The following is a 57671-nucleotide window of genomic DNA, read 5'->3' on the forward strand; positions in this document are numbered from 1 at the left end:
AAAGAACATTTTAACTTTTTTAAAACTTTTGAGGAGCCTTTCTATGGTGTTGTTGTCAATATCGACTGTACCAAGGCATACGCTTTTGCTAAAGATAATGGGGTGTCATTTTTTCTGTATTACCTACACAAATCATTAACTGCGGTTAATGAACTGGAGCCATTTAAATACCGTATTTATGGTGATGAGGTGTATGTTTATGATCGTATAAACGCTGGGCCAACTATTGGCCGGGCTAACGGCACTTTTGGTTTCGCGTATATGGATTTTCACCCTTCCCTGGATACATTTATAGTAGGCGCCAAAAAAGAGATTGAACGGGTGCAAAATACCACTACCCTTTTTGCGCCAAAGCTCGATGACGATATTGTACACTATTCGGCCATGCCCTGGATCAATTTTACCAGTTTATCGCATGCCCGCAGCTTTTCGTTTCCAGATAGCTGCCCCAAGATATCATTCGGAAAAATGACAGAAGATAATGGCAAAAAAAGCATGCCTGTTTCTCTTCACGTACACCATGCTTTGGTTGATGGCTTGCATGTGGGCCAATATTATGATCTTTTCCAGGAACTGATGAGCAGCAGCAATTAAATTATTGCCTTTTCCATTACGATAAGCTCTATCAATTGCTTAGGGTTGCCAAAGCGACCATGGGCATGGAAGGGTTGCATCTCGCCCGTAAATGCATAACCCCTGCGCTCGTACCAGCTAATGAGCTCTGCACGGGTGCTGATTACGGTCATGGTGATGGTGTTACAGTTAAACTGTTTGGCCAATTCCTCGGCTGCCTTCAACAGGCCCCGCCCCACTCCTTTGCCCTGCAAAACAGGCGATACGCTGAACATGCCCAGGTATAATTTCAATCCTTTAACTTCCAGGTAAACACAGCCAGTGATCTGACCCTTATCATCAGTATGTTTTAATATCGTAATAGCCTCATTCTCGAAATATGTCTTCAGCATATCCTCATCGATCCGGAGGCCGTCTAACATATCAGCTTCAGAGGTCCAGCCTTTTTTGGATTCTTCGCCACGATAGGCGTTGTTAACCAGTATATTTAATTCAGGAACATCAATCACTGATGCTTTAGTAATCGGCATATATTAAAAAGGTATTTCTAAAACTTAAAATCTTCGCGTACGGGATCAAATATATCAATCAGTTTACAATCGGTAATGGCCCGGCCTCCGTGTATTACATTTGGAGGGATAATAGCATAGGTGCCGGTATCCAGTATTTGCGATACGCCGTCGACCGTTAGTTCAAACTGGCCCTCGATAACAAAAGCACATTGGTGATTAATATGCTGATGCATCGGCGCTACGGCACCTGCTTTAACTTCTAAAAAATTGATGGTGTTGCCTGGGGTATGAATGATCTTAGAGAAATAGTCAGGTATCATTTCCCTGGTCTCGATGTCTGCAAACTGATTAAATACTTTGTTATCCATGATAGTGTTTTAAGCCTGTCTGGTGGCTCAGACGTAAAAATATAAAATTTACGCTTAACCGGATGTTCCCATTTTATTTACTTGCGATATCGATGTAGTTGGTTAGCGTAGGCACTTTGTTTTGATCAGGTAATGGTCAGAATAGCAGGTAAAAAATGCATGGTCTAAAACTAAGCCGTATATTTAAGGGTTAATTAAATTATACCACATTGTACGCTTGATATGGCTTTTATTGATTACTATAAAACACTGGGTCTTACTAAAACCGCTACGGATAAGGATATTAAAAATGCTTACCGCAAGCTGGCCCGTAAATATCACCCTGATCTTAATCCGAAAGACGCGGAAGCCCACAAAAAATTCCAGGAACTTAATGAAGCCAATGAAGTATTGAGCGACGCCGAAAAGCGTAAAAAGTATGATAAATACGGTGAGAACTGGCAGCATAGTGAAGCCTATGAACAACAGGCCAGGCAACAGCAAAGCCAGCAAGGTAGCTATGGCGGTGGTGGGTTTGGTGGGTTTACTGATGATGAAAGTTTTGGCGGAGGCGATTTTTCCGACTTTTTCAAATCCATGTTCGGCGGCGGCGGCAGCAGGCAAACCAAATATCGTGGGAAGGATTTTAACGCTGAACTACAACTAACCCTTCAGGATATTGCAGAGACGCATAAACGCACACTGACTGTTAATGGTAAAAATATACGCATTACCATACCTGCCGGTATCGAGAACGGACAAACCATTAAAATAGCCGGCCATGGCGGCGCGGGGGTAAATAACGGCCCTGCTGGTGATCTGTATATCAAATTTTCGATACCCGATGATGCCCGCTTTAAGCGTGACGGGCGAAATTTATACGCTACTGTAAAACTCGACCTTTATACAGCCGTGCTTGGCGGCGAAATTACAGCGGAGACACTAACCGGCAAAGTTAAGGTAAAAGTAAAACCAGAAACCCAAAATGGTACCAAAGTAAAACTAAAAGGCAAAGGTTTACCTGTTTACAAAAAAGAGAATGAGTTTGGCGACCTGTACCTTACTTATGATGTCCAGATACCGGTTAACCTTACCGAGCAGCAGAAACAATTATTTGAAGAGCTTTCAAGATCATGATATAAATTTAAAGAAGATGAAAACAGCAGATTTAATATCAGTAAATGATTTTTGTTTGTATCACAAAGTAGAGTATACCTTTATAGAATCGTTATATGAGGCTGATTTAGTTAAAGTTACCCTGATTAATGAAACTACTTATATACCTGGAGAGGAACTGAGAAAACTGGAAAAGTTGATCAACCTTTATCAACTGGATATTAATGTGGCGGGTATAGAAGCCATCAGTCATCTATTGCACCGTATGGAAAAAATACAGGATGAAATGCAAGGCCTCAAAAATAAACTGAGGTTGTATGAGGGTGAATGAAAAGTAAGCAGCGCTCTATTCTAAAGGTCTAAAAATATATTGTTGATTGTAATCTATTTCGAAGTGGTCAAGAAATAATTTGTATTCTTCCAGGAAAGATTTCTTTCGATGGTGTTCTTCTTGATTTTCTATATATTTTGCAACATCTTTTATGTGTGAGCGTGAATATGAAAAAGCTCCGTAACCTTCCTGCCAACGAAAAATTGATGGATTAAATTTTTCTCTATTTATCCATTCGGATGAATCGCCTTTAATCATTCGCATTAAATCTGAAAGAGATTGATTGGGTCTGAACCCAATGAAAAGATGTAAATGATCGGGCATACTGTTAATAGCTATCATTTTATGCCCGTTATTGCTGACGATTCCGGTGATGTATTGATGTAGTTTTTCTTTCCACGAAGGTTGGATAAGAGATTGTCGAAACTTTACAGCGATAACGCATTGAATATGTATTTGGGTATAGGTATTTGGCATAAGATTGTATGAGTTGCATACCCTACGGCATGCAAAAAGATTAAATTACTATTTCTACCGACATTTTGCTCCTATTGGAGCAGATTTATCTAAAAATTATCGTTATCAGGGAGATTTCATTTAATCTGGTATTCTATCAAGACAAGATATTAATAGAAATATAATTCAGGGTCGCCGTTGTTAAATCACCACTGACAATTGACGAAGTATAAAAGCGGGCAACGCTTAACGAAAATGCTCCGCTAGGAGCTTAATGTCGGTAGAACAACGATCGTTAATAAGAATTCGTGCCGTAGGTACGAAACCAAAGCAAGTATTTTACTCCATGTATTTCAGCATCATCCGTTCGCTTACAATATTAGCGTCTTCAATTACAGAATCCGGATATCCCATAGATTCTAATATGGCTATACCGTTGCGACTTTTAAGCAGGCCTTCTTTCAGCTTATAGTCAAACACCAGACTGCCCCCGGATTTGGAATCTTCAAAGGAATAAATAGCAAAATCCTCATCGAGTAATTCAGCCAACTCAAGATCATGGGTGGATACAAAAACAAAATTCTGATTGGCGGTGATATAGGATAATACCGATTTTGCGGCAGCAATACGCTCAATAGTATTGGTACCCCTGAATATCTCGTCAATAATAACCAGACTTTTTACCTGTTCTACCTCATTACTGCGGCTCATGATAGTTAATATCGACTGTGCCTGCGCCTGGAAATAGCTCTTTTGTTCTTCTATACTATCAGTAGTTTTAATACTGGTCTGTATCTTTAAAAAAGGCGCTTTATACTCCCTGGTACAGCTGGTGAACAGAGTTTGCGCTAACAGGGTATTAACAGCGATGGCCTTAATAAAAGTTGTTTTACCCGACATGTTTGAACCTGTTATCAAGGCACCTCTATCAGCACGGGTATACAGTGAATTGGTAACACATTTATCAATCAAAGGATGATAAAGATCGGTAATGTTCATTTGGGCATCGATGTCAATAAACTGGGGCTTATTGTAATAAGGTAAACCATCCCGTACCGATTGGATGGCTACCAGCATATCTATTTCGGCCACATATTGATATACCTGCTCAATATCTTCACGATAACGTTCAATGTGCTTTATAGAGCTGGCATAAATACGGGGCTCTAATAAAAACAATGTTTTAATAAGTTGAAAAACGGCGTAACTCAAATCGCCCGCCCCGTTGATCAGTTTGCTTTCTAAGTTGATAATGCTTAAAGATCGTTTTAGCCCTAACAGATTTTTTAAACTGCTTTTGATAGATTCATTATCCTCCAGGCCAGAATGTTTTACAAGCCATACAGCTACATTGTGCATGATAAGTAACTGTGGCAGCGAATTGGTATAGGCGCTTATTTTATTCTTGTTGGCATAATGCAAAACCACATTATAGCCTACAAAAAAGAATAACAATAAAATACTGATAGGATTAGGATAAACAACCAGCGATACGATCAAGGCAATGATCACCAGGGGTACAAACCTGATATAGAAATTCATGATCGGTACAAACAGCGATTCATGTGTTTTTAAAAACAGATCGGCTATATAATAAGCGTAAGTGTTGTTGAGTTTTGATAATTGTAGCTCTATCAATTCACGGTTGGGCTTATCCTTATTGATGATTTCAACCTTTGCATCAAGCTCTAATAGTTTTTCGAGATTTGTTTCGGGGAAATGCAGCTTTTTAAACAAGTACTGTTTACCGGGTTTTGAACTTGTTCTGTCGATATAATTAAAGATACTTTTCAGGTCGATATCTTCCGCGGTAACGTCAGGTAATCTATTCCAACTTTTATCGGCGTTTAAATAGGTTTTAATAAGGTCGAAATTACGTCGGGCATTCACGGGCTTACCCCATTTACTTTTTATTTTATCAAGCTTCTTTTCTTCGGCGCGTAATTTACCGTAGTACGAGCTTATCAGAGAGAACCCTAAAACGATGGCCAAAAACAGTAACGTAAATAAAAAGTAATACATGCCTTAAAAATAAAAAAAATATACTAAACCTCAAGTGATATTTATAGTCTATAAATATAAAACAACTACAGTGTTAACTTAATTTTTGATTTATGAAATTCGTCAAATTTTCAGTCATAGTTTTTGCGCTTCTATTTTCAGTTCAGTTTGTAAAAGCTCAAAGTATATCCATTGGAGCCTCATTTGGTGGTTATCCACGTTCAAGAGTGGTAGTTGCCGCTAACTATCCGGCATATGGTTATTATGAACGCCCTGTATATTATGGTTATGGACGCAGAGTTTATTATAATCGCCCATATTATTATCCTGGTCGTTATTATGGCCGCCCTGCTTATTACAGGGCACACCGCCATTACAGGTGCTGGTAATTATACAATAAATAAAAAGGGCCCGGTATTTACCGGGCCCTTTTTATTTAAAACTGGTTTGACTGATCCTGTTATCAGAAGGCATCTTGATCCATTTTAACAATATCCTATTTATCTGTTGCCACTTAAAAAGCGTTGCAATGCTTGTTGAGTAAATTCTGAAAGTACCAGCTCACCGCTAATGGCTGCGCGTTGCGTTAATAATTCGTCCCAATCTTCTGTACCTTCCCATAGGATCTGTTTTAAACCAGCAAGCGCATCAGGATGATAAGAGGCCAATTTTTCAGTAAGTTCATCTACGGCTAAGTCGAGCGAAGCGATATCTTCATATACTTCATTATAAAGACCATGATCAAGGGCCCATTGAGCAGTTTGAAAATCGGACGCCCTGATGGTTAGCTGTGAAAATGCCGGTAAGCCAACCTTACGGGTTACAGCCGGCGATATAACAAATGGCCCGATACCGATAGCCAGTTCACTTAGTTTGATAGATGCAAAGCCGGAGGCCAGGCAATAATCGGCAGCGGCAGCAAGGCCCACACCGCCACCAACCGCTTTTCCCTGGATGCGGGCAACAATTATTTTGGATGATTTACGGCAGGCATTAATGACTTTGGCAAAGCCCGAAAAAAACAGTGCGCCGGCTTCTTTGTCTTTTATTTGCACCAGTTCATCAAAACTGGCACCGGCACAAAAGGTACGATCACCGCCACTCTTTAAGATGATCACCCGGACGTCGGGGTCATTACCTGCTTGTATAATATATTCTGTAAGATCATTTAAAAGACCCGTTGGCAATGAATTTTGCGCGGGATGATAAAAACTAATGGTTGCAACACCATTTGAACTTTTTGTAAAAGACACATTGCCATTATCTGTATCGGGCATAATTTTGAGGTTTATTTTAAGAGAATGCAGTGATTTAATCACCGCGAATCAACCCAATATCAGAAGTATTTGGCTTACCTGCAATTTTGGTTTAAAATAGTTTTAAAAAGGCTTCATCACGCAATCAAAGGCAATTCAAAATAAAAGGTGGCCCCTTTGTCTAATTCGCTCTCTACCCCTATTTTGCCCTGGTGATTATTGATGATCTCTGCGCTGATGTATAGCCCCATCCCGAGGCCGCTTGTCATAAACTTTTTATCCTCCACTCTATAAAAACGTTCAAATATCCGCTCTATTTGTTCATCGGACAGGCCGATACCATAATCTGTTACCGATACGCGTACCACATCAGCTTTTATAGTGGTTTTCAGGATAATTTGTTTGTTAGCCAGTGAGTACTTTACAGAGTTATTTATAAAATTCATCAAAACCTGCTCCAGCCGTTCGGCATTACCCATAATGCGGATGCCTGGTTCCAGTTTACTATCAAATTCGTGTAAAGGGTAAATATGTCTTGAGTTTTCTGTAACCTGTACCATCAGATCAGATAAATTAACCTCGCCCATGGCATATTCAAGCCTGCCGGCCTGTATTTTGCTTACATCAAGCAAATCATTGATCAGGCGCTGCAATTTATTAATAGCCACGCTTGCTTTTTCGATATACTGCTTCACTACAGGCGGCACCTCTTCTTTTTTATACGAAGTAATGAGTTGCAGATATCCTTTTAAGCTGGTTAACGGTGTCCGGAGCTCATGGCTGGCAATACCAATAAATTCGTCCTTCCGATCCATTTCCCTCTTCTGATCTTCAATATCAGTAGCTGTACCTACCCAAAAAATAATCGAGCCCTTATCATCCCTTAAAGGAACGGCCCGGTTCAGATGCCAGCGATAAGTATTGTCCCAACGTTTATAACGGTTTTCAACCTCGAATATATTGCCTGTTTTCAAAGCCTCAATATATTTATCTAAGGTATTGGGCAGGTCATCAGGATGCACCACATGCTGCCATCCCCAACCCACGCTTTCACTATAGCGGCTACCGGTGTAATTGTACCATTGCTGGTTATAAAAATCAACCTCGCCACCAGGTAGGTTTGTCCAGGTCATCTGGGGTATGTTGTTTGCCAGCAGTTTAAAATGCTCCCGGCTTATCAGCAGGTCATTGGTACGCTCCCTAACGGTATCTTCCAATTCATTGTTGAGTTTTTCAGCAGCGTTTTGGGCTGCCAGTAACTGCTCGTTTTTTACTTTCAGTTCCCATTCTGTCTCTTTTTGACTGGTAAGGTCAGTTAAGATCAGGCTCAAAGCTATGCCCTCATCCAGGTCAAGGGTGGTGCAAGAAAGCAGGCAGGGTGTTAGCGTCCCTTGTTTATCGGCCAGTAATATTTCCCCCTTGCAATCTTCTTGCCAGCCTTTGTGCATCAGATCGTTGAATTTCTTAACCGATATTTCGGGGATAAAAGAAGTGAAGCTTAGCCCGATCACCTTTTCAAGCGGTAGGTTCATCATGGTTGCAAAGCGTGAATTACTGTATAAAATAGTACCTTCGCGGTTAAGGGTAACTGCCCCTTCGTTCATCTTTTCAATAAAAACACGGTAAGTTTGGTCGGCTGTTTTTAAGGTGTATAATTGATGACCTTCAGCGCCTTTTACAATAAGCGCGTCAATCTGACCGCTACGAATGGCGTCAATGGTATCATTAGCTTCCTCCAGCTGTATCCGAAGTTCTTCGTTTTGCTGCAGTAACTCTTCATATGTATATTTAGCCAGTTCCATTAATTTTCTGTTTGTAAACCAAGGCCTTTTAATACTTTACTTGTATTTGACATATCACCAATGAGCCGGCGCTCTATACCCGGCGCTTTTTTAATGAGCATGGGTAAAGCGATGATCTGTTCCCGCTCAACAATCAATGGCTGTTGGTAAACATCTACTATCTCCAGGTCATAATTACCTTTTAAGTGGGTTTCGCAAATATCTTTGAGATTGGTTATAGCTCGTGATGAATTTGGTGATGCCCCCGTTACAAACAGGCGCAACTGATAAACATGATGTTCCTGCTTATTTGAATAATTACCCTTAGATAAAGACGATTGATCCTTTTCGGTCATTTTTTACAGTTTAACGGGGACGTATATCTAAGCCCACCAATACTTTTTCTTCATTTGACAGATCACCGATTATTTTACGGATAGGCTCAGGTACTTTGCGCACCAATGTAGGTATGGCAAATATCTGATCACCTTCGGCCAATTGAGGTTTTACTAAAAGGTCAATCACTTCAATAGAATATTGGCCCTTTAAATGTTCTTCACAGTATTTTTTAAGATTAGCTAAGGCACTGACAGATTTTGCCGTATTGCCCGCAATATATAACCTTAATTCATAATTTATGACTTCTACTTCCATTACTTTTGCTTCTTTATAATCGGGCTTTCTTCTTTTATCCCTCTTCTCATTTTCGTTATCTCATCCCGGTTTTTGTCCATTATTTGTTGCTTTAACTCATCTTCATAATATATCCTGTTAAGCTCTTCTTCTACAGATTCAAACTCAGCCTGCAAGTTGGATATCTTGGCCTCCAGCATGGTACGTTTGCGTGTAATTTCCTTGTCTTTTCGCGATACGGCAAAATCGCGCAGCGCTACTCCGGTTCTTTCTTTAAGCTGTTGTGCTTCCCTTGCCGATCCTGTTAGTACGCCTTCAGGACCCAGGTAAACATCAACCAGGTCAAGACCCTTATCGGTGATAATAAATTCGCGTACCTGGTTGGAGTGTTTCATACCGCGCGATTTCATGATGTATAAGCCGCGGTTTCGTTCACCGTTGTGTTCAATATCCCGCACCAGCATCCAGGTATCAACAAGCGATGATACACCCTCGTCAGTTTGTTCGTTTACAACAGTATTGAGCGATAAAGCGGTAAACATCACCGTAATTTGCTCGTTTTGTAAAAAATCTATCAGGCGTACCAACATTGATTTTACTTCACTTACAGAGCCAACGGTGATCAGGTTGGTTATCGGATCCAATATTATCGTATCTGGTTTAAATTGCTTTATCAATTTGTAGATAGCCACCAGGTGCATCTCCAACCCATATAAGGTTGGCCGCGAAGCATGAAATTTTAATAATCCACTATTCACATAAGGTTGCAGATCGATACTGATCGATTTCATGTTGCGGATGATCTGGTTTGGCGATTCTTCAAAAGCAAAATAGAGGCATTTCTTTTTCTGTTTGCAGGTTTCTGCAGCGAAATAAGCCCCGATACTGGTTTTGCCGGTTCCGGCAGTTCCCGAAACCAAAATGCTGCTACCCTCAAAAAAGCCCCGGCCCCCAAGCATATAATCCAATGCAGGAATACCGGATGATACCCTTTTAGAAGAAACCGCTTTTTCGAGCCCTAAAGAAGTTACCGGCAGCACAGAAATGCCATCCTGATCAATTAAAAAGGGGTATTCGTTGGTTCCATGCTGTGATCCCCTGTATTTTACCACACGGAGCCTGCGGGTTGAAATCTGGTTAATAACCCGGTGATCAAGCAGGATAACGCAATCCGATACGTATTCTTCTAATCCTTGCCGTGTCAGTGCCCCTCCTTCTCCTTTTTCGCCGGTTATAATGGCGGTAACCCCTTTATTTTTCAGAAAGGCAAAAAGCCTGCGCAATTCGGCCCGCAAAATGGCCTGGTCGCTTAAACCTGAAAACAGATTTTCGATGGTGTCGAGTACTACTCTTTTCGCGCCAATACTATCAATAGCATGCCCTAACCTGATAAATAATCCTTCCAGGTCATACTCACCGGTCTCTTCTATTTCACTCCGGTCAATGCGTACATGGTCAAGTTTTACTTTTTTCTCATCCTGTAGTTCATATAAATTGAAACCAAGTGAAGCTACGTTCAAGGCCAACTCGTCGGTTTTTTCTTCAAAAGCCATAAAAACACCAGGTTCATTAAATACCAGTGCCCCGCGAACTATAAATTCAAGTGACATGAGAGTTTTACCAGACCCCGCTTCTCCGCAAATAAGCGTAGGCCGGCCTTGCGGCAATCCCCCATCAGTAATTTCATCAAGACCAGTGATGCCTGTTGGTGTTTTAGGCAACGATTTTATATTAGCCGGTTGTTGTTTTTTATGAGATTTAGTCATTGTAAACAATTGTTTTTGTCAATATCGGATCCTGTAAATCCAAGCATTGATGGTTATTTTCACGGTAAATGGTTAATAAATACTCATTAGGCTTAAATTGTTTTAACCCCGGTAATTTATCTGGCATCTTAACAGAAACTGATATTGTTGGTTTGGTGATGTATTAGAAAACCTTACTCCAAATTTGAATACTGATCAAATATGGTACTGTGCCTCAAGGGAATATTTGTTCTAATTAAAAAACATTAACTCATTTGTTATGTTTATTAGTTATAAGAAAATAATAAAATAGTCATGGGAGTTTTACAGCATATACAGCACCAGATATCGGCACTTAACGATCTGATCAAAATAAATAACGACCGTATTGCGGGTTATGAAAAGGCTAATGAGAATACCAATGAAACAGGTTTAAATTTGCTCTTTAAAGAGTATACGGATCAAAGTAAAAACAATGTTTCGGAGCTGAGGGAATACATTCGTGTATTGGGAGGCGATCCTACCGATGGAACTACCTTATCTGGGAAATTTAATAATACCTGGATAGATGTTAAAGCTGCTTTTATAAGCAAAGACAGGCATAGTATTTTAGCTGATTGTGAACATGCTGAGGATGTTGCCAAGAAAGCATATCGTACGGCATTGGATGATAAAGAGCTGATCTGGGAAGATCAGCAGGTTGTATTTATTCTTAAAAAGCACCTGGAAAGTTTAAGGGTTGCTCATGATACCATTAAAGCTTTACGCGATGCGGAGGTCAGTGCATAATACTAAATATGCACTGATACCCTTAAATGAATAAAGTACAATAGGTTATTGAGTAACCGGTTTTGCTGAAATAATACTATCCACCACAAATACACTTACCCCGCGCCATGGCAACGCGTGCAGATACTCTTTATAGTGTAATTCAAGAAATGAACCGGTGCTGCTGTTTAGTTTTTGCGCCACTTTCTCGTCGGTAACTGAAAACATGAACTCGTTTGATGAAATATTACCGCCACCTTGTGGTGTTTTTATACCACTTTGTATTAACCGCCCCTCATAGGTTTTAAACATATATCCTTTCTTTACGAAGTAGTTCATGGTACCCGCCTTTGCTCCTTCGCCAAAAACAAAGAAATAACGCTGATAGGTAAACCCGGCGATCAATACTAATATTACGATTAAAATAATTGCTTTGGTACGGCCTTTCATATAGATATATTTTTATCTAAACTACAAAAACTTCATAAGTAAACAATATCTAAGTGAAACTTGTGCGTGGTTGGGTATTAGTTACTGCCCACGGGAGTAAGCTTTACATTTTTATAAGATGAGAGCATGAAATTGATCATGTCGATAATATTTAAAGGTGGTTCGTTGGTGTTGATGCTCAGTTTCTTTTTACTGTCAACAAAATCAATAGCAAAGTAGTAGTTTGGCGCATCAACCACCTGGTTACCTTGCTGCCAATCGTTCATTTTCTTTAGCTCACTATGCTTTAACCAATAGTTTAGTGTATCCAACTGACTTTGACTTAATTTTCCGGTGTAATCGCCTTTATATGGAGCCGCGTGTTCACCGGCTTTTAAATGATAATCACCATTGGGCCATATTTCGATACCCAGCTGCGGGCAGTCACCAAAGCAGGTGGATGATAAAAAATAGAGCTTGGAGAATTTGATGTTTTTATCGTAGCTGTTTTTGAAGTTCAGGAACTCATAGGTAATAGTACCTGCTAGTTTTATCGCATTAGGTTCAACGGCTTTTAAATACATGCGATTATAGTCGGCATGTCTTATCAAAAACTTAAAATCGTCCCGGTGCTGTTTTTTAAAATTATCTGCACTGCTCCTGAAGATATCTGACAAGATCAGCGTATCGTTCACAATAGCATAGTGGTCTTTAACACCAGCGTTTCCTACAAAATTGTAGTATACTTTTTTATCGGCAAAGTAAAGGTGGCCCAGGTCTTTGGTTATCCAGCGTTCGGCATCCAATTGTACTTTTTGAGCGAATGAGAGGCCTGAGATCAGCAGAAATAACAGCAGGGAGAGTCCACGTTTTACCATTGGGGTTATGCTTTTAGGGGTAGATGAAATTTGGCTAACGTTTTAAAAACTCACAAACTCATATAATATTTTGTTAATGACCCAAAATCATCAAACTTCAATGCGTAATCGTCTGTTTTGCCAAAACCATAGGTCACAAATATAAAAGGTATCCCGGCCATACGTGTCTGTTCAGCGTCACCATTGGTATCACCAATATAAACCGGGTGCTTTAACTGGTGTTTATCAATCAGCAATTGCATGTTATGATGCTTGGGCATATTGTTTTGTCCGTAGGCCATCGAGTCGGTAATATCATCTTCAATTTTAGCCCAACTTATAAATAAAGGGATAATACCTATGGCACAATTACTGAGTATAAAGAGCTTGTATTTGGTTGCCAATTGTTTGATGCCCTCGGTTACCCCATCATACATTACGCCACCACTGGTAGGTAATATCTGCCGGCGGGTTTCATTTACATCCATATAAATACCCTGTGCCCTATCATCATCAAAGTCGGGCATGAGCACTTTGGTTAGTTTTTTACCCTCCATGCCCATCAGCTGCATCAGGTCATTACGACCGATGACACGTTGAATACTCATTTTTTCAAATACAAGGTTCCAGGAGTTAGCGTAGGTATCAACGGCATCCCAGAGGGTTCCGTCCATGTCAAATATCAGGCTGTCGGGTTTCTGCATACGAGCAATATTGTTTTTTGCTAAGATGTAAAATTTACACCAAGCATAAAACAGAAGTTCATGTTTTCTTCATTATTAAACTTCATCTTAGCAGTGTGATAAGGTTAATGTGGGCCAGCTTAGCAGGAGGTTGGTTCCATAGGGCCTCTACCGTAAAAGGTAGGGGCTTTTTTTATTTTACAACATTTTATTGAATGAACATATGGAACCGGAGCCCGTTTAGGACTTCGGTTTTTTGTTTAGAATAAAATAATTATAAGCTGATTATTAGATAGTTATACTATCTTCCACTTGATATACTTCATGGAATTTGATGCCCAGTTTATCGAAATGCTTTGCATAGGCCGCATAGCGTTTCTGAATAAAGAACGTTTTAGCGTATCCATCATGAACGGGCAATATCTGGCGTGGATTTAACCGATCGGCAAAGGCAGATATCATCACTTCGCTGGCAAATGGCGCCATGGTTATCATGATCAGTAATTCTATATCTTTGAATTTCAATAGTTTATCTTCCATTGAATCAACCGGGTGCAACACTTTATCGTTAATGATGAAGCCCGTCATTTGCGGTAAAGGGTTATCCATGATCAAAGCATGCTGTACCGGGAAGGCTTGTAGCTTAAATGGGCCAAAATGTTCGGTAGCATCTTCCAGAATGGAAAATTCAATTCCTGCCTTTTGCAATTGTTCGCCAACCTGGCGGTTTGTAAGCACCTGGGCACCGCTAACATCCATAATTTTTTGTAAAATATCTATTACAAAATGGTCTGGATGGATATGCGTGATCACAATAATATTGACATCGGCAAACATTTGGGGCGTTACCAGGCCCTCAATAAAAGAATAATCGCCCGGATCAAATAGAATTTTATAGCCATCGAGCTCAAATACAAGACATGAATGCAGATATTTTGAAATTTTCATAGATTTCAATTTAGTATCAAGTAGCTAGTATCAAGTATCAAGATTTTTGAATACCTCGTGAAGCAAATGTAGCTGTCGTGATACTAGCTACTTGATACTAATCATAACAATTCGTTTGCCAAATTGGCCAGTTCGCTCCGCTCCCCTTTTTGCAGGGTGATATGTGCGTATAGTGGATGCCCTTTGGCTTTATCTATCAGGTATGATAAACCATTACTTTCCGCATCCAGGTATGGTGTGTCTATCTGGTAAATATCTCCTGTGAAAACAAATTTGCTGTTTTCTCCGGCACGGGAGATGATGGTTTTTACCTCGTGCGGGGTAAGATTTTGGGCCTCGTCTACAATAAAAAATATTTTGCTCAGTGTACGTCCACGGATGAAAGCAAGTGGAGCGATCGATATTTTGTCGTTAGTGACCAGCTCATCAATTTTGGCCTGCATTTTTTCATCGTCCATGAATTGGTCTTTAATAAATTTCAGGTTATCCCATATCGGCGCCATGTACGGGTCGATCTTTGATTTGATATCGCCAGGCAAAAAACCAATATCCTTATTACTTAAAGGTACAATAGGGCGTGTAACAAAAATTTGACGATAATATTTACGTTGCTCCAGTGCGCTGGCCAAGGCAAGCAGGGTTTTACCTGTGCCGGCATTACCCTGTATGGTTACCAGTTTAATATCTGGATGTAATAAAGCGTGAATGGCAAACGCTTGTTCAATATTTTTGGGTAATATATTAAACACAGGCTGTTCAATAACTTTTTCAAGCTGCCGGGTTTGTGTATTGTAAAAGCCCGGAACATCACTGTTTTTACCTTTTAATATATAGAAGTGATTGTTGGTATATGAGGCAATATGTAAACTTTCTGCAGGTAGATTTTCATGTTTGTTGAGCTGGGTGATCAGCTTTTCAGTTACTTTGTTTACATCGGTTTGCCCGGTATACAATTCATCCAGGTTTTTGATCTTACCGGTTTCATAGTCTTCCGCATGCAGGTTAAGCGCTTTTGCTTTCAGCCGCAAACATATATCTTTTGATACCAGTACTACTTTTTTACCGGGGTTCTCTTCTTGTAAACCTAAGGCCGCGTTCAGGATACGATGATCTGTTTTGTCGGAGCCAAATACCTCCTCAGCGTCAATAGCGGTGGTTTTAACATCCATAGCTACCTTAAAGCTGCCCTTGCTTTTGCCGTTGAGCGGGATCCACTCATTCACCAGGCTATTGCGCGACAGGTCATCCATGAGCCGGATAAAACTGCGTGCTTCAAAATTGCGGGTGTCGTTACCATTTTTTTTATTATCCAGTTCTTCCAGCACCTGTATGGGGATGGCTACGTCATGTTCCTGGAAATTCTGAAATGCGTTGTGATCGTAAAGGATCACTGAGGTATCTAAAACAAATATTTTATTACTTACAATAGTCCCGTTCTTACCATCTTTATTCATATCCGACTAATTTAAGGAATCTGCTGTTAGTTTCAAGCACAAAGATCATCTTGGAGTTCGGAATTCGGACTTTCGATTTTTCGTGGTTGGCTATTTTAGCGGTACTCAAGAGGGCTTCGCCGTTTCGGATTTAGATCTTAGAGTTTAGATCTTAGGATTTAGAATTTACCTCCCTGTCGGTTTTGTTCTATTTTATTTTTTGATATCGTAGCAATTTTATCAAAAAATAAAACGCCATGAAATCATCAATTTTTAAGAACGGTATTAAAAGGCTGCAATGGCTCACTCCTTTTATGATCGTTGTTGCATTAGGTTATCATACTCCTGCAAGTGCGCAAAACCAGCCCTTAATCGGCAGGACCCTGTTTGAAAAGAAATGTGCCACCTGCCACGGTGAGGATGGCACGAGAGGCCGTTGGGGCGCCAAGAATTTACAAATAAGTAAATTAGATAATGATGAATTGCTTAACACCATCAGTAAGGGTCGCGGCATTATGCCCAACTGGGGCAAAAAGCTATCAGCCATCCAGATAAGCTCAGTAATTGAATACATTAAAACTTTAAGAAAATAAATCATGATCAAGATGAATATGACAACCCTGATTTTAATAATCACCGCTACAGCCACCGGCTTAATTGCCGGTCTGTTTTATGCCTACACCTGCTCCGTTAATTTAGGACTGGGTAAGTTGACCGACCGCGAATACATCGCCGCCATGAACTCTATTAACGTGCAAATATTAAACCCCCTGTTTTTTGCCAGCTTTATAGGGACACTATTATTGCTGCCAATAAGCGCTTACCTGAATTATAGCCCGGGAATGAATACGCGCTTTATACTATTAGTTAGCGCAACCCTGGTTTATGCCATAGGTGTATTTGGCGTAACCATGTTTGGGAATGTGCCTTTAAATGATGCTTTGGCCAGGCTCAATGCAGAAACCGCATCGGCAAAGGACCTTTCCGTATACCGGGCAATGTTTGAAGGGCCCTGGAATTTTTTGCACAACATCAGGACTTTGGCTAATGTGGTAAGTTTGGTATTGGTTATTGTGGCTTGCTGTTGCGAAAGTAAATAAGCAGAACAGGTTGCAAAACCTTATAAACGCGAAAACGGGAGTCTCTTCTTTCGAATTGAACTCCCGTTTCCTGACCACTGTTCTGCCATAGCTTCCCAGTAGCACCAAGTTTTGTGTATCATCACCGACATGATCTTGTCCGTCGTTCTTGCGAACTGTCGACTCCTTCAATGTCATTGGTTCAGTTGCGGTTCTCCGTGAAGTTCCTGCATTTCCCCAATACCTCTTTTAATCACAATCTTTTTTCAAAGACTTTCGTTTTCTCATTTTTTCATGTGACTCAGGCACTTCCCTTGTTCTTTAGCTTCCCCGAAGGTCCACCCGATTCAACTTCTGTAATCCTGAAAGGCTGTCAATGTACGTCGTTCTTGATGATTTCAATATCGGGACATCTTCGTGATTCTGCAAGGATTTTATTTATTTTTTATTAACACGTTATTAACATTTCAAATAGAGTTATAAACATCAGCTAAATACTGGCTGACAGGCTATTATTTATGGAGCGTTGAAAAATAGCGAAGGTTACAAACAATGCCTTTATTCACAATAATCAATAAAAATCAGGAATTGCGTTTTTTAGAAAATGCGTAAAATGGACGATCAGTGTTTTTTCTTGCTTTATAAGCGCCCAATATTTTGGATAAAATCAGCCCTATAACAGCCGATTTGCCGCTATTTTGTTTCATAAAAAAACCGCACCGCTTAAACACGGCGCGGTCGCGGTTATAGTTATTATAGAAATTATTGGTGGTCGATATCTGAGCCTGGTTGTTTTTGAATTACCGGCTTAAATTGTTGTTTTATAAAATCAGGGTTGGTAATACCCATAGTTGGGTTGCTGGAGAAGAAACCAAAAGGCATTAATGAAAACCCCATGTGATGCACCGGCATTACCGGCCATTCTTCTGGTCGTACTATATGGGTGATACCTGCTACATACCAAACTACAATATCATTATTATTGATTGCCCGGTTTTTGGCTGTCCACTCGGGCAGGCCGTCGTATACTTTATTACTGGCGGGGTATTTACCAGCCGGATAAACCTCATCTTCATGGTATTGTGTTACCCATATCTGATGATTCAGAAATCCCGCTTTTTTACGCAATAATGAACCTTCGGGTACCAATGTTTTGCCCTGCATTCCGGGCATCAGCATATAACCTACATGCTGACCCAGATCATTCATGCCGTTGTTATTCATGATATGCCAGTTGCGCGCGCTTTCATAATTGATATCCCGTTGTGCCTGTAACTCTGTTTTGAATTTGGTATGCTCTACATAGAATGCATTGGCATAAGGGTTTTGCGGACCGGGCGGAACCAGTTTGGTATTCATTTCCATAACCGCATTATTGTTTGCCCCGTCGATATCCATATCCAACCTAAATACAAAAAAATGCTGATGATTAATGGCCTCTACATGAGGATGTACCAAAGTGCCAAATGAATGACCATTATAGGAGTAATCATTTTTATCGGGCATATCCATTTCGCTGGTACGGTGAACGCCTTTCACTTCAACAATGCCGGTCAATTCTACATCAACATCAATAGTACCATCTTCTTTAAAGCGCCAGGTAAAACCATAATCATAATTCTCTATCATGGTATAATACTTTATGGCCAGGTTGGTTGCCCTGCGCGATACCGCCCCATGACGCCATAAGGTACCCCCATATTCTTCAAATATGGCCACTGCCCTATCCATTTGAAATGGTTCGCCATTTTCCCGGTGTAAAATGGCCGGCATATATTCGGCATTTTCCGGCGCGTCACCACCCGGATTTAATGACCGGGCCACACCCTGCCCTAAGCGATACTCGCCGGCATCAAAAAAGTTATAAGCCGCCTGAAACAGATCTGGCGAGCCGTAAGGCACCACCATTTCGGGCATCGAGCCGCGGTACATAATGGAACGTTCCTTGCCTTTATCTACAAAGCGAACGTCATAAATAACCAGACCTTCCCGGTTATCAACCCCATATCTTATTTTCCAGTTCTTCCAGCTGATCTCATGTCCCTTTATTTCAAAGGAGTGCCCTTCGGGTTGTGTAATGATGAGCGGCTTTAATCCGTTAAAAACTTCTTTCACTGAATCTTTATTAAAGTAATTCAGGTTAACCATGGCATCGAAGCTGCCGGGCTCGTCTACTATCTTTAATATTTTACCGGTGGTGAAATCGGTATAGGCCATTAAACCTTCAATATCAATATTGTTGTTTTTGCGGCGGGCAATCACCAATTGTTCGCGATGACCAACCGGGCCAATACCCATATCACCGGTAAAAACACTGCGGTGTGTTACTGAATCAATGGATATGCCACGCTTTTTTAAAGCAGCCACCCAAGCCTGATCCTTGCGTACAATACTATTGGCTACCGAATCGGCCTCCAGGCCCATGCCTATTACATTAGGTATATTTTTAATGGAGATGACTTTACCCGCATTCAGATCAACTACAGCTTCGGTTACGCCGTTTTTACTGTAATCGTAAAAGCTGGTGAATGCTTCGCGCCGGAAGGAGGCGCCAGGTTTATAAGCCAGTACCTCTGCTTTAGGAGGTTCTTTAAGGTTGATAATATTAAAGATATCTTTCCCGGTAGTTGTTTTGCTGTCCTTTAATATCTGGACAGTTTTTTTGATCTCGGCGGCAGTAAGCGGATCTAAAGGATAAGCGTTGGTGTTATTTTGCGCATAAACCGTGCTTGTGCTTAAAAAGAGAATCACAAGACTGTGGATAATGGTTGAGGGTTTTATCATATTTGTTGGGTTTTATTTAATAGAATATCCTATTATTAATTTGGCCCATCCAAATTGTAATACCTTTTAGTACTGTAACCCCATAATTTAGCGCTTGGTTATCCCAAATTTAACTTATGGATGTCCCGGTTTCAATTTCCTGTACCCTACATTAGCACTACGGGATATGCTTTTGCCATATTGATAATAAAAAAAGGCCGCCCCTTACGGAGCGACCTCTCTAAAAAACCAAACTACTACTTTATGAAAACAATCTTTAATTATTTGATAGCTATTTCTCTTGATTGAAATTTAGCTTCTTCTTTTTTGGTTACGGTAAGCTTCAATACTCCATCGGTATAATCAGCTTCAATTTTTGAATGATCGGCGCTTTCTGGTAAAGTGAATGATCTGTTGAAAGAATTGTAACTGTATTCGCGTTTGCTAAATTTTTTACCTTCTTCTACATTCTCAGTTTTCTTTTCCGCCGAGATGGTCAATACATTCTTATCCAAATTGATCTTAAAATCTTCTTTCTTTAAACCAGGCGCTGCCAGTTCAATCTGAAATTCGTTTTCAGTTTCTGCAATGTTTACCGCAGGCACTCGGGCAACTAATTTATTACCGATGTATGAATCGTTCAATAAAGAATCTAATACATCATTAAAGAAAGGGTTTACCGCGTTATTTTTTAATCCGTTGTTGAATTTTACAAGTGTCATTTTTAATGTCTCCTTTAAGTTTTTGTTTTTGTTAACTTCGTAAGCTATTAATCAAGTGTTGTACCAAGCTATAAAATCGATAAATAAATGACAGTTTGTCATTTATTATTGATTTCATACAGACAAAATGACCTAAATGAGCGAAAAACTTTCAGATTACAAGTATAAAACGGCCATCCCCATCCGTTTCTCAGATATAGATGCCTTCGGACATGTAAACAACGCGGTGTATTTAACCTATTTTGAAATAGCCAGAAGCAATTACTGGAAAGAGATCATCAACTGGGATTGGAGCCACGCGGGTATTATCCTGGGTAGGTCAGAGATCAATTACCTGAAACCCATTACCATTAACGATCAGATAGCCTGTTACGTACGCACCGTACGTATCGGTAACAGTAGTTTTGATGTAATGCATGTGCTGGTTAGGATAACCGAACATGGTGAAGAAATTGTAACTACTGGCAAAACTATTTGCATCAGCTATGATTACAGCGCTAATAAATCGGTAGCTATCCCCGCCAATGAGCGCCGCAGTATGATTGAGTATGATGAGCCGAGATTGATATTGAATACGAATTAGTATTAATAACTCAATTATTTGGAGTTTTGCCCGATATTCTTTGTTTCTTTATTTACTTAGGTAGATAAAGTTCTCGTACATTCTGCATTTTTAATAGGTGTAATCATTATTTTCACGTTTTAAATTTTAATACAGTATAAAATTTAAAATTAGCTAAACCCTATCATTTTATGGCCGTTGGATTTATACCTAAATATATTGAGGAATACCCTCTGAACGACTTATCCCCTGAGCAATTTCTTGTTATTGCCGATGAGACGATTAAAAAGTTTAGTTGGAAAATTAGCCATATAAGTAGCACCGGTATAATTGCTTATACAGGCGACGGCATTTTTTCAAGATGTCATGAGGTTAGAATAATAATAGAAGGTGAAACAGCTACTTTAAAAAGTTCGTCAATCGGAAGCGAAATGATAGATTGGGGCGGCAATAAAAGTACCATTAAAGATGTTGTTAATACGCTTGATGAATTAAGGCAAACCTTTACAGTTGAGGAGCTTGAGTCAAAGTACCAAACTCTCAAAGAAAATTTGGCATCAGAAGAAACTGATCTGTTAAAATTACCTCCTCCAGGCGTCTCAGAACAAGTAACCGGCTTTTTATTCTTTTTCAAGCCCACGAATGGCTATTTCATAACTCCCATATTAGTTGGTTTAAACATTCTCATTTTTATATTGATGGCTATAAAAGGCGTCAGCATAATAGAGCCAGATAGTGAAAGTCTATTAAACTGGGGTGCAAATTTCAGACCCCTGACATTGGAAGGGCAATGGTGGCGATTGATAACCTGTACTTTTTTACACATAGGCATTATGCACTTATTGCTAAATATGTATGCCCTGGTTTATATAGGCTTGCTTTTAGAACCGCATTTAGGTAAAATAAGATTTATATCAGCCTATTTACTCACAGGCTTAACAGCCAGTATTGCCAGTTTATGGTGGCACGATATAACCATCAGCGCGGGAGCGTCAGGAGCCATTTTTGGTATGTATGGTGTTTTTTTAGCTATGCTCACAACTGATCTGATTGAAAAAACAGCCAGAAGGGCCTTATTAACCAGTATCGGAATTTTTGTAGCATACAATTTAATTTACGGAGCTAAAGGAAACGTTGATAATGCTGCCCATATTGGTGGCCTGATCGGCGGCCTTATTATCGGCTATTGCTTTATACCCAGCCTGAAAAAACCTAATGATAAACCTTTAAATTATTCAATAATCGGTTTGCTGACAGTATTAACTATTATTGTTTGTTCTTTTGTTTACAGGAGCATCCCTAACGACCTGGGAAATTATGAAAAGAAAATGAAGCGATTTTCCGCTATGGAATCAATGGCATTAGAGGTTTATAGCTTACCGAAAAATACCCCTAAGAGTAAATTACTTTATGAAATTAAAGACCGGGGTATTTATTATTGGAATGAAGACCTTAAAATAATTGAGGAAGTTGAAAAATTGCAACTTCCCGAAGGGATGCATACCCAGGCAGATAAATTAAAGCAGTATTGTGAACTCCGTATAAAAAGTTATGAATTGCTTTATAAAACTGTAAATGAAGATTCAAATAAATACCAAAGCCAGATCGAAGATTACAATAAACAAATTCAGGACGTAATTGATGAACTCAAAAAAAGTAAATAAATAAACGTTTTCAGTGCTATAGCTTCATTTTCTGAGTGTCTTTTAAAATATCTTACCCGGATTCAATATCCCGTTAGGGTCAAATACTTTTTTAATACCTTTCCATAAGGCAAAATGCACGTCGGAGTATTTTATCGGCATAAATTCTTTTTGAACCAGGCCTATGCCGTGTTCGCCAGAGAGTGTACCGCCTAATGACACGGTTAGTTCAAAAATTTCGCGGATCCCGAATTTGAGTTTATTATTCCAGTCGCTATCACTCATCTTGGCTTTAATGATGTTTACGTGCAGATTGCCATCACCGGCGTGACCATAACAAACCGATTCAAAACCATATTTAGCGCCCACTTCTTTGATGCCTTTTATGAGTTGTGGCAATGCAGCACGGGGTACTACGGTATCTTCTTCCTTGTAAATAGAGTTTGATTTTACTGATACTGCCATGGTACGCCGCAAGCGCCAGATCTCTTCTTTTTGTGCCGATGAATCCGCAAATAACACATCGTTGCACTCGTAGTTCTCTAAAACGGCGTTGATCTTTTCGCAATCAGCAAATATCACATCCTGGTTGTTGCCGTCAACTTCTATCAGTAAAAAAGCCTGAACATCATCCTTCAGATCAAAAGCGATATCGTCATATTCTTTTACCCACTCCACTCCCCTACGTTCCATAAACTCCAGCGCCGATGGTACAATACCTGCCCTGAATATGGCCGATACCGCAGCACAGGCTGCTTCGTTAGTTGGAAACGAGGCCAACATCAAGGCATCAATTGTTGGTAAGGGAATCAGTTTAACCACAATTTTGGTGACGATACCCAAGGTGCCCTCGGAGCCTATCATCAGTTGGGTTAAATTATAGCCCGAGGCATATTTAAGCGTGTTTGCGCCCGTCCAGATGATCTCGCCCGAAGCCAGAACTACCTGTAAATTCAATACATATTCACGTATAGTACCGTATTTAACCACCCGCGGCCCACCCGAACCATGCGACACATTACCACCAATAAAACAACTCCCCTTACTGGCCGGATCAACCGGATAAAGCAAGCCTTTGGCAGCTGCCTGGTTCATAAATTCTTCGGTGATCACGCCTGGCTCCACAGTAGCCTGCAGGTTTTGCTCATCAATTTCCAACACTTTATTAAAGCGCTCCATGGCAATTAGCAAGCCTCCTTTAACAGGTAGAGCTCCACCACTTAGCCCTGTGCCGGCCCCGCGCGGTGTAACCGGTATGCGGTGCTTGCTGCATAGTTTCAGTAAGGCCGCAACTTCTTCCGGGGATTGGGGCTTGGCAACTACTTCTGGGTAGTAAACCAGGTCCTCGGTTTCATCGTGGCTATATTTTTCAAGGTCGTCATGCTGTACAATAACCGCGTCGGCACCAACTATAGCCGTAATAGCTTCAATTACAGGTGGTGTTATGATATTATAATTCATATTGCTGGTGGATAATTAATGGTAACGCTCGACTGGGCTACTCTCCCTGTCAACGGAGGATTTAATTTCTTGATCGTAACCTGGATGGTTTTCACAAAGGGGTACTTGCTTTGAATACGATTAGTAATGGCTTGCCCTACAGTTTCTATCAGTTTGCTCGGTATCTTCATCTCCTCGCAGGCCATAGCATAAACTTTTTCATAGTCAACCGTATTATGCAAACCGTCTTTCAGGTCGGTTACCGGTTCAAAACCTACCGCAATGTCTACCAGAAAGCGGCACCCTATTTTTTGTTCCTCCGGATAAAATCCGTGATAGGCAAAAAACTCTGCACCCTGCAAGGCTATGTTTATCATGCTCCAAAAGTAATTGATTTTTTGATTTAGATGCGCTGTTTGTGTCCCGTCAACGTTAAAATTTATCAGGAACGACCGCTTAATGAATTTTCTCAAAAAAATATAATTTGCAAAAAGCAGGTTTAAACAATCTAAACATAGTTTTTGGAATAAAGTGGCTTCTGGTATTCAAAAACAGCGATTTAGGCTTCATCAACTCCACCCTAAATCATCTATATTTGCCCACCAACTATAACATTATGGCTAAAACAGATCTATACGAATCGCCTGATTATTATCAATTAGATGAACTGCTAACCGAAGAACATAAGCTCATCCGTTCATCCGTGCGCGACTGGGTAAAAAAAGAATTAAGCCCGATAATTGAAGATTACGCCCAAAAGGCCGAGTTCCCCAGCCAACTCATAAAAGGCCTTGCCGAAATAGGCGCCTTTGGCCCAACCATTCCTGTTGAATACGGCGGCGCAGGGTTAGATTATATGGCTTATGGCATTATCATGCAGGAAATTGAGCGGGGGGATTCGGGTATCCGTTCTACATCATCTGTTCAGGGTTCCTTAGTGATGTATCCTATTTATGCCTATGGCTCTGAAGAACAACGTAAAAAATATCTGCCTAAACTGGCATCCGGTGAGATGATAGGCTGCTTCGGTCTTACCGAACCCGATCACGGCTCAAATCCGGGCGGTATGACCACCAATATAAAAGATGCAGGTGACCACTATATTTTAAATGGCGCCAAAATGTGGATCTCGAATGCTCCATTTGCCGATATAGCCGTTGTTTGGGCTAAAGACGAGAGCGGTAAGATCCGCGGATTGATCGTGGAACGCGGCATGGAAGGTTTCAGCACGCCTACTACGCATAATAAGTGGTCGTTAAGAGCATCAGCCACCGGCGAACTGGTTTTTGATCATGTGAAAATACCCAAAGAAAACCTGTTACCCAATGTGGCTGGCTTAAAAGGTCCGCTGGGTTGCCTAAACCAGGCGCGTTATGGAATTGCCTGGGGGGCGCTTGGGGCAGCCATGGATTGCTATGATACTGCCTTACGCTACTCCAAAGAACGTGTTCAGTTTGGCCGACCTATAGCAGGCTTTCAGCTGCAGCAAAAGAAACTGGCCGAAATGATCACCGAGATCACCAAGGCTCAACTTTTGGTTTGGCGTTTAGGTGTACTTAAAAATGAGAACCGCGCAACCGCCGCTCAAATATCTATGGCTAAACGTAATAGTGTAGAAACCGCTATTAACATAGCCCGTGAGGCACGCCAGATGTTGGGTGGCATGGGTATAACCGGCGAATACTCTATTATGAGGCACATGATGAACCTCGAGTCAGTAATCACCTATGAGGGCACACATGATATTCACCTGTTGATAACCGGGATGGATATCACCGGGGAAGACGCGTTTAAATAATATGCAGATGTGCGGATTATAGATGTGCAGATGAAAAATACTTTCATTTGCGCATCTATCTTTATCTTTCCGATAAAAACTCCCCATACCATTTCCCAGATTCTTTAACAATACGTTGTTGCGTAGCGTGATCAACATATATCAATCCAAATCTCGGATGGTACCCTTCTGCCCATTCAAAATTATCAGTCAACGTCCAGATAAAATAACCGTTTACTTTGCAGCCTTCTGTTTTTGCCTTTAAAACCTGGCTTATATAATTTTGAAGATATTTCAGGCGCTGCTGATCATCCACTTTACCCTCTTCAACCACATCCGGAAAAGCGGCCCCGTTTTCGGTAACGATAATACTTTTTATCTGCGGATAAGCGTCAAATTTCTTGATCATGTGATAGATAGATGGCGGATAAACCTCCCAGCGCATGGCCGTGAGCTCTTCTACTTTTCTGTCTTCGGCCTTTACCATTTTGGCGTTGATGTAAGGCGTAAAGAAGGAGTATTTGACAATTTCGCGAGTATAATTCTGGATCCCTATAAAGTCAAAATCAAAATGCATGTTATCTTCATCGCCCGGCAGTATATATTTTTGCATGGTTTTTAATATCGGCAATTCCTTTACAGGATAGCCCATACCTAAAATAGGCTCAATAAATAAGCGGTTGATCAGCGCATCAGCTCTTACAGCAGCGGCAACATCGCGTGGTTTATCGGTTGCGGGCTCAATTTGCGAACAGGAAAATGTGGTGCCTATCTGTGCATCAGGCAATAATTCCCGCAATATTTTAGCACCAGCGGTTATGCTGAGTACCACATGATGTATGGCGGGAATAAAATTCCGGATCCCGCTTCTGCCAGGGGCATGAATCCCAAAAAAGTAACCCGCGCCTGTAAAAACAACAGGTTCGTTCATCACCATCCAGTGTTTTACCCGGTCGCCAAAGCTTTGGGCGCACAGGGTCACAAATTCACTGAACCAGCTAATCACTTCCCGGTTTGTCCAGCCTCCTTTTTGTTCCAGAACCTGGGGCAAATCCCAGTGGTAAACGGTAACCCAGGGCTCCACCCCTTTTTCAATACAATAATTTATAACCCGGTTGTAATAATCAATACCGGCCTGGTTTACCTCACCTGTACCATTTGGTAAAAGGCGCGACCAGGATATGGAAAAGCGAAAATTGGGAATACGGAGTTGTTTAATAAGGTCGATGTCTTCCTCGTACCGGTTATAAAAATCACAGGCAGTACGGGCATGGTCGGCATTGAGTATTTTACCTTTTTTGGCTGTAAAAGCATCCCATACCGATTCGCTTTTGCCATCGGCATCATGTGAGCCTTCTATCTGAAATGCAGCGGTTGAAACGCCCCAAATAAAATCGGAGCCAAAAAGTTGTTGGCGGAGTGGTGTATCGAGATCAGTCAGTTCCATTAAATTGAGCTACGCAAAGCCCAAAATTGCGATTATATTTATGAAAGAAGAATTTAACGGACAACTTAATGTATGAAAGATGATCTCATACTTTTCAGGATCATCCATTCGCGAACACTGCTGATCAGTCTTGAAAAAATCGTGATGAATTTCATAACTATGTTTTTTAATATATAACTAAAGGTAAGATGCTGGTATAACCTTATTGTAACAGTTATATTATCATATTATTAAACCCTTGATATTGTACGGTTTAACTAACAAGTATGTTTTACTTAAAGTTAGTAATTTATTGTGAAACAAGCACTTATTAAAAAAAATAAGTTTTACCTGTTTTATGGACCGAAATAAGAAGATAAAAATGGGTCAGGTTCTGATTTTGAGTTTTGCAATTTAAGCCGGATACTTGTTTTATTAACATCTTTTACCTCATGAAAGCACACTTTATTAAACTGTTTAATTATAACCGTTTTGCCAATGATCTGATATTAAAAGCGGTGATAGATACCCATGTACCTCAAAAACCATTGCAGTTGTTTGCGCACCTGCTCACAGCCGAACAGGTTTGGTATGACCGCTGTCATGACTTGCCAAACAGGTTCACAAGTCCCTGGTTTGAGTATACCATTGAAGAATGTGTGCAGCTGGTTCCCGAAGGTCATGATCTATGGTTGAGCTATTTAAATGAACTAAGCGACGCTGATTTTGATAAAACAATTAAATATCAAAATTTCAGGGGCGACCATTTACAAGACACGCTGGCAGATATATTAACCCATGTAATTAACCATGGCACACATACCAGGGCGCAGATCGGTCAGCAGTTAAAGTTAAACGGTGCAGAAAGTTTACCAATTACTGACTATAGCTACTATTTAAGATTACTAAGAAGCGACGTTTAACCTGTTTATTTGCCATATTTGCCAGTACATACTTCTATTGAGAAAGAGACCTATGAAAAAATTTAGTTTAGCCATTTTAACGACCCTTGTTCTGTTTGGCTGTGGAGATAGTAAACAACAGGAAAAATTGCTTTTGGACAGTGTTATAGCCGTTCATGATAAGGTAATGGCCAGCGATGAGCAATTGATGAAGAATAAAATGATCCTGGATAGCCTGATCAAAAACGCAGGCGCCGCCGTAAACCAGGATTCGGCTAAAGTATATCTGAAAATAGTTGATGATGCCGATAACGCCATGAGCGACTGGATGCATAAGTTTGATGCCGAGAATAAAGGTAAATCGCACCAGGAGATTATCGATTACTTAACCGATCAGAAAAAGAAAATCGCGGTTATTGATTCGCAAATCAACAACGCAGTTACCGTTTCCAATAAATACCTCAACACAACCTCTAAAAAATGAAGAACATCATTTGTGCATTGATCATTATAGCACTTTACAGCGCCTGCAAGCCAGGTAGCAGTACAACTGCTGCACTCCCTATTTTGGGCAATCGTGAACCGGTTACCAAAACTGTTGATGGCAAACAAGTTACCGATACCGTTTATTCCACCATACCAGCATTTAAATTTGTAAACCAGTATGCCGATACCGTAAGCAATAAAAGTTTGGATGGTAAAATATATGTGGCCGATTTCTTTTTCACCACCTGCCCCTCCATCTGCCCGGTAATGCACCGCAATATGCTTAACGTGTATAAGGAATTTAAGGCTGATGATAATTTCAGGATCATATCTCATACCATCGACCCTAAATATGATACCGTTCCGGTATTGAAAAAATACGCCGACAAACTGGGCATCAGTGGTAATACCTGGTGGCTTTTACATGGTACCAAAGAAGAAACTTACCAGATAGCCAAAAACTACCTGGTATCTGTACAGGAAAAAAATCCACAGGGAGAGTATATACATGATGGTTACTTTATTTTGGTCGATAAACAAAAAAGGCTCCGTGGTACCTATGATGGTACTGATCCGGCGCAGGTAACCAAGCTAATTGCCGATATTAAAACTTTAAAAACTGAACCCGACCAGGTTAACGCTAAATGAAATTAGCTTTTATTACAGGTATAGGTTTACTGTTTATCATGACCGTTGCGGTTTCATGTCAGAGTGAGGATCAGGTAGAATTTAACCGTTATTATTCTGGCGGTAGCGTTTTATACCTGGCCCATTGCCAAAACTGTCATGGCGAAAAAGGTGAAGGCTTGCAAGCCCTGATTCCCCCACTTACAGATTCCGTTTTTCTGAAACAGAACCGGTCGTCACTGGCTTGTTATCTTAAAAACGGGCTAAAAGGGAAATTAAGCATAGCCGGTCGCGAGTTTGAGGGTGAAATGCCTGCCGCAGCTGATCTGTCGCCCATTGAGGTAGCTAAAGTATTGACCTATGTTACCAATTCCTTTGGGAACAAATCAGGTTTGATCAATCTGCAACAGGTACAGGCTGATTTGAAAAATTGCAAGTAAACAAAGATGTCCTTCTTTTTAGCTAAAGATATTAATATACCCACCTCTTTCGAAATGATTGAAAGACACCTGGCCGCGCAACCGGTCGGGTTTTCGATTGTTAAAATCAGCGACTATGAGTATAAGTTCCTGGCCGATTATTCATTTGGAACCCTGATTATGAAAGGTGCGCCATCTATGGTTGAAGGGATAAAAGTATTTGGAACCTTTAAACCGGGCGAAGGGACAACAGCATTAATGTTGGAAGCCAGACCAAGAATGGAGTTATTCATTATCATATTGCTCTGGTTAATTGTAGCATCCAAAGCATTACCAGGAAGCGACACTATGCCCTGGTGGGTAAATGTAGTTTTTCCTGTGTTTCTAATCTGGACCTGGTTCCTTTATCGGTTCCAGGAAAATAGGTTACGATCAAAAGTTGAGGCATATTTAAGAGCAATAAAATAATTGTCATTTCGAACGAGGTACGAGGAGAAGCTATCTCTTGAGCGTAGCGAAAAATCTTTTTCGCGCGATAAGTCGGGCGTAAAAGATTTCTCCTCACTCCCACCCTCAATCCCAGCGAGTGTTCGTTCGAAATGACATTCTTTTTATGATTACTGCGTTTTACTGATAAACTGCACATTAGTTCTACTGTCTGATCTCAGCACGCTTTGCTGTCTAAACCGGCGTATATACAGCTGGGCTATGCTATCCAGTGCCGCGTCACGCTGTTTGCTGGGCTTGCCAAAAAAGGTAGCTACTTTGGTCGGTTCCGTTATGGTTACTTTTGTTTTGGTGTCCTTCCAGCGCCCGTCGGCATTCCATTCGGTATAGCCTTCGGGGAAGAAATGACTGATCACGCTGTCACTAAAAGCTTTCCATTGTTGCTCGCTAACCTGTCCGCCATCCGGGATATCTCTTCCAAAAAAAAGATCGCTTCGCTGGTAAGTAGCACAGGAAGCCAAAGCAAGGCAAAATAATACGGGTAAAATTCGATAGATATTCTTTTTCATAGGTGTAAAAGGTTTTGGTATACATCAAAAATAATAAAATTTAACTATTGTTTATCCTGCTTAATTAAAGATTACAAAGAGCATAAGTATTCCATCATATAATATTCACGCGTCATTGCGAGGCACGAAGCAATCTCTATGCTATACAGAGAAATTCTGCTTTACGGATTTGCCTCAGTAGAGATTGCTTCGTACCTCGCAATGACGTATAGGGAGATTCTGATCTCCTTCCACAAAAAAATACCTACCTTTGTAGCTGCAAAACGTTCTATCGCTGCTGTCTTGTACAGCGGAGGAAAGTCCGGGCAACACAGAGCATCCTGCTTCCTAACGGGAAGGCGCCGGCAGCCGGCGACAGCAAGTGCAACAGAAAATAAACCGCCGCGTCCCGATAGCTATCGGGATTGGGTAAGGGTGAAACCGTGAGGTAAGAGCTCACGACGTTTCCGGGTGACCGGAAATGATGGTAAACCTCAGGAGTTGAAAAACCAAATAGGTCCCGGAAGTGGAGCTGCTCGCTTCCGCAATGCCTTCGGGCACTACTCCGGGATGGGTAGGTTGTTTAAACCTGTCAGCAATGGCAGGGCCAGATTAATGATAGAATCCCGATTTATCGGGAACAGAACCCGGCTTACAGATTTGCTGCTGAATTATATAACCCTTTCCTGCAAACAGGAAGGGGTTATTTTTGTTACAAGCTCGAGTGTTTGTTTTTCTATACAAAATCTTAATATATTAGCAAGCTAATGAAGTACTGAATCTTGAGTTCTAAGTATGAAATCTGTTCTGAAATAGTTTTCAATTGATAACTTAATGCTTAAGACTTCTGACTTTTAAAAAACTACCTGAATTACTTTAATAAAAAAACATGGCTAAAATTTTAATAATAGATGATGAGCGGGCGATCCGTAATACTTTGCGTGAAATATTGGAATATGAGGACTATGAGGTTGAAGATGTTGACAATGGGGTTGACGGGCTGCAACTGATAGAAAAAAATGATTACGACCTGGTACTGTGCGATATAAAAATGAACCGCATGGATGGCATGGAGGTACTTACCGAGGGTTTAGCCATAAAACCCGATCTGCCTTTTATCATGATATCTGGTCACGGTACAGTTGAAACTGCCATTGAAGCCAGTAAAAAAGGAGCTTTTGATTTTATATCAAAACCACCTGATCTTAACCGCCTGCTGATCACCGTACGTAACGCACTTGACCGCGGAAGCCTGGTTGTTGAAGCTAAAGTTTTAAAGCGGAGGGTTTCAAAAGTTCGCGAAATACTGGGTAACTCTCAAGCTATTGTTAAAATAAAGGAAACCATCGACCGGGTGGCCCCTACCGATGCCCGCGTTTTGATCACCGGGGCAAATGGTAGTGGTAAGGAATTAGTAGCCCGGTGGTTACATGAAAAATCCAATCGTTCATCCTCTCCTATTATTGAAGTTAACTGCGCGGCTATCCCGTCTGAATTAATTGAAAGCGAGCTTTTCGGACACGAAAAAGGCTCCTTTACATCGGCTATTAAACAACGTATAGGCAAGTTTGAATCTGCTACCGGGGGCACACTTTTCCTGGATGAGATCGGCGATATGAGCCAGTCGGCACAAGCCAAGGTTTTACGTGCCTTACAGGAAAACAAGATAACCCGCGTAGGCGGCGAAAAAGAAATAGATGTTGATGTACGTGTGGTTGCCGCTACCAACAAGGATCTGCTGAAAGAAATAGAAGCCGGTAATTTCAGGATGGACCTTTACCACCGCCTGAGTGTGATATTGATACACGTACCGCCACTGGTTGAGCGTAAGGACGATATCACCCTGCTTACACAAAGCTTCCTGGATGAGATCTGTAATGAGTATGGCATGCCGGTTAAAAAAATATCCGATGCTGCCCTGGAAGCCCTGAAAGCTTTACCATGGACGGGTAACATTCGCGAACTCAGGAACATGGTGGAACGCCTGATCATCCTGAGCGACAAAACCATTACCGATAGTGATGTGAAGGCATTTGCCAATCCTTCGGCACCGTCAGTAGCTGGTGGCGATGGCAACGGCATGGCACAGACTGATTTTGATCAGTTTAATAATTTCCAGGAGTACAAGGATTTTGCCGAGCGGGAGTACATCAAATTCAAACTGGAGAAAAACAACTGGAACGTATCAAAAACAGCCGATGATATCGATATACAACGTAGTCACCTGTATAGTAAGATAGAAAAGTTCGGTTTGAAAAGAGGCGAATAATAAACTTATACAAGAATTTTAAAAAGTGATTGAACTTAAGGCTCAATCACTTTTTTTATTGGGTTAAATTATTTACAATTGTAATAAACCCTAACACATTATGAAAGCCACATTTTTATTATCGTTTTGTATTCTCGCGGTAACATCCTGTACACAAAAGCCTGCTGATACTGAAAAATCTGCTCCACAGCCGCTTATTGGTACCTGGCATTTAATATCGAGCAAAAGCATCACCAAAGGCGATACCACGGTTACTACCCCTCCAAAAGATCAGGAGATGGTTAAAATATTTAACGGAAGTGATTTCGCCTTTTTTACCCACGACTTAAAAAAGGGAAAGGTAGACAAACCCGTTTTTAGCGCAGGCAGCGGTACGTATACCTTACAAGGCAACAACTATGCAGAGCACCTGGCCTACTGCAATGCCCGCGATTGGGAAGGCGGCGATTTTAAATTTACCGTGGAATTTAAACATGATACCCTGGTACAAAAAGGTATCGAAAAAATTGACAGTTTAAAAATTGATCACGAGATCATTGAAACCTATGTTAAGCTTCGTTAAGGCTTAGGATCTGTTTAAAAATTTTCGTATTTTTGTATATACAACAGCCCGGTTTTCTGATCAAAAAGGAAAATCGGGCTGTTTTAGTTAAGGGTAAATAAGGCCAAAAACAGACCGATTTTAGCTCAAATATTTGCATATCAATACATTAGTACTTTTTAAACCTTTCAAAACCCATCAAAAATTTGTTAAAAAGTGTTAAAATGGCGTTAAACCTCTGTTAAAATGAATAAAAACCTACTCTTTTTACCCTGTTTTTGACTAAAAAAGTGTTAAAATTTAAGGTTTAAAAAGTTTTTCCTGCAAAGTATCATCGGTACAGCATTAACTTATGCTGGTCGGTTTGGGAGGTGGCGAATTTGACAGGAAACTGATTATCTTTGCGGCGGCCCTATATGAAAGTACCATTCTCAAAAACAGCGAAAATGCTTATATCCTGTAAATTCACCGTTGTTTTATCCCTAAGTCTATTATTTTTTAATAACTGCCGGACAGAAAAGCTTAAACCTACCAATGACGGCTCGCAAACTCCTGATGGTACGGTTATTTCAAAAGATACCACAACCGATGGTTCGCTTATTCCGCATAGCGTAGCTTTAAAGAATATGTTCGGCATCAATGCCTACGAATGGAATTTTTTGCAGGATCCTGCCAACCCTAATTTGAAAAGCCATATTTATGAGGCTAATATGGCTATTATCAAGTCTTTTAGTGCGGTAAGGCATTACATTAACTGGAACAAACTGGAGAACACCAAAGGCGATTACACCTATAATCCAACCAATAACGGCAGTTGGGATTATGACCTGATATATACCCGTTGTAAACAAGAGGGAATTTTGGTTTTAGCCGATCTAAAAAACTGCCCAACCTGGCTGGAAAGCACCTATCCTGCTAATTTACAGGACAATGAAAATGTACCGGCCCCTTATGGCCTAAATAAAAGTGATCCCGCAACCTATGCCGATCAGGCACGTACTGCTTTTCAGTTTGCCGCCAGGTATGGCTATAACAGCAATGTAAACAGGGCATTGGTTAAGGTTGATAATCGCCCGCGATGGGCTAATGATCCGCCGAATGTAGTTAAGATCGGTATGGGGCTCATTAAATACATAGAATGTGATAACGAGCGCGACAAATGGTGGAAAAGTGCTGCCACTCAGCAAACTCCTGAAGAGTATGCTGCAAACATGTCGGCATTTTATGATGGCGACAAAGGGCGGTTAGGCAATAATGCCGGTGTAAAAACAGCTGATCCTAATATGCAGGTAGTGATTGGCGGTTTAGCCACTTGTGATGTAAACTGGGTAAAACGAATGGTAGAGTGGTGCCGGAAAAACAGGGGCTATAAAGCTGATGGTACCATCAATCTGTGCTTTGATGTGATCAATTTTCATTTTTATAATAATAATGGCAATATACTTACTCACGCCAGGGCTACAACGGGGGTAGCTCCGGAACTCTCGATGGCTGGCCAAATCGCCGATTCATTTGTAAAATATGCCAACACACTCCCTCAAAAACCCGAGGTTTGGGTAACAGAAACAGGTTACGATATTAACCAGGGCAGTTATCAGAAAGCTATCGCTATTGGCAATAAATCAGTTCTTTTAACCCAGGCCGACTGGGTACTGAGGACATCTCTTATGTATATCAGGCATGGTATCAAAAGAACGTTCTATTACCAATTGCTGGACGATACTCCTGATGTTGATGTTCAATACGCCACTTCCGGGCTAGCCACAGATGGTAAACCAAGACCAACGACAGATTATATACTGCAAACCAACACACTGATGGGGAATTATACCTATCAAAGTACCATAAACGCCGATCCGATAGTTGACAAATATGTTTCGGGTAGTAAAGTGATGTATGTTTTAATGATCCCCGATCAAAAAGGCCGCACCGCGAATTACACGCTAAACTTAGGTTTATTGACTCCTAAAGCCAATATTTATAGCTTAAAAGCAGGTGCAAATGCTGCGTTAAAAACCCAGGTTTCCACAACAGCGGGCAAGGTAACCGTGAATGTTTCGGAAACCCCAGTGTTTGTAGAAGCAGCTGCGAATTAACCACAATAAGGTGGTTTTGAAGTGTGTTTTTATTTAACTGGTGAAATCTTTAAAATAATTTCACCAGCTAAATCTTATAATTTATATTTAAGTACTTTTATTTTAACCTTATCAATCACTTGCATAATGGAAAACGTACTTCCTGCACCCCCAATTGAAAGATGCGCTCACTGCTTCGCCGAAGTAAAAAACGACGATGTTTATTGTACTAACTGCGGATATCCTTTAAAAGGTTCTGAGTTAGATCAGCGAAGTTTTATTGCCAATAATGAAATTGTTCATATTGACATCTCCGAATTTCACAAAAAAGTTAGATCAGCTGGGAATACATTATACTACCTGGCTGGCTTATTTGTAATTAGCGGGATCGTCAATTTCTTTATACTCAAAAACGATCCTAATGTACTTGCGGTAGTGATCCCCATTTTTATTTTAGCTATTTTATTCCTGGCTCTTGGTGGCTACAGCCGAAAACAGCCCTTGGCGTGCCTGGTATCCGGTCTCTGTTTATATATCATTGTACAAGTAATATTAGCCTTTGATAACCCGGTAAATTTGGCAAGCGGCATCATCATAAAAATAGTCATCATAGGTTACCTTATTAAAGGCATAAAATCGGCCATTGGTTTAGAGAAAATAAAAAAAGAAAATAACATAGCTTAATCCCTTGTCTGAAGCAGAAGATCTTGAAATTCCGGAACAAAAGCCCTGCGTTAGCTGTGGGGCTCCTATTGACCTGAACAATAAATTTTGTAAAAATTGCGGTACCCGGCAATCTGAGGAGGATATACACTGGCTCGAAAAAAAATGGACCTTGCTTAAACAAGCATCCCTTTTTTATTTGATATACATTGGCTTATGTACTTTATCCAAATTTACTGATGCTTTTAAGACTATTCCATGGTTTCTTTTTTTGGAAGTTGTACTGGCAGGTACCGCGGTTATCTTTTTTGCTCTTAACTGGGCCGAAAACAAACAGCTGCTGATATGGAGAAACTTTTCGTGGCAAAAGCTGGCAGCCTATGCGGCCATCGCCATAACAGGGGCATTCTTGGTTCATTATTCGGTAAACTGGTTAAATATTACCGTGTTTTCGCGGGATGACCACTATTATTCTATTTTCGCGGGAAGCAGAGGCGCATCATTTTTGATCATACTTTGTACCGCGGTAACCCCGGCTTTATTTGAAGAGCTTGGATTTAGAGGATATCTTTTACAAACCTTAATAAAAGTAACCGATAAAGAACAAGCTGTATACATCTCCGCTTTTTTGTTTGCCATCATTCATCTCAGTTTGGTTTCGCTTTTTTGGCTTATTCCATTCGCGTTATTTATAGGTTATGTGCGGATAAAAGAAAACACGCTTTGGTACGGTGTATTTTTTCATTTCGGCTTTAATTTAACGGCCTGTCTTTTTGAGCTGTTGTAAAGCGATTTACCATATAAAATAAGTAAATAGGATAAGCTCTTCTTTATCTCAGTACCTAATTAAAACAGAATATCAAAATCTCATCCTAAAAAGCTATTTTTGCGGTTCAATGGAGCACATTCGTAATTTTTGTATCATAGCACATATTGACCACGGTAAAAGCACACTTGCCGATAGGTTATTAGAATACACCAACACTATTACTCAGCGCGAATCGCAGGCACAATTGCTTGACGATATGGATCTGGAACGCGAACGGGGTATCACCATAAAAAGCCATGCCATCCAAATGGATTATGAGCTTGACGGGCAGAAATACGTTCTTAACCTGATAGATACACCGGGACACGTTGATTTTTCCTACGAAGTTTCCCGCTCTATAGCAGCATGCGAAGGTGCACTGCTTATAGTTGACGCGGCGCAAGGTATACAGGCACAAACCATATCCAATCTTTACCTGGCATTAGAAAACGATCTGGAGATCATCCCGGTTCTGAATAAAATGGATCTACCAGGCGCTATGCCCGAAGAGGTGAAAGATCAGATCGTAGAACTGATAGGTTGTAAACGTGAAGAAATATTAGCTGCATCGGGTAAAACCGGCATGGGTGTTCATGACATATTACGTGCCATTGTTGAGCGTGTACCGGCCCCGGTAGGTGACCCTGAAGCGCCTTTACAGGCATTGATATTTGATTCGGTTTATAACTCGTTTCGCGGTATTGTTGCTTACTTTAAGGTGGTTAATGGTGAGATCCGTAAAGGCGATAAAGTAAAGTTCTTTGCTACAGAAAAACAATATATTGCTGAGGAAGTTGGCACGCTAAAACTCAAACAACTACCCAAAGATGTCATTAAAACCGGTGATGTTGGTTATATCATATCGGGGATAAAAGAATCGCGGGAGGTAAAGGTCGGCGATACTATTACCACTATTACCCGTCCGTGCGAAAGCGGTATTCAAGGCTTTGAAGAAGTTAAACCAATGGTATTTGCGGGTATTTACCCGGTTGATACCGACGAGTATGAAGAGCTGCGCGAATCAATGGCCAAGCTGCAATTGAATGATGCTTCCCTGGTTTTTGAACCGGAATCATCAGCGGCATTAGGCTTTGGTTTCCGTTGCGGTTTCCTGGGGATGCTGCACATGGAGATCATCCAGGAACGTTTAGAGCGCGAGTTTGATATGACGGTTATTACAACCGTTCCCAACGTATCCTACATTGCGTACTCGACCAGAGGCGAAGAAATTGTTGTAAATAATCCGTCTGACCTTCCGGATCCAAGTAAAATTGATCACGTTGAAGAGCCGTATATAAAAGCGACCATCATTACTAAATCTGAATTTGTTGGGCCGGTAATGTCACTTTGTATCCAAAAAAGAGGATTTATAAAAAACCAATCCTACTTAACATCTGACCGGGTTGAGCTTGTGTTCGAAATGCCAATGGGCGAGATCGTTTTTGACTTTTACGATAAACTGAAAACCATATCTAAAGGCTATGCTTCATTTGATTACCACCAGATAGGTTATCGCCAGTCGGACCTGGTTCGTTTAGATATCCGTTTAAATGCAGAGCCGGTTGATGCATTATCATCATTGATATTCAGGGGTAACTCTTATGATTTTGGTAAAAAGATCTGCGAAAAACTAAAAGAGCTTATTCCGCGCCAACAATTTGAGATCATTATACAGGCCTCTATCGGCGCTAAGATCATTGCCCGCGAAACGGTGAAGGCTTTACGTAAAGATGTTACCGCTAAATGTTATGGTGGTGATATTTCCCGTAAACGTAAGTTATTGGAAAAACAGAAAAAAGGTAAAAAACGCATGCGTCAGGTAGGTAACGTAGAGATACCTCAATCGGCATTCATGGCGGTTTTGAAACTTGATTAATTATAGAATCAAGAGACAAGAATCAAGAGACAAGACAAAGAACTTACCTTGATTTACACCACTCTTGATTCCTGGCTCTTACTTCTTGACTCTTATCTATGCAACTGTTAGACGGAAAATACGTATCAGAAAAACTTAAGGTTGAAATAGCCGAAGAAGCGGCTAAAATATTACAAAGAACCGGCAGGCAACCGCATTTGGTGGCTGTATTGGTTGGTCATGATGGTGGCAGCGAAACCTATGTAGCCAGCAAAATGAAGAATTGCGAAAAGGTTGGTTTCAAATCGACCCTGGTACGTTATGAGGATAATGTGACCGAAGAGGAATTACTGAAAAAAGTAGAGGAATTGAATGCTGATGCAGATATTGATGGTATCATTGTACAGCTTCCCCTACCCAAACATATCGATCCGGAAAAAGTAACCGAACGTATTGACCACCGTAAAGATGTGGATGGTTTTCACCCGGTAAACCTGGGCCGTATGCAGCGTAATTTGCCTTCATTTATACCGGCTACCCCTTATGGCATCACCCTGATGCTTAAAGAATATGGTATCGACACCGTTGGTAAACATTGTGTGGTTGTTGGGCGCAGCAATATTGTTGGTTCTCCGATGAGCATTTTAATGGCTCGCAATACTACTCCGGGTAATTGTACGGTTACCATATGCCACAGTCGTACTCCCGATATTAAAAGCATTACTCTGCAAGCCGATATTTTGATCGTAGCTATAGGCAAAAAGAATTTCATCACTGCCGATATGGTGAAAGATGGTGTGGTTGTGGTTGATGTGGGCATGAACCGCGAAACCTCTGCCCTTACCAAATCAGGTTACAAATTGTATGGCGACGTTGATTTTGAAAACGTAGCTCCAAAATCATCATGGATAACCCCGGTACCGGGCGGTGTTGGTTTAATGACCATTATAGGCTTGCTTAAAAATACCCTGGCTTCGGCTAACAAAGAGGTTTATCAATAGGTTGATTGATTAAGTGAGGTTTTCTTTAAATCTCACTTAATCAACTTCTCTCTACTTGCCCAAAATCTTCATTTCGGCCAAATCAACTTGCAGGGCTTGTCTGCGGATGGCTTCGTCACTGAATGTTTTCTCTCTCCGGATGCGATATAGTTCTTTTCGTTGCAGCTGATAAATATCTTTCAGGGCTTTTCTGTAAACGTCCCTTTGCGTTTGGTGAGTATTTCCGTGTTCGAGTGATTCCAGGCGTGCTGTGGCATGTTCAACATTATATTGCAGTTCGTTTTTAAATGCCTGCAACAGGTGGTTGTTATCTATTTCGTCGAAATATTGCTCATTGAGCCTTTTTAGGGCCACCTCTGTTAGTCTGATCTTGATGGTCATTTCCTGCTGGTCTTCGGGTACAGCCGGGTCGATGTCTTTTATATTCATTAGTTTAACCAGTACCGGTAGGGTAAATCCCTGAAATACCAACGTCACCAATATCACCACGAAGGTGATAAAAATAATAAGGTTACGGTGCGGGAACGCCTGCCCGGTATGGGTTATCAGTGGCAGGGAAAGTGCTGCCGCCAATGAAACCACTCCGCGCATTCCCGCCCAGCCGACAATAAAAGGGTTCTTCCAGCCGGGACTGGGCTCCGTTGTGCGGATACTTTTAAAAAGCCAGCGAGGTACAAAAGTGCCCGGGTATATCCACACCAACCTGATCAGGATAACTATGGCGCTAATGATCAAACCATAGCTCCAGGCTTCTTTTAAAGAGTAGCCCTCCAGTCCTTTCATGATCACGGGCAGTTCTAAACCAATAAGCGTAAAAACAAGACCATTGAGCACAATAATTATCGTAGACCAAACATTGATGGTTTGCAAACGGCTTTGTCCATCAGTAAAAATTTCATGCGAACGGTAAGAGAGGAATAGACCGCCGCTAACTACGGCCATAACACCTGAGTAATGAAACTGCTCGGCTGCCAGATACATAAAATAAGGTGATATCAGCGTTAGCGCCGAATCAATATTTGCCGTGGTGGGTAAAAACCGGTGAATAACATACATCACATGGGCCACTGCTAAACCGATCACTATACCCATAACCGTCACCACAAAAAACTCGGTAGCGGCTTCATGCAAAGAAAATTGACCGGTAAGCACCGCAGCCAGCGCAAAACGCAGCACAATTAAACTGGAAGCATCGTTCACCAGGCTCTCACCCTCTAGAATTGTGGTTATCCTTTTAGGGATCTTAATGTTTTTTAAAACTGAAGTAGCAGCAACAGCATCCGGCGGAGATATAATGCCTCCTAATAAAAAACCCATAGGTAATGTAAACCCGGGTATTACGGCTGTTGCAAAAAAAGCGATGATGGTTGAAGTAAAAATAACCAGGCCAAATGCCAGCAGGCTTATCGGCCGCTTCCATTTCCAGAAATCGTTCCATGAGGTATACCAGGCAGCCTCATAGAGTAATGGCGGTAAAAATATCAGGAATATCAGATCGGGGTCAATGGCTATTAGCGGCATTCCTGGTATAAAACCGATAACCAGGCCGGCCAAAACTAAAAATATAGGATAGGCGATGTTCAGCTTTTTGGCCAGCATAATGAGCATGAAGGAAGCAAAAAGCAGGATCAGAAATTGCAGCAGGGAGTAATGCATGGCTAAAGATAAAAATCAATAATAGTTTATGAAAAGTTTAACCGCTTTCACTTCCGCTTAACCGTTCCCAAAAAGATTTTATGCCCACATAAATGGCATCATCCCGAATCTTAACCGGGTAAGTTTTTACAAAATCGTTCTGTCCCTCTCCTCCCTTGCCGGTTTCCAGATTGTAGGTATACCGGTGATATAGGCACACGATTTTTCCTTTTACACACAAACCTTCGCTCAAGTCTGCACCGGCATGCGGACAAATGGCAGAAAGCGCATAGATCTGTCCTTCAAAACCAACCAGGCAAATACTCTTGCCTCCAACCTTTATCTTGGAAATAAATGGTTCATGGATATTCTGGATTCCCGGTATCTTATACCACTTCATGAAGTACGTGATTTGACTTCCAAAAGTAATGATTGATCTTAAAAATCGATCTTTAAATTCATTACTGAGGGGTTCTTGATCACCTCATCCATACTGGTAACCAATGTTACGCTCCGCCTGTCGGCAGATAGCACAGCTTTGGAATTGTTTAATTTTTTAACTGGCTTGGCAAATTTCAGGATCACTTTATAGGGCATATCTATCAACATAGCTTTGGCCATCATAAAGGTTGATTGGGTTTTCTTTAAAAAGGCATTGAATTTAACCTTATCAATTATACGATAGAATCTGTGTGGGGTGATATCGTACGAATAGTAATCCTGACCGGCTACCATTTGACGGGCATCAAAACTTTTGCTGGCTTTATCGGCACTGGTGAATGCATTGATACGGCTATTAAGGGCTATTTTTGAAAGGTTTTGAAGGTAATATTGTAAATCAGCAGCATTTTTGGCCACATGCGTGATATTTACCTTCATGATGCTTTTCTTCAGGTTCATGTTAATGGAAAGATCACTGGTTTTAGCCATGTTGCTTTCCTCGATGCTCATTTTTTGCTGGGTGCTATCGGGCATCGCACTGTAAAAATTCAATGTAGTATCCTTAACCAGGCTAAACTGAGGCGTTTCCTTTACCGAATCAGACATCAGATTTACCAATACAGATACAGCTTTGCTCATATCAAAACCATAAACAACATTACAACTGCCGTCGGCTTTAAAGTCGTATTGTTCTTCAATATCTACGCATGAGCTTAAACATAAAATGGCCAGAAAAATTAGGGGTAGGTAGAATTTTTTCATCGGCTGATGGTTTTAGGTTTACAAGGCTTTCATATCAGTTAAGTTAAATCCGGGTTAATTTAACCCGGTTGTTAAAACTGAAGTAATAATAAATATTATTAACCATAATAAAAAGAACAAATCACGAAAACGTTTTACCTTGCGTTTACTATTCGCCTTTATGCTTTCAGCTTTAATAGGTAACTTTGCCAAAATTATGGCACACCAGATTCCAGACGATGGCACGCTGCTTCCTTTAATGGAGGAGTTTTATACGATACAGGGCGAAGGATACAATACAGGCAAAGCGGCTTATTTTATACGCCTCGGTGGCTGTGATGTGGGCTGTCATTGGTGTGATGTTAAGGAGAGCTGGGATGCAGAACTGCACCCGCTTACCGCCGCTGATCAAATAGTGACAAATGCATCCGTTCATCCTTCAAAGGCCGTTGTGGTTACCGGTGGCGAGCCATTAATTTACAATTTAGATTATTTGACCAGCCAGTTGCATGAAAAGGGTATTAAAACCTTTATTGAAACATCAGGCGCCTATCCCCTTTCGGGCGATTGGGACTGGATCTGCCTTTCGCCAAAAAAATTCAAAGCTCCGATGCCGCACGTGGCCGAAAATGCGCATGAATTAAAGGTGATCGTGTTTAACAAATCAGACTTTGAATGGGCCGAGTATCATGCCAAAATGGTATCGCCCGATTGTAAGTTATATCTGCAGCCCGAATGGTCAAAATCAAAAGAAATGACCCCGCTTATTGTTGATTACGTGATGAATAACCCGCAATGGGAAATATCATTGCAAACGCATAAATATTTGAATATCCCTTAATATTTGTAACTTACGATATCATTTATCGTATCAAAACAGATGAAGATTGTAATCATCCTGATTCTATCAATTTTTCTTCCTGTTATTGCTTTGGCACAGCAAAACCAATATACTACCACTAAAAAGGAGGCCATAAAGTATTTTGCTGAGGCGAATCAAAACCTCGATGATCATTTATATGATGAGGCTATTGCCAATCTTCAAAAGGCCGTTAATGAAGATCAGAAATTTGTAGAAGCTCATGCCCAGCTTGCTGATGTATTCCGATTACGCCATTTATACGGGCAAGCTATTGAATCGTATTTAAAGGTCATAGCGCTTAATCCTGATTTTAACCGCTCGGTGTATCTCAAAATTGGTGAAGCCGAAATAACAGAAGCCAAATACGCCCAGGCTCAGCAACATCTGGAAAAATATTTGACCTATCCCGACATTACCCCCGCTAATAAACTATACGCGCAAAAGCTCATCGCCGACGCTAAATTCAGCATTCAGGCCATACAGCATCCGGTAGCATATAAACCTGTGAATATGGGTTCTGAAATTAATACGGCCAATGACGAATATTTGCCGGTGGCTACAGCCGATGAAGCCTTATTGATATTTACCCGGAAGATCAATAATAATGAAGATTTTTATAAAAGTGCCAATATTAACGGTAAATGGCAAACAGCAACCTATCTGAGTGATCAGATCAACACGTCGCAATATAATGAAGGGGCTCAATCTATTTCACAGGATGGTAAGTATTTGTTTTTTACAGGCTGTAATCGCCCCGATGGTTTAGGCCGATGCGATATTTATATTGCTCAAAAAAAAGGTAACGATTGGGGCAAACCGGTTGATTTAAGTCCGCCGGTAAATACTTCCGGATGGGAATCGCAGCCATCCATCAGTGCCGATGGACGCACGCTTTATTTTGTAAGTAATCGGGCCGGGGGGTATGGTGGATATGACATATGGAAATCGACCCTGAATAATAAGGGTTGGGGCCCGGCAGAAAATCTTGGGCCTAATATTAATACGGCATACAATGAACAATCCCCTTATATTCATGCCGACGATAGTACGCTTTATTTTAGCTCCAATGGCTGGCCGGGTTTAGGCAATAAGGATCTTTTTGTAAGTCGTTTGGGTAAAGACGGGAAATGGCAAAAGCCCGAAAATTTAGGTTACCCAATCAACTCTAACGGCGACGAAAACGGATTAACCTTAACCGCCAATGGCAACATCGCTTTCTTTGCATCTGACAACCTCAACGGTTATGGTGGTTATGATATTTACACTTTTGAACTTCCCGTAAATGTAAGGCCACATGTGGTAACTTATGTAAAAGGAAATGTACACGATGCCAAAAGCAACCATCCACTGGAAGCAGCCATTGAGATCATAGATCTGCAAAGCAACCAAGCAGTTTACCAGGACTATAGCAGCGATGATGAAGGCAGCTTTTTGGCGACCCTTACTTCGGGTAAAAACTATGGTTTGAATATCTCCAAAAGTGGTTATATGTTTTACTCAGAAAACTTTTCGCTCATCGGGTATAAAGCTAAAAATCCATTCAATATTTCTGTTTCATTATCCCCTATTGATGTGGGCAGTAAAGTGATTTTGAAGAATATTTTTTTCGATACCAATAAATTCGAACTGGAATCGGAATCAAAAGCAGAGTTGATGAAACTGATTGAATTTTTAACGGTGAATCCGGCGGTACACATTGAAATATCTGGCCATACAGATGATGTTGGGCCTGACCAGATCAACCAAACCCTTTCCGAAAACCGGGCTAAATCTGTATATCAATATTTAATTACCAATAGCATTGCCGCCACACGCCTGGTTTATAAAGGCTATGGTAAAACACAACCGATAGCCCCAAATGATACCGACGAAAACAGGGCAAAAAATCGCCGCACCGAATTTAAGATCATTTCAAAATAACAAGACCTATCAATAATCTTCGTTTTTTGATTGTACATACGTTGATTCTGGTTTATCTATTTTTTTTAGTCTGATAAACCTACCATTAACGTGATCGATTTGCATCTCGTAGGTATCGGTATTGCTTTCTGAAGCCATGATAGCGAATAAAGAACCAACTGCGCCAAACATAAGCCCCACTTGCGATGGATCTCCAGGCATGGTGTTATTAATTTCGCCGGTGAAAATAAATTCGTCCTTTACCTTTTTTAACGCGCAATACGCATAACTGCCGGCAATATATGGCTGTCCCATAAAAACAAACCCATAAATTTTACGACGGCTCACGTCTTTAAGCTTTCCTTTTTCATCGGGTGCTTTTATATCGGCCAAATTGATATCATCAAAATTAAAATGCTGCACTACCACATTCTTATCAGGTACTTGCCTTTTGAATGAATTGTAGGTAAGATATAAGCCATCGGTATAGGTTGCTGTATTGTATAATTTAAGCTGCTTTTTTTCCAAGCTATCGAGTTTTTGTATAAGATCATCATAACTAAAACTTTCGGTGTTAGCTAATGGCTCGCAAACGGTACTCTGTGCAATAAAGTTGGTTAAAAGAGATGAACTTTGCTTAAGTAGTTTATCTGTAACATCCAATCCTGATCTTACCCCTATCAAGGTATCTATATCCCTGATTTTGCTGTACCTGTTGTTTTCCAGTTTGTACAAGCCGGCACGCAATATGCAATTCCCTATTATTGAACTGGCTTCCAGCACAAAAAACTGACGTAAATGCAATACCAATTTTCCAGGGCCAGTTTTTTGATCAACGTTAGCATTAAACCATTTGCTAAGCTGTACAGAGAGCGAAGTATCAGTAGTCAGCTTAGTTTTACGATCGAACGCTCCTACCCTAATCAGTCCCAGATTACTTTTATCTGTCCGGGAATCAATTACATGTAAGCTATTGTAACGGCTATCACTGATTTTAGTTTCGAAGGGTATTAATTTGAATTGTTTGTCATGCTGAGCATAGACAACCTGTTGGGTTAGTAACAACAGCAGAGCAGCGGAAAGGGAAAATCTGAACATGAAGTGTGATAAAGTAAACTGTTACGAAGATATTCTTTTTTATAAAAACACAAAAGGAGGATATTATGGTATCCTCCTTTTGATCAGAAATATGTTGGTTAAATTTAATTACCCATCTCTGAAATAAACTTGATGCGCATTAATTGCACCTCTTCGCGGGTATAATCATCGCCTCCAAGCTCGGCTAAAGCGTCATCAATAGAATCAACTTCAGCGGTACGGAAATAATCAAATACTTCTTCCTGTTTGTCCTCGTCTATTACCTCGTCAATATAGTAGTTCAGATTAAGTTTTGTGCCTGAGTTTACTATGGTTTCCACTTCTTTCAATATCTCTTCGTAAGTAAGTCCTTTAGAGGCCGCGATATCATCCAAATTTAAATGGCGATCAATATTTTGGATAATAAAAACCTTAAGCGCTGATTTATTAGCCGCGCTCTTGATCACCATATCAACCGGGCGGTCAATATCATTATCCTCCACGTATTTTTGTATCAGGTCTGTAAAAGGCTTACCAAATTTTAAAGCCTTGCCCGCTCCTACTCCAGAGATCTGCTTTAACTCCTCGGTCGTGATCGGGTAATGCGTGCACATTTCCTCTAACGATGGATCCTGGAATATTACAAACGGGGGTAAGCCCTTTTGTTTGGCCAGTTTTTTACGCAGCTCCTTAAGCATTTGCAATAATTGGGTATCCAATGCGCCACCACCTTGTTTAGGGCCGTCCGAGTCATCATCATCATCAGTAGCTTCCATTGGCTTGTTCAGGATAAAGCGGATGCTATGTGGGTTGTCAATAAAGCTATTACCTGTTTTGGTTAAGCGAAGCAAACCATACTGATCAATATCTTTAGAAAGATAGTTATTGAGCAATGCCTGCCTTAGTAACGAGTTCCACAGGTTTTCACCCTGTTCCTTGCCCGATCCATAATAATCAAGCGCGTCATGCTCATAATTTTTGATCTGGGCGTTCTCCACTCCCATCAATATACTGATGATATGCTGATCGTCAAACTTTTCACCAATATGCCTGATCAGGCTTAGGGCCTTGTGTAAATGCTCCTCGCCATCAAAGTGCTCTTTATGACCGCAGCAGTTATCGCACATGTTATTGCAGCCTGCCTCATTAAAGTTTTCACCAAAATAATGCAGCAATTGTTTACGGCGACATACAGAGGATTCGCAATAGTCAATTACTTCTTTCAATATCTGGGTACCGATCTCGCGTTCAGAAACCGGTTTATCCTTCATGAATTTCTGAAGTTTATCAATATCTTTTTCAGAATAAAAGGCAACACAAACCCCTTCACCTCCATCACGACCCGCTCTGCCGGTTTCCTGGTAATAACCTTCCATGCTCTTAGGCACATCATGGTGTATCACATACCGAACATCCGGTTTGTCAATACCCATACCGAAAGCGATGGTAGCCACAATAACCTCCACGTCCTCCATCAGGAATTTGTCCTGTGTATCGGCACGTACTTTTGGATCAAGGCCGGCATGATAGGGTAAAGCTCTAACTCCGTTGAGGTTAAGTGCTTCCGCAACCTCCTCAACCTTTTTGCGGCTAAGGCAATAAATGATGCCCGATTTACCCTGATTCTGCTTTACAAACTTTACGATCTCCTTGATCACATTGCGTTTGGCACGAACCTCATAAAACAGATTTGAACGGTTAAACGATGACTTATACACCGTGGAGTTGTTCATTTGCAGGTTTTTCTGTATATCCTGCTGAACTTTTGGCGTAGCCGTGGCTGTTAAAGCAATGATAGGTATGTTGTCGCCAATGTTGCTGATCACCTGGCGTATTTTACGATATTCAGGTCTGAAATCATGTCCCCACTCAGATATACAGTGCGCTTCGTCAACCGCTACAAATGATACATGATTAAGCTTTAAAAAATCGATATTCTCCTGTTTGGTCAGTGATTCAGGAGCAACGTATAAAAGTTTGGTTTTTCCGGCCAGGACGTCTTCCTTAACACGGCCTATATCTGATTTGGTAAGTGATGAGTTTAAAAAGTGGGCTATGCTGTCTGATCCTCCAAAGGCCCTTAACTGATCTACCTGATTTTTCATCAGGGCTATCAGTGGTGAAATTACTATTGCAGTGCCGTCGCTCATTAATGCCGGCAATTGATAACACATGGATTTGCCACCACCGGTAGGCATAATCACAAAGGTATCATTACCTGCCAGTATGTTAGTGATAATCGCTTCCTGCTCCCCTTTAAAGTTGTCGAATCCGAAAAAATTCTGGAGATTATCAAATAGCGACTTCTTAGTTTCTATCATTGTTTAACGTGATCTTGAATTGTATTTAAAAGTTTAAAGTAACAAAATTTAATGAATAAACGATGGATTTACTTTTAAATTTTATACAAATATGATTATTAAATGAAAAACAATTTGTTCATTTAGCGCATTTAAATTGGGGACAATTTAGCTATCTAATTATTTAGTTTTATTTCATACATATTTAACAGATTATTGTACACTTTTGCGCTGGCTACACCAAATAAAAACTCTTTTTACCAATGAATAAAAACAATTATGCGATCATCATGGCAGGCGGCATCGGGAGCCGGTTTTGGCCAATAAGCCGGTCATCGCATCCCAAACAATTTATAGATATCCTGGGTACAGGAAAAACCCTGATCCAAAACACGTATGAACGTTTTCTGAAAGTATGCCCCAAAGAAAACATCTACGTGGTGACCAACGAGAATTATACCAAACTGGTGAAACATCAATTACCGGACATGGCCGATGGCCAGATCCTGACCGAGCCGGTGATGCGTAATACTGCACCTTGTGTGGCCTATGGCTGCTTTAAGATCGAAAGCCTGAACCCGGAGGCGGTTATCGTGGTAGCCCCTTCAGATCAGCAGATCCTGGACGAGGATGCTTTTGTGAGTGCCATTGAAAAATCATTGCAAACCGCGGCATCAACCGACAGTTTGATCACTCTGGGTATCAAACCATCGCGTCCGGATACAGGTTATGGCTATATCCAGTATACCGATCAGGCCATCAACCAGGATTTTCATAAAGTAAAAACATTTACCGAGAAACCCACGCTGGAAATAGCCAAAACCTTTATCCAGAGCGGTGACTTTTTATGGAACGCGGGCATCTTTGTATGGTCGGCTAAGGCAATCGTAAAAGCTTTCGGTCGTCATTTGCCCGAGATGCATGAGATCTTTGCAGAAGCACGGCCGGTTTATAATACCGAAGAGGAAAAGAGTTATGTGCATAAAGCCTATCAGCAATGTATCAATATCTCGATCGATTACGGGATCATGGAAAAGGCGGACAATGTGTATGTACTGCCATCGGCTTTTGGCTGGAGCGACCTGGGCACCTGGGCTTCGATCTATGACCTGGGTGAAAAGGATTATGTAGGTAATGTAGTGATCCCCTCAGAAAAAGTGATCATGTATGATTCATCCAACTGTATGGTGAACGTACCGGGCGAGAAACTGGTGATACTGCAGGGACTGCATGACTTTATCGTGGTAGAATCCAACAACACCCTGCTGATCTGTCCGCGTGATCAGGAACAGAATGTAAAACAGGTGGTGGCTGATGTAAAAGCCAAATTTGGCACTAAGTATATTTAGGTTGGTGGTGAGTAGTTGATTAAGGAAAATATTAATCATCTGTTAAACTAAATTGAATGTGAAAGAAGAAGTCAAGGAATTCAAAATAATTCATTCTTATTTTTTGAATTCCTTGATTAGGCATTTGTTTTTCAGATTTGATTTTTTTCCAATTTAAAATATCCATATTATCAAATGGGGCCTCATATACAAATGTATTTATGCGTACATTATCCGAAGAATAAGATTTTATTGCTTCGTATTCTTTCGGTGTAAAATGATAATAAGAATATTCAATGTCGACAAGTCTATATTTGATGTTCCCATCTATAACAGTTGTCCATTTATCATCAAACCACATTTGAAGCCCAAGATTTTTTAATTCTAAAATAAACTCTTTTCCTGATAAAAGCTCTTTGTTGGTATTAGTTAGTGGGGTATGTCTATTTACCAATCCAAAATGATCAAATATATTATTTCCATTATCATACGAAAAACGGTCACTTTTTTCCATGGTATATGTTTTACCACCTTCGGCAGGAAATACTATAAATTTTTCGTGCTTAAATTTATATTTTGTTCTGAAAACTGGGATATCCAATAAGTATTCCCATCTTTTGTTCATTGCTGAATAAACCGACAAGGTCTCTATATTGCTATTTTTTGCGTATTCAATAGCTTTAGTTGTGAATCCTTGGTTGCAAATCAAAATTCCTTTATTGGCTCTAACATCTTTTATTACAGATTTAAATTCATCAATTACTTTGACATCGGCTTTTCTACTATAATCTTTTACTTGAATAATTATCAGATTTTTAACACCGGCATAAGTATAAGTTATCGAGACGTCGATTTCTCTTTTTCTGTTAGAATTGTAACCATGCAAATGATCATTCTGAACAACTTTGGCATCTGGTGACAGTCTTTTATAAATCTCAGCAACTAATGATTCATAGGCTTTTCCGTCATTCATATTTTGTGATTGATAAGATATTTTAAGAAAAATCAAGCTCAATAGGGCCAATCATATCCATGAAGGAGGCCTTTGTTTAGGTAGATAAATTTAGCAAACCTTAGGATATTAGCCCTCTCTGCCTTATCGCTTCATACAATATCACTCCGGTTGATACGGATACATTTAATGATTCGATCTCGCCAAACATAGGGATCTTGGCCAGGTGGTCTGATATACGGATGATCTCGTTGCGGATACCGTCCTCTTCTGATCCCATAATAATGGCTGTAGGTGCGGTATAGTCGGGTGCGTAGATATCTTCTTTGGTTTTTTCGGTACAACAAACCAGCTGTAAGCCCGATTCCTGTAAAAACTTTACCGTTTGCATGAAATTATCATGACGGCAAACGGGTATCTTATACAAAGCCCCTGCAGATGTTTTAATAGCATCAGGGTTTATTTGGGCCGAGCCTTTAGCTGGGATAACAATAGCGTGTACACCGGCGCATTCGGCGGTGCGGGCAATAGCACCCATATTGCGCACATCGGTAATAGAATCTAAAACAAGCACCAGTGGTACCTCTCCTTTTTCAAATACTTCAGGAATAATGTTTTCGATTTTTTGGTAAGTTATTGGCGAAATAAAGGCTACTGCGCCCTGGTGGTTTTTAGCGGTAAGGCGGTTAAGTTTTTCAACCGGTACCTGCTGCGCAGTAATGTTATATTCTGTAAGCAAAGTCTTTAGCTCGTGCGAAAGGCCGCCGGCAGCTCCTCTCTGAATGTATAATGCTTCGATTTCTTTACCCGAAGTGATCGCCTCCATGATCGCTCTGATACCAAAAACCATTTGGTTGCTTTCCCGCTGAGGTCTTGAATTAAATGCCATTTGTAATGATCTGTTTTTCTGCAAAAGTAGCTATATTAATTGATTAAGCACTTATTGAACTGATAACCCCTTTCGGTTTTTTCAAAACATGCGCCGATAATAGTTAACATTATAAAACTTTATTAACATAGGTTTAAATGTTTGTAAATCAGGGTAACTAACATTTTATTAATAAGTTATCAACATACGTGTGTTTATTAAAAAGCTTAAAATTATAACGCTGGATATGATTGTTTTAAAATCTCGATACACTATGTTGATTGAAATGTAGCTCTGCAAAAGTATTTTTTGTATATTTTTGTCGCCTTATGAATTTCGAGAACGATAACCTGCAGAATAAGCCGAACACCAATGACCGCCGGAGCCGAATCACTACCCCGACACCGTATAGCGGGCTGGGGAAACTTCCGCCCCAGGCAACCGACCTGGAAGAGGCTGTTTTAGGAGCACTGATGCTGGAAAAAGATGCCCTGTCATCGGTTATCGATATTTTAAACCCCGAAGTTTTTTACCGCGATAATCACCAGAAAATATTTTCGGCTATAAAACAGCTGTTTGAAAAATCTTCTCCGGTGGATATTCTTACCGTTACTGCCGAACTACGTAAACTGGGCGAACTGGAAATGATTGGTGGTGCTTATTATATCACCGAATTAACCAGTCGTGTAGCCTCAGCAGCAAATATTGAATTTCACGCCCGTATCATCATTCAAAAATATATCCAGCGTGAACTGATCCGTATATCAACTGATGTTATCCAAAGTGCCTATGAAGATACCTCTGATGTACTGGACCTGTTAGATAGGGCCGAAAAAAACCTTTTCGAAATTGCACAGAATAACCTGAGGCGTGATGCCCGAAAAATGGATGATCTGGTGCACGAGGCTTTGAAAGATATAGAAGCACTCAAAGACAAAAAAGATGGTTTAACCGGTGTAGCATCAGGCTTTACAGCGCTAGACCGGATGACCTCGGGCTGGCAAAAATCCGATCTTGTTATTATAGCTGCCCGTCCAGCGATGGGTAAAACAGCCTTCGTACTGAGTTGCGCCCGTAATGCCGCCGTTGATTTTGATAAACCGGTAGTGGTTTTCTCGCTCGAGATGTCCTCAGTTCAGTTAGTTAATCGTCTGATATCCGGGGAAACCGAAATTGAACAGGAAAAGATCCGTAAAGGAACTTTGGAAGAATGGGAATGGCAACAGATCCACTCCAAGATCGGTCGCCTGGAACAAGCTACGCTGATTATTGATGATACCCCGGCATTGAATATATTCGAGTTCAGGGCCAAATGCCGCCGTTTAAAATCGCAGCATGATATCCAGCTCATCATTATTGACTACTTACAGTTAATGCATGGTAAGGGCGAAGGTAAAGCAGGCGGCGGTAACCGTGAGCAGGAAATTGGTAGTATATCAAGGGCCTTAAAATCGGTAGCAAAAGAACTAAACGTACCGGTGATCGCCCTGTCGCAATTGAGTCGTGCGGTTGAAACCAGGCCGGGTAACTCCAAAAGGCCGATGCTTTCGGATTTGCGTGAATCGGGTTCTATTGAGCAGGATGCGGATATGGTACTATTCTTATACCGCCCAGAATACTATGGTTTAACAGAAGATGAAGATGGCAACCCAACCAATAATGTGGGTGAAGTAATTATAGCCAAACACCGTAACGGTGAAACCGGCACTGTACGCCTGAAATTTGTGGGTAAATACGTGAAATTTGCCAACCTGGAAGAAAGCATGGATGGCTTCCCTCCTGCTGCCGGTAGCGCATTCTCGGGTCTGGCACCATCACAGGATTTTGAAAAGCAAAGTAACTTTATTATCCGCCCATCACGGATGGATGATATTGATGACGAGCCACCATTTTAGCCCCTAACCCCCTGAAGGGGAGACTTTTTGATTTGCAAATTACAGATTTCAGATATTAAAATAACAAAGCCCGGTTCCTTTCAGAGCCGGGCTTTATTGTTATCCAAAATAAGATTTTCAAAGGTACCCCCTTCAGGGGGTTAGGGGCTAAAAAAATATTCCCAGCAACACCCCGATGATGATAATTACCGGGGTTTTTATTTTGGTGAAGTGCAGCAGTAAAAAAGTACCTGCCATTAGTCCGTAAGCTACCCAGTTACCGCCAAAGGGTCGCACCAATAAAATAAAGGCCGTGGCCATAAAACCTACTGCTACCGCGTTAATACCACTTAATGAGTTTTTGATACGGGTTATTTTTTTCAGGTCCTCCCAAAATGGCACAATGAATAATATGAGTATCAAGCCGGGTGTATTTACACCGATAACCGCTACAATACTGCCGATGATCTGTCCACCAATGCCATATCCTTTGTTACCTAAGGTGATACCTCCCAAAAATGAGGTAAAGGAGAACGTTGGCCCGGGGAGCGCTTGTTGCAGGGCATACCCAGAAAGAAACTCTGAATTGCTGAGATAATGCTTAACCTCTACAAATTCCGTATACATCAGGGGTACCATTACCTGTCCGCCACCAAATATTAGTATACCGTTACGATAAAAGTTCTCAAACAAACGGATAGGTAAACTAAATGGTGAAGTTTGATTGATGATAGCACCCAAAGCAGCAAAGAATAATAAGATACCTATAAAATAAGCTACTTTATTAGGGTTTACATTGGAGTATAGCTTAACACGCAATTCGTTTTCCTGAGGCTGTGTTTCCATAGCTGATGATATGATACCACCCAGCAAAACTAATAATGGAAATGCATAAGCATTTTGCAGAATAAGTGTGGCAATGAAAGATGCGATGGCCAGCATGGTACTTACCCGCGTTTTCAGGAACCGGTTCGCAAAACTGTAGGTGGCATAAGCCACAATACCTACAGCCATAGGTTGTATATATGTAATGATGTGGGCAAACTTGGCACGATTGGCGAACATTTTATAGCTGATAGCCGCCATAGCCATGATGGCTGCCGAAGGCAATATCCATATCAGGAACGTGATGAGTGCCAGCCTTAGCCCTCCAACCTTCCAGGCAATACCCACTAGGGTTTGGGTTGAGGATGGCCCGGGCAACACTTGCGACAGCGCATTAAGCTCCATCAGTTCGTCCTCGGTAATATAATGCCGCTTTTCAACAAACTCGCGCAGTAGCACTGCTATATGCGCTTGCGGGCCGCCAAAAGCCGTAAACGTATAGATCAATACATCGCGAAGAAATAGAAGGTGCCGTTTTTTCATTAATTAGTTCATAGTTGATGGTTCATTGTTCATAGCGATAAGTAAATGATATAATGCTAAAACCATGAACTATCAACTATGATCTATGAACTATTTAATAGTCATCATCGTCTTCTTCTATGCCTTTGGCCTGCCGGTAAACGGCTTGCAATTCCGAAAACGCGTGGTTATCGCGCTTCTGTTTGGCTATGGTCATTCCGCTTTCGTAGGTGGTTATGGCATCCGGTTTACGGTTCAATGCCTCATATAATTTACCTAAATGATAATAAGTGCCCACATAACCAGGATGATTTGTCACCAGGTCTTCATAATAAGTTAATGCCTTATCTGCCTGATTCAGACGTAGATATTCGGTAGCGAGGGCGTATTTTAAAAATTCGTCCTCTGGTTCATTCTTTATAAATTCTAATAGCTTATCCAATCTGCTCAACTCCATTTTAAACTCTATCTTTTTTAATTAAATTTGCAAAAACCTATTGATATGAAGATCTTGGTATGTGTAAGTAATGTTCCTGATACCACCACAAAAATAACCTTTACTGATAATAACACCCAATTTAATACAAATGGTGTTCAATTTATACTAAACCCTTATGATGAGATAGCGCTTTCACGTGCTATTGAGTTAACCGATGGCGGTAAAGGGTCTGTAACGGTTATCAATGTTGGTGAAGTAAATACAGAGGCTACAATCCGCAAAGCGCTGGCCATTGGCGCTACAGACGCGGTGCGTGTAAACGCCAAACCTCACGATGCCTGGTATGTGGCTTACCAGATAGCGGAGTATGTGAAAGCCAATCCATTCGACCTTATTTTAACCGGCCGCGAATCTATTGACTACAATGGATCAAAAGTAGCAGGTATGCTGGGCGAACTACTCGATCTACCCTCAGTATCCATTATTAAAAAGCTCGATGCTGCCGATAAAGAGGCTACCGTGGAGCGCGAGATTGAAGGCGGCAAAGAGATCCTGACCATTCCCTACCCTTTTGTGGCTGGTACTGCAGAAGGTGTGGCTGAGCCCAAAATACCTAATATGCGCGGTATTATGTCGGCCCGTACCAAACCATTGGCTGTTATTGAACCGGTTGAAGTAAAAACATATTCGGAAGTGCTTAGCTATGAAACTCCTGCCCCTCGCGGACAAGTGAAGCTGGTATCTGCTGATGAAACCGCCAAACTGGTGGAGCTTTTGCACACCGAAGCGCGTGTTATTTAATTAATTCAAAAAGAGAATCGAGAGGCGAGAATCAAGAATTAAGACCGGAAAAATGCAAAAGATGAGAAAGTTTAAAAATATAGTTAAACATAAACAGGTTTTTTTTCTTGATTCCTGGTTCTTGACTCCTGATTCTGATAACTCATAACCTATTTCAATATATGTCAGTTTTAATATATGCGGAAAATGCCGGCGGTAAATTCAAAAAGTCAATTTTTGAAGCGGTTACCTATGCCCGTGCCATTGCCGATCAAAATAACACCAACCTGGTTGCCATTTCCATCGGTGATGTATCTGCCGCTGAATTGGCCGCCCTGGGTAAATACGGCGCCGAAAAAGTGCTGAACGTATCTGGCGATAAACTCAAGAACTTTGTGAACCAGGCTTATGCCTCTATCATTGCCGAAGCCGCGAAAAAACAAGGTGCCGATATTGTGGTATTATCCAATACCTTTTCTGGTCGTGGTTTAGCGCCAAGATTGGGCGTAAAATTGCAGGCAGGCGTTGCAGATGGTGCAGTAGCACTGCCGGAGCAAAACGGCGGCAAATTCACCATCAAAAAAACGGCATTCTCAGGTAAGGCATTCGCCATTGTGGAGTTAACATCTGCCAACAAGGTTATCGCCCTGGTGCCCAACTCTTATAAAGTGGTGGAGACCGGAGGCACTGCCCAGGTAGAAGATTTTGCTGCTGAAACCAAAGATTCAGACTTTAAAGCGATGATCAAAGAGATCGTTCGTTCTACCGATAAAATATCCCTGCCCGATGCGGAAATTGTTGTTTCTGCCGGTCGTGGCCTCAAAAGTCCCGAAAATTGGGGCATGGTAGAAGAACTTGCTGAGTTGCTTGGAGCGGCCACAGCGTGCTCAAAACCAGTATCAGACGCCGGTTGGCGCCCGCATAGCGAACACGTTGGTCAGACAGGTATAGCTGTCAGTCCAAATTTGTATATTGCGATAGGAATTTCAGGTGCAATACAACACCTGGCAGGCATCAGTTCTTCAAAAGTTATTGTGGTCATCAACAAAGATCCGGAGGCTCCCTTTTTCAAAGTGGCAGACTACGGTATCGTTGGCGACGCGTTTGAAGTTGTGCCGCAATTAATAGCAGCCGTTAAGGAATATAAAGCTTCAGCATAAATTATAAGGTGCGATGGGTAATAACATGAAAAAAATTAAGCTGGAT

58 protein-coding genes and 1 other RNA gene (2 of these 59 cut by a window edge) are annotated in these 57671 nt (G+C 40.9%); 30 read left to right on the plus strand and 29 right to left on the minus strand.

Features of this window, described 5'->3' with window-relative positions:
- Positions 1-594, plus strand: partial view of a CatA-like O-acetyltransferase gene (locus AC57BQ_RS08060; RefSeq protein WP_496405784.1) — the 3' portion only. 36 nt of this gene lie to the left of the window's left edge; only the last 594 of its 630 coding nucleotides appear in the window; the start codon falls outside the window, past its left edge; the stop codon is at positions 592-594.
- Here AC57BQ_RS08060 and AC57BQ_RS08065 read toward each other — a convergent pair.
- On the minus strand, positions 591-1103 hold the full coding sequence (locus tag AC57BQ_RS08065) for a GNAT family N-acetyltransferase (protein ID WP_496405785.1): 513 nt from the start codon (positions 1101-1103) through the stop codon (positions 591-593). The genes AC57BQ_RS08060 and AC57BQ_RS08065 overlap by 4 nt on opposite strands.
- Before the next feature lie 17 nt (positions 1104-1120).
- On the minus strand, positions 1121-1453 hold the full coding sequence (locus AC57BQ_RS08070) for a cupin domain-containing protein (RefSeq protein ID WP_090470949.1): 333 nt from the start codon (positions 1451-1453) through the stop codon (positions 1121-1123).
- 222 nt (positions 1454-1675) lie between these two features.
- Between AC57BQ_RS08070 and AC57BQ_RS08075 the strand changes: the two genes are divergently transcribed.
- Together AC57BQ_RS08075 and AC57BQ_RS08080 are read left to right on the plus strand one after the other, a co-directional pair.
- A complete protein-coding gene (locus tag AC57BQ_RS08075) occupies positions 1676-2569 on the plus strand; it encodes a DnaJ C-terminal domain-containing protein (protein WP_496405786.1) in 894 nt (297 codons plus the stop codon).
- 16 nt (positions 2570-2585) lie between these two features.
- The gene (locus tag AC57BQ_RS08080) at positions 2586-2879 is read left to right on the plus strand and encodes a chaperone modulator CbpM (RefSeq protein WP_496405787.1); all 294 of its coding nucleotides are present in this window, start codon (positions 2586-2588) and stop codon (positions 2877-2879) included.
- A gap of 15 nt (positions 2880-2894) precedes the next feature.
- Here the strand turns inward: AC57BQ_RS08080 and tnpA are convergent, their stop codons facing one another.
- Both tnpA and AC57BQ_RS08090 read right to left on the minus strand, forming a co-directional pair.
- On the minus strand, positions 2895-3356 hold the full coding sequence (tnpA, locus tag AC57BQ_RS08085; protein ID WP_496405788.1) for an IS200/IS605 family transposase: 462 nt from the start codon (positions 3354-3356) through the stop codon (positions 2895-2897).
- Positions 3357-3674: 318 nt separating this feature from the next.
- Positions 3675-5357 carry a MutS-related protein gene (locus tag AC57BQ_RS08090; RefSeq protein WP_496405789.1) on the minus strand — a complete coding sequence of 561 codons (1683 nt, stop codon included), beginning with the start codon at positions 5355-5357 and terminating at the stop codon, positions 3675-3677.
- Positions 5358-5449: 92 nt separating this feature from the next.
- On the opposite strand from AC57BQ_RS08090, the gene AC57BQ_RS08095 reads away from it, so the two are divergent.
- Entirely contained in the window at positions 5450-5725 is a 276-nt protein-coding gene (locus AC57BQ_RS08095; protein ID WP_496405790.1) for a hypothetical protein, read from the plus strand.
- A gap of 111 nt (positions 5726-5836) precedes the next feature.
- Here AC57BQ_RS08095 and AC57BQ_RS08100 read toward each other — a convergent pair whose 3' ends face one another.
- The 5 genes from AC57BQ_RS08100 to kaiC form a co-directional block, all read right to left on the minus strand.
- Positions 5837-6613, minus strand: coding sequence for an enoyl-CoA hydratase/isomerase family protein (locus tag AC57BQ_RS08100; RefSeq protein WP_496405791.1), 777 nt, complete (start codon positions 6611-6613; stop codon positions 5837-5839).
- A 116-nt stretch (positions 6614-6729) separates the two neighbouring features.
- Positions 6730-8394, minus strand: a complete 1665-nt coding sequence (locus tag AC57BQ_RS08105; protein WP_496405792.1) for a PAS domain-containing sensor histidine kinase — start codon at positions 8392-8394, stop codon at positions 6730-6732.
- Positions 8394-8729: a circadian clock KaiB family protein gene (locus tag AC57BQ_RS08110; RefSeq protein ID WP_496405793.1), complete on the minus strand. Its 336-nt coding sequence runs from the start codon at positions 8727-8729 to the stop codon at positions 8394-8396. Before AC57BQ_RS08110 ends, AC57BQ_RS08105 begins: the two co-directional genes overlap by 1 nt.
- A gap of 10 nt (positions 8730-8739) precedes the next feature.
- Complete coding sequence (locus AC57BQ_RS08115) at positions 8740-9027, minus strand: circadian clock KaiB family protein (protein ID WP_496405794.1); 288 nt, start codon at positions 9025-9027, stop codon at positions 8740-8742.
- A complete protein-coding gene (gene kaiC / locus AC57BQ_RS08120; RefSeq protein ID WP_496405795.1) occupies positions 9027-10772 on the minus strand; it encodes a circadian clock protein KaiC in 1746 nt (581 codons plus the stop codon). Before kaiC ends, AC57BQ_RS08115 begins: the two co-directional genes overlap by 1 nt.
- A gap of 294 nt (positions 10773-11066) precedes the next feature.
- Here kaiC and AC57BQ_RS08125 point away from each other — a divergent pair, with 294 nt between their 5' ends.
- The gene (locus AC57BQ_RS08125) at positions 11067-11540 is read left to right on the plus strand and encodes a ferritin-like domain-containing protein (RefSeq protein ID WP_090470969.1); all 474 of its coding nucleotides are present in this window, start codon (positions 11067-11069) and stop codon (positions 11538-11540) included.
- Positions 11541-11585: 45 nt separating this feature from the next.
- Here AC57BQ_RS08125 and AC57BQ_RS08130 read toward each other — a convergent pair whose 3' ends face one another.
- The 5 genes from AC57BQ_RS08130 to AC57BQ_RS08150 all read right to left on the minus strand — a co-directional run bounded on the left by AC57BQ_RS08130 (position 11586) and on the right by AC57BQ_RS08150 (position 15890).
- On the minus strand, positions 11586-11969 hold the full coding sequence (locus tag AC57BQ_RS08130) for a hypothetical protein (RefSeq protein WP_090470971.1): 384 nt from the start codon (positions 11967-11969) through the stop codon (positions 11586-11588).
- Positions 11970-12046: 77 nt separating this feature from the next.
- A complete protein-coding gene (locus AC57BQ_RS08135; RefSeq protein ID WP_496405796.1) occupies positions 12047-12826 on the minus strand; it encodes a DUF6438 domain-containing protein in 780 nt (259 codons plus the stop codon).
- A gap of 50 nt (positions 12827-12876) precedes the next feature.
- Entirely contained in the window at positions 12877-13509 is a 633-nt protein-coding gene (locus tag AC57BQ_RS08140) for an HAD family hydrolase (protein WP_496405797.1), read from the minus strand.
- A 267-nt stretch (positions 13510-13776) separates the two neighbouring features.
- Positions 13777-14436 carry an MBL fold metallo-hydrolase gene (locus AC57BQ_RS08145; protein ID WP_496405798.1) on the minus strand — a complete coding sequence of 220 codons (660 nt, stop codon included), beginning with the start codon at positions 14434-14436 and terminating at the stop codon, positions 13777-13779.
- 101 nt (positions 14437-14537) lie between these two features.
- Positions 14538-15890, minus strand: coding sequence for a PhoH family protein (locus AC57BQ_RS08150; protein WP_090470979.1), 1353 nt, complete (start codon positions 15888-15890; stop codon positions 14538-14540).
- A gap of 236 nt (positions 15891-16126) precedes the next feature.
- Between AC57BQ_RS08150 and AC57BQ_RS08155 the strand changes: the two genes are divergently transcribed.
- Both AC57BQ_RS08155 and AC57BQ_RS08160 read left to right on the plus strand, forming a co-directional pair.
- A complete protein-coding gene (locus AC57BQ_RS08155; protein ID WP_496405799.1) occupies positions 16127-16462 on the plus strand; it encodes a c-type cytochrome in 336 nt (111 codons plus the stop codon).
- 3 nt (positions 16463-16465) lie between these two features.
- Complete coding sequence (locus AC57BQ_RS08160; protein WP_496405800.1) at positions 16466-16969, plus strand: anthrone oxygenase family protein; 504 nt, start codon at positions 16466-16468, stop codon at positions 16967-16969.
- Positions 16970-17710: 741 nt separating this feature from the next.
- Here AC57BQ_RS08160 and AC57BQ_RS08165 read toward each other — a convergent pair.
- On the minus strand, positions 17711-19732 hold the full coding sequence (locus AC57BQ_RS08165; RefSeq protein ID WP_496405801.1) for a primary-amine oxidase: 2022 nt from the start codon (positions 19730-19732) through the stop codon (positions 17711-17713).
- Positions 19733-19992: 260 nt separating this feature from the next.
- Positions 19993-20433: an Hsp20/alpha crystallin family protein gene (locus tag AC57BQ_RS08170; protein WP_496405802.1), complete on the minus strand. Its 441-nt coding sequence runs from the start codon at positions 20431-20433 to the stop codon at positions 19993-19995.
- Between the two features lie 136 nt (positions 20434-20569).
- Between AC57BQ_RS08170 and AC57BQ_RS08175 the strand changes: the two genes are divergently transcribed.
- Positions 20570-21016, plus strand: coding sequence for an acyl-CoA thioesterase (locus AC57BQ_RS08175; RefSeq protein WP_496405803.1), 447 nt, complete (start codon positions 20570-20572; stop codon positions 21014-21016).
- 170 nt (positions 21017-21186) lie between these two features.
- Positions 21187-22659, plus strand: coding sequence for a rhomboid family intramembrane serine protease (locus AC57BQ_RS08180; RefSeq protein WP_496405804.1), 1473 nt, complete (start codon positions 21187-21189; stop codon positions 22657-22659).
- A 42-nt stretch (positions 22660-22701) separates the two neighbouring features.
- Here the strand turns inward: AC57BQ_RS08180 and AC57BQ_RS08185 are convergent, their stop codons facing one another.
- Complete coding sequence (locus tag AC57BQ_RS08185) at positions 22702-24099, minus strand: FAD-binding oxidoreductase (RefSeq protein ID WP_496405805.1); 1398 nt, start codon at positions 24097-24099, stop codon at positions 22702-22704.
- A complete protein-coding gene (gene folB / locus AC57BQ_RS08190) occupies positions 24096-24455 on the minus strand; it encodes a dihydroneopterin aldolase (RefSeq protein WP_496405806.1) in 360 nt (119 codons plus the stop codon). Before folB ends, AC57BQ_RS08185 begins: the two co-directional genes overlap by 4 nt.
- A gap of 239 nt (positions 24456-24694) precedes the next feature.
- Here folB and AC57BQ_RS08195 point away from each other — a divergent pair, with 239 nt between their 5' ends.
- Positions 24695-25876 carry an acyl-CoA dehydrogenase family protein gene (locus AC57BQ_RS08195; RefSeq protein ID WP_496405807.1) on the plus strand — a complete coding sequence of 394 codons (1182 nt, stop codon included), beginning with the start codon at positions 24695-24697 and terminating at the stop codon, positions 25874-25876.
- Positions 25877-25937: 61 nt separating this feature from the next.
- Here AC57BQ_RS08195 and AC57BQ_RS08200 read toward each other — a convergent pair whose 3' ends face one another.
- Positions 25938-27302 carry a GH1 family beta-glucosidase gene (locus AC57BQ_RS08200; RefSeq protein WP_496405808.1) on the minus strand — a complete coding sequence of 455 codons (1365 nt, stop codon included), beginning with the start codon at positions 27300-27302 and terminating at the stop codon, positions 25938-25940.
- A gap of 431 nt (positions 27303-27733) precedes the next feature.
- On the opposite strand from AC57BQ_RS08200, the gene AC57BQ_RS08205 reads away from it, so the two are divergent.
- Genes AC57BQ_RS08205 through AC57BQ_RS08225 form a run of 5 tightly spaced genes read left to right on the plus strand, consistent with a single transcriptional unit; the run spans position 27734 to position 30183 of the window.
- Positions 27734-28204 (plus strand): DinB family protein, encoded by a 471-nt coding sequence (locus AC57BQ_RS08205; protein ID WP_496405809.1) that lies wholly within the window; start codon positions 27734-27736, stop codon positions 28202-28204.
- Positions 28205-28256: 52 nt separating this feature from the next.
- Positions 28257-28667 (plus strand): hypothetical protein, encoded by a 411-nt coding sequence (locus tag AC57BQ_RS08210; protein ID WP_090471000.1) that lies wholly within the window; start codon positions 28257-28259, stop codon positions 28665-28667.
- Complete coding sequence (locus tag AC57BQ_RS08215; RefSeq protein ID WP_496405810.1) at positions 28664-29317, plus strand: SCO family protein; 654 nt, start codon at positions 28664-28666, stop codon at positions 29315-29317. Before AC57BQ_RS08210 ends, AC57BQ_RS08215 begins: the two co-directional genes overlap by 4 nt.
- A complete protein-coding gene (locus AC57BQ_RS08220; RefSeq protein ID WP_496405811.1) occupies positions 29314-29736 on the plus strand; it encodes a c-type cytochrome in 423 nt (140 codons plus the stop codon). The genes AC57BQ_RS08215 and AC57BQ_RS08220 overlap by 4 nt, the downstream gene beginning before the upstream one ends.
- A 6-nt stretch (positions 29737-29742) precedes the next feature.
- On the plus strand, positions 29743-30183 hold the full coding sequence (locus AC57BQ_RS08225; RefSeq protein ID WP_496405812.1) for a hypothetical protein: 441 nt from the start codon (positions 29743-29745) through the stop codon (positions 30181-30183).
- A 149-nt stretch (positions 30184-30332) separates the two neighbouring features.
- Here the strand turns inward: AC57BQ_RS08225 and AC57BQ_RS08230 are convergent, their stop codons facing one another.
- On the minus strand, positions 30333-30731 hold the full coding sequence (locus tag AC57BQ_RS08230; protein WP_496405813.1) for a DUF3574 domain-containing protein: 399 nt from the start codon (positions 30729-30731) through the stop codon (positions 30333-30335).
- Between the two features lie 255 nt (positions 30732-30986).
- Here AC57BQ_RS08230 and rnpB point away from each other — a divergent pair.
- The 8 genes from rnpB (at position 30987) to AC57BQ_RS08270 (ending at position 39922) form a co-directional block, all read left to right on the plus strand.
- An RNA gene (gene rnpB / locus AC57BQ_RS08235) (RNase P RNA component class A) lies at positions 30987-31381 on the plus strand.
- A gap of 218 nt (positions 31382-31599) precedes the next feature.
- A complete protein-coding gene (locus AC57BQ_RS08240) occupies positions 31600-32979 on the plus strand; it encodes a sigma-54-dependent transcriptional regulator (RefSeq protein ID WP_090471008.1) in 1380 nt (459 codons plus the stop codon).
- A 100-nt stretch (positions 32980-33079) separates the two neighbouring features.
- On the plus strand, positions 33080-33541 hold the full coding sequence (locus AC57BQ_RS08245; RefSeq protein ID WP_496405814.1) for a hypothetical protein: 462 nt from the start codon (positions 33080-33082) through the stop codon (positions 33539-33541).
- A gap of 425 nt (positions 33542-33966) precedes the next feature.
- Positions 33967-35616: a hypothetical protein gene (locus AC57BQ_RS08250; protein ID WP_496405815.1), complete on the plus strand. Its 1650-nt coding sequence runs from the start codon at positions 33967-33969 to the stop codon at positions 35614-35616.
- 126 nt (positions 35617-35742) lie between these two features.
- The gene (locus AC57BQ_RS08255; RefSeq protein ID WP_496405816.1) at positions 35743-36279 is read left to right on the plus strand and encodes a hypothetical protein; all 537 of its coding nucleotides are present in this window, start codon (positions 35743-35745) and stop codon (positions 36277-36279) included.
- A gap of 4 nt (positions 36280-36283) precedes the next feature.
- Positions 36284-37045, plus strand: coding sequence for a CPBP family glutamic-type intramembrane protease (locus AC57BQ_RS08260; RefSeq protein WP_496405817.1), 762 nt, complete (start codon positions 36284-36286; stop codon positions 37043-37045).
- Between the two features lie 109 nt (positions 37046-37154).
- A complete protein-coding gene (gene lepA, locus AC57BQ_RS08265; protein ID WP_090471014.1) occupies positions 37155-38942 on the plus strand; it encodes a translation elongation factor 4 in 1788 nt (595 codons plus the stop codon).
- A 98-nt stretch (positions 38943-39040) separates the two neighbouring features.
- A complete protein-coding gene (locus tag AC57BQ_RS08270) occupies positions 39041-39922 on the plus strand; it encodes a bifunctional 5,10-methylenetetrahydrofolate dehydrogenase/5,10-methenyltetrahydrofolate cyclohydrolase (RefSeq protein ID WP_496405818.1) in 882 nt (293 codons plus the stop codon).
- A 51-nt stretch (positions 39923-39973) separates the two neighbouring features.
- On the opposite strand, the gene AC57BQ_RS08275 is transcribed toward AC57BQ_RS08270, so the two are convergent.
- The 3 genes from AC57BQ_RS08275 to AC57BQ_RS08285 are packed head-to-tail and all read right to left on the minus strand — an operon-like array spanning position 39974 to position 42760.
- Positions 39974-41578 carry a Na+/H+ antiporter gene (locus AC57BQ_RS08275; RefSeq protein WP_496405819.1) on the minus strand — a complete coding sequence of 535 codons (1605 nt, stop codon included), beginning with the start codon at positions 41576-41578 and terminating at the stop codon, positions 39974-39976.
- Positions 41579-41615: 37 nt separating this feature from the next.
- Complete coding sequence (locus tag AC57BQ_RS08280) at positions 41616-41957, minus strand: Rieske (2Fe-2S) protein (RefSeq protein ID WP_496405820.1); 342 nt, start codon at positions 41955-41957, stop codon at positions 41616-41618.
- A 38-nt stretch (positions 41958-41995) separates the two neighbouring features.
- Entirely contained in the window at positions 41996-42760 is a 765-nt protein-coding gene (locus AC57BQ_RS08285; protein ID WP_496405821.1) for a hypothetical protein, read from the minus strand.
- A gap of 196 nt (positions 42761-42956) precedes the next feature.
- Here AC57BQ_RS08285 and AC57BQ_RS08290 point away from each other — a divergent pair, with 196 nt between their 5' ends.
- Together AC57BQ_RS08290 and AC57BQ_RS08295 are read left to right on the plus strand one after the other, a co-directional pair.
- Positions 42957-43580: a 7-carboxy-7-deazaguanine synthase QueE gene (locus AC57BQ_RS08290; protein WP_496409462.1), complete on the plus strand. Its 624-nt coding sequence runs from the start codon at positions 42957-42959 to the stop codon at positions 43578-43580.
- A 39-nt stretch (positions 43581-43619) separates the two neighbouring features.
- A complete protein-coding gene (locus tag AC57BQ_RS08295; RefSeq protein WP_496405822.1) occupies positions 43620-45521 on the plus strand; it encodes an OmpA family protein in 1902 nt (633 codons plus the stop codon).
- A 9-nt stretch (positions 45522-45530) separates the two neighbouring features.
- On the opposite strand, the gene AC57BQ_RS08300 is transcribed toward AC57BQ_RS08295, so the two are convergent.
- Both AC57BQ_RS08300 and recQ read right to left on the minus strand, forming a co-directional pair.
- The gene (locus AC57BQ_RS08300; protein WP_496405823.1) at positions 45531-46598 is read right to left on the minus strand and encodes a hypothetical protein; all 1068 of its coding nucleotides are present in this window, start codon (positions 46596-46598) and stop codon (positions 45531-45533) included.
- A 104-nt stretch (positions 46599-46702) separates the two neighbouring features.
- Complete coding sequence (gene recQ, locus AC57BQ_RS08305) at positions 46703-48895, minus strand: DNA helicase RecQ (protein ID WP_496409463.1); 2193 nt, start codon at positions 48893-48895, stop codon at positions 46703-46705.
- Between the two features lie 245 nt (positions 48896-49140).
- Between recQ and AC57BQ_RS08310 the strand changes: the two genes are divergently transcribed.
- Positions 49141-50226, plus strand: a complete 1086-nt coding sequence (locus AC57BQ_RS08310) for a mannose-1-phosphate guanylyltransferase (RefSeq protein WP_496405824.1) — start codon at positions 49141-49143, stop codon at positions 50224-50226.
- A gap of 31 nt (positions 50227-50257) precedes the next feature.
- Here the strand turns inward: AC57BQ_RS08310 and AC57BQ_RS08315 are convergent, their stop codons facing one another.
- Positions 50258-51178: a restriction endonuclease gene (locus AC57BQ_RS08315; protein WP_496405825.1), complete on the minus strand. Its 921-nt coding sequence runs from the start codon at positions 51176-51178 to the stop codon at positions 50258-50260.
- Between the two features lie 100 nt (positions 51179-51278).
- Positions 51279-52046, minus strand: coding sequence for a 23S rRNA (guanosine(2251)-2'-O)-methyltransferase RlmB (rlmB, locus tag AC57BQ_RS08320; RefSeq protein ID WP_496405826.1), 768 nt, complete (start codon positions 52044-52046; stop codon positions 51279-51281).
- 308 nt (positions 52047-52354) lie between these two features.
- On the opposite strand from rlmB, the gene dnaB reads away from it, so the two are divergent.
- Entirely contained in the window at positions 52355-53920 is a 1566-nt protein-coding gene (gene dnaB / locus AC57BQ_RS08325) for a replicative DNA helicase (protein WP_496405827.1), read from the plus strand.
- Positions 53921-54067: 147 nt separating this feature from the next.
- Here the strand turns inward: dnaB and chrA are convergent, their stop codons facing one another.
- Both chrA and AC57BQ_RS08335 read right to left on the minus strand, forming a co-directional pair.
- Positions 54068-55267, minus strand: coding sequence for a chromate efflux transporter (gene chrA / locus AC57BQ_RS08330; protein ID WP_496405828.1), 1200 nt, complete (start codon positions 55265-55267; stop codon positions 54068-54070).
- A 94-nt stretch (positions 55268-55361) separates the two neighbouring features.
- The gene (locus AC57BQ_RS08335) at positions 55362-55688 is read right to left on the minus strand and encodes a tetratricopeptide repeat protein (RefSeq protein WP_317617949.1); all 327 of its coding nucleotides are present in this window, start codon (positions 55686-55688) and stop codon (positions 55362-55364) included.
- A gap of 60 nt (positions 55689-55748) precedes the next feature.
- Between AC57BQ_RS08335 and AC57BQ_RS08340 the strand changes: the two genes are divergently transcribed.
- From AC57BQ_RS08340 to AC57BQ_RS08350, 3 genes are all read left to right on the plus strand, one after another.
- Positions 55749-56486, plus strand: a complete 738-nt coding sequence (locus AC57BQ_RS08340) for an electron transfer flavoprotein subunit beta/FixA family protein (RefSeq protein WP_496405829.1) — start codon at positions 55749-55751, stop codon at positions 56484-56486.
- 161 nt (positions 56487-56647) lie between these two features.
- Positions 56648-57625, plus strand: a complete 978-nt coding sequence (locus AC57BQ_RS08345; RefSeq protein ID WP_496405830.1) for an electron transfer flavoprotein subunit alpha/FixB family protein — start codon at positions 56648-56650, stop codon at positions 57623-57625.
- Positions 57626-57650: 25 nt separating this feature from the next.
- A protein-coding gene (locus AC57BQ_RS08350; protein WP_496405831.1) for a bifunctional nuclease family protein crosses the window boundary here: on the plus strand, positions 57651-57671 show its 5' end (the start). The gene runs 582 nt beyond the window's last position; 21 of the gene's 603 nt are visible here — the first part of the coding sequence; it begins with the start codon at positions 57651-57653; its stop codon lies beyond the right edge, outside the window.

This window comes from Mucilaginibacter sp. BGA-UO-ETr-C110 (assembly GCF_059567985.1).

Excerpts from the sequence above, each read along its gene's own strand:
- AC57BQ_RS08175 (WP_496405803.1), top strand. The coding sequence starts at position 20,570 with ATGAGCGAAAAACTTTCAGATTACAAGTATAAAACGGCCATCCCCATC.
- rlmB (WP_496405826.1), bottom strand. The coding sequence starts at position 52,046 with ATGGCATTTAATTCAAGACCTCAGCGGGAAAGCAACCAAATGGTTTTT.
- AC57BQ_RS08340 (WP_496405829.1), top strand. The coding sequence starts at position 55,749 with ATGAAGATCTTGGTATGTGTAAGTAATGTTCCTGATACCACCACAAAA.
- AC57BQ_RS08225 (WP_496405812.1), top strand. The coding sequence starts at position 29,743 with ATGTCCTTCTTTTTAGCTAAAGATATTAATATACCCACCTCTTTCGAA.
- AC57BQ_RS08170 (WP_496405802.1), bottom strand. The coding sequence starts at position 20,433 with ATGACACTTGTAAAATTCAACAACGGATTAAAAAATAACGCGGTAAAC.
- AC57BQ_RS08110 (WP_496405793.1), bottom strand. The coding sequence starts at position 8,729 with ATGACCGAAAAGGATCAATCGTCTTTATCTAAGGGTAATTATTCAAAT.
- AC57BQ_RS08115 (WP_496405794.1), bottom strand. The coding sequence starts at position 9,027 with ATGGAAGTAGAAGTCATAAATTATGAATTAAGGTTATATATTGCGGGC.
- AC57BQ_RS08130 (WP_090470971.1), bottom strand. The coding sequence starts at position 11,969 with ATGAAAGGCCGTACCAAAGCAATTATTTTAATCGTAATATTAGTATTG.
- AC57BQ_RS08075 (WP_496405786.1), top strand. The coding sequence starts at position 1,676 with ATGGCTTTTATTGATTACTATAAAACACTGGGTCTTACTAAAACCGCT.
- AC57BQ_RS08345 (WP_496405830.1), top strand. The coding sequence starts at position 56,648 with ATGTCAGTTTTAATATATGCGGAAAATGCCGGCGGTAAATTCAAAAAG.
- AC57BQ_RS08245 (WP_496405814.1), top strand. The coding sequence starts at position 33,080 with ATGAAAGCCACATTTTTATTATCGTTTTGTATTCTCGCGGTAACATCC.
- AC57BQ_RS08290 (WP_496409462.1), top strand. The coding sequence starts at position 42,957 with ATGGCACACCAGATTCCAGACGATGGCACGCTGCTTCCTTTAATGGAG.
- AC57BQ_RS08105 (WP_496405792.1), bottom strand. The coding sequence starts at position 8,394 with ATGGAACTGGCTAAATATACATATGAAGAGTTACTGCAGCAAAACGAA.
- AC57BQ_RS08200 (WP_496405808.1), bottom strand. The coding sequence starts at position 27,302 with ATGGAACTGACTGATCTCGATACACCACTCCGCCAACAACTTTTTGGC.
- AC57BQ_RS08185 (WP_496405805.1), bottom strand. The coding sequence starts at position 24,099 with ATGAATTATAATATCATAACACCACCTGTAATTGAAGCTATTACGGCT.
- AC57BQ_RS08275 (WP_496405819.1), bottom strand. The coding sequence starts at position 41,578 with ATGCATTACTCCCTGCTGCAATTTCTGATCCTGCTTTTTGCTTCCTTC.
- AC57BQ_RS08090 (WP_496405789.1), bottom strand. The coding sequence starts at position 5,357 with ATGTATTACTTTTTATTTACGTTACTGTTTTTGGCCATCGTTTTAGGG.
- AC57BQ_RS08240 (WP_090471008.1), top strand. The coding sequence starts at position 31,600 with ATGGCTAAAATTTTAATAATAGATGATGAGCGGGCGATCCGTAATACT.
- AC57BQ_RS08215 (WP_496405810.1), top strand. The coding sequence starts at position 28,664 with ATGAAGAACATCATTTGTGCATTGATCATTATAGCACTTTACAGCGCC.
- AC57BQ_RS08295 (WP_496405822.1), top strand. The coding sequence starts at position 43,620 with ATGAAGATTGTAATCATCCTGATTCTATCAATTTTTCTTCCTGTTATT.
- AC57BQ_RS08100 (WP_496405791.1), bottom strand. The coding sequence starts at position 6,613 with ATGCCCGATACAGATAATGGCAATGTGTCTTTTACAAAAAGTTCAAAT.
- dnaB (WP_496405827.1), top strand. The coding sequence starts at position 52,355 with ATGAATTTCGAGAACGATAACCTGCAGAATAAGCCGAACACCAATGAC.
- AC57BQ_RS08065 (WP_496405785.1), bottom strand. The coding sequence starts at position 1,103 with ATGCCGATTACTAAAGCATCAGTGATTGATGTTCCTGAATTAAATATA.
- AC57BQ_RS08205 (WP_496405809.1), top strand. The coding sequence starts at position 27,734 with ATGAAAGCACACTTTATTAAACTGTTTAATTATAACCGTTTTGCCAAT.
- AC57BQ_RS08300 (WP_496405823.1), bottom strand. The coding sequence starts at position 46,598 with ATGTTCAGATTTTCCCTTTCCGCTGCTCTGCTGTTGTTACTAACCCAA.
- AC57BQ_RS08155 (WP_496405799.1), top strand. The coding sequence starts at position 16,127 with ATGAAATCATCAATTTTTAAGAACGGTATTAAAAGGCTGCAATGGCTC.
- AC57BQ_RS08270 (WP_496405818.1), top strand. The coding sequence starts at position 39,041 with ATGCAACTGTTAGACGGAAAATACGTATCAGAAAAACTTAAGGTTGAA.
- AC57BQ_RS08140 (WP_496405797.1), bottom strand. The coding sequence starts at position 13,509 with ATGCAGAAACCCGACAGCCTGATATTTGACATGGACGGAACCCTCTGG.
- AC57BQ_RS08195 (WP_496405807.1), top strand. The coding sequence starts at position 24,695 with ATGGCTAAAACAGATCTATACGAATCGCCTGATTATTATCAATTAGAT.
- AC57BQ_RS08145 (WP_496405798.1), bottom strand. The coding sequence starts at position 14,436 with ATGAAAATTTCAAAATATCTGCATTCATGTCTTGTATTTGAGCTCGAT.
- AC57BQ_RS08165 (WP_496405801.1), bottom strand. The coding sequence starts at position 19,732 with ATGATAAAACCCTCAACCATTATCCACAGTCTTGTGATTCTCTTTTTA.
- AC57BQ_RS08285 (WP_496405821.1), bottom strand. The coding sequence starts at position 42,760 with ATGAAAAAATTCTACCTACCCCTAATTTTTCTGGCCATTTTATGTTTA.
- AC57BQ_RS08135 (WP_496405796.1), bottom strand. The coding sequence starts at position 12,826 with ATGGTAAAACGTGGACTCTCCCTGCTGTTATTTCTGCTGATCTCAGGC.
- tnpA (WP_496405788.1), bottom strand. The coding sequence starts at position 3,356 with ATGCCAAATACCTATACCCAAATACATATTCAATGCGTTATCGCTGTA.
- AC57BQ_RS08210 (WP_090471000.1), top strand. The coding sequence starts at position 28,257 with ATGAAAAAATTTAGTTTAGCCATTTTAACGACCCTTGTTCTGTTTGGC.
- AC57BQ_RS08230 (WP_496405813.1), bottom strand. The coding sequence starts at position 30,731 with ATGAAAAAGAATATCTATCGAATTTTACCCGTATTATTTTGCCTTGCT.
- kaiC (WP_496405795.1), bottom strand. The coding sequence starts at position 10,772 with ATGACTAAATCTCATAAAAAACAACAACCGGCTAATATAAAATCGTTG.
- AC57BQ_RS08070 (WP_090470949.1), bottom strand. The coding sequence starts at position 1,453 with ATGGATAACAAAGTATTTAATCAGTTTGCAGACATCGAGACCAGGGAA.
- AC57BQ_RS08280 (WP_496405820.1), bottom strand. The coding sequence starts at position 41,957 with ATGAAGTGGTATAAGATACCGGGAATCCAGAATATCCATGAACCATTT.
- lepA (WP_090471014.1), top strand. The coding sequence starts at position 37,155 with ATGGAGCACATTCGTAATTTTTGTATCATAGCACATATTGACCACGGT.
- AC57BQ_RS08255 (WP_496405816.1), top strand. The coding sequence starts at position 35,743 with ATGGAAAACGTACTTCCTGCACCCCCAATTGAAAGATGCGCTCACTGC.
- folB (WP_496405806.1), bottom strand. The coding sequence starts at position 24,455 with ATGATAAACATAGCCTTGCAGGGTGCAGAGTTTTTTGCCTATCACGGA.
- chrA (WP_496405828.1), bottom strand. The coding sequence starts at position 55,267 with ATGAAAAAACGGCACCTTCTATTTCTTCGCGATGTATTGATCTATACG.
- AC57BQ_RS08160 (WP_496405800.1), top strand. The coding sequence starts at position 16,466 with ATGATCAAGATGAATATGACAACCCTGATTTTAATAATCACCGCTACA.
- AC57BQ_RS08080 (WP_496405787.1), top strand. The coding sequence starts at position 2,586 with ATGAAAACAGCAGATTTAATATCAGTAAATGATTTTTGTTTGTATCAC.
- AC57BQ_RS08315 (WP_496405825.1), bottom strand. The coding sequence starts at position 51,178 with ATGAATGACGGAAAAGCCTATGAATCATTAGTTGCTGAGATTTATAAA.
- AC57BQ_RS08180 (WP_496405804.1), top strand. The coding sequence starts at position 21,187 with ATGGCCGTTGGATTTATACCTAAATATATTGAGGAATACCCTCTGAAC.
- AC57BQ_RS08095 (WP_496405790.1), top strand. The coding sequence starts at position 5,450 with ATGAAATTCGTCAAATTTTCAGTCATAGTTTTTGCGCTTCTATTTTCA.
- AC57BQ_RS08150 (WP_090470979.1), bottom strand. The coding sequence starts at position 15,890 with ATGAATAAAGATGGTAAGAACGGGACTATTGTAAGTAATAAAATATTT.
- AC57BQ_RS08125 (WP_090470969.1), top strand. The coding sequence starts at position 11,067 with ATGGGAGTTTTACAGCATATACAGCACCAGATATCGGCACTTAACGAT.
- AC57BQ_RS08250 (WP_496405815.1), top strand. The coding sequence starts at position 33,967 with ATGCTTATATCCTGTAAATTCACCGTTGTTTTATCCCTAAGTCTATTA.
- AC57BQ_RS08310 (WP_496405824.1), top strand. The coding sequence starts at position 49,141 with ATGAATAAAAACAATTATGCGATCATCATGGCAGGCGGCATCGGGAGC.
- AC57BQ_RS08220 (WP_496405811.1), top strand. The coding sequence starts at position 29,314 with ATGAAATTAGCTTTTATTACAGGTATAGGTTTACTGTTTATCATGACC.